Below are 57671 nucleotides of genomic sequence, written 5' to 3' on the forward strand. Positions count from 1 at the left end.
CCAACCACCACCGCACCAACGCCAACACCTCACTCGTGGTGCCGTGCACACGGCCGGCGGTCTCCGTACCGGAACCCGCCGGGCACGGAACGACCGTGACCACCGCGACATCGGGAAGAGTCGGCTCGGCGGACAGAGCTGCCAGGTCCGCGTAGCTCCGTACGTCGAGCCCGGCGGCGTCGGGCTCCGTGAGGGCCGCGGGCTGCCATGCGAGGCCGAACAGGGCGTCGTCGGCACGCCTGCCGGAGCCGCCCGCCGCGAGCAGTTGCTCACGCGACACCGGTCGCAGCGACAGCGATCCGACCGTCGCCACCAGACCACCCGAGGTGTCGGCCACGGTCAGCGACACCGCGTCGGTACCCGTGCGAGAGATCCTGACCCGCAGCGCCGTCGCCCCCACGGCACGCACACCCACTTCGGACCAGGCGAAGGGCAGCAGCGGCCCGTCCGCGACGGGGACGAGGCCGCCCGCGCCGATCGCGTGGAGCGCCGCGTCCAGCAGCGCCGGATGAACGGCGAACCCGCCCGCCTCCGTGCCCTCGGGGAGTGCGACCTCGGCGAGGACGTCGTCCCCGCTGCGCCACACCGACCCCAGGCCGCGGAAGACCGGGCCGTAGTCCAGGCCGAGTCCGTCCAGGCCCTCGTAGAAGCCGGTCAGGTCGACGGCCTCCGCACCCGCCGGCGGCCACGCGCCGAGGTCCGCGCCGTGCGGCGGCTCGGGCAGCGCGTCCGTCAGGTAGCCGACCGCATGCCGCACCCACGACGCGTCGTCCGGGGCATCCTCCCGTCGCGAGTGCACGCTCAGCGCGCGCCTGCCCGGCTCCTCCTCGGCCCCGACCCACACCTGCACGGCCACACCGCCGCGGTCCGGGACGATCAGCGGTGCTTCCAGTGTCAGGTCCTCGACCTGTGCGCAACCGGCCTCGTCGCCCGCACGCACCGCCAGCTCCACGAGCGCGGTACCCGGCAGCAGCACGCTGTCCATGACCGTGTGGTCGGCGAGCCAGGGGTGCGTCCTGAGCGAGAGCCGCCCGGTGACCAGGAACCCGCCGGCGCCGGGCAGCGCGACCGCCGCACCGGCCAACGGGTGCTCCGCCGCACCCAGCCCGAGTCCGGTGGCGGCGGCCCTGCCGGTGAACTCCTCGGGCGCTTCCAGCCAGTAGCGCTCGTACTGGAAGGCGTAGGTCGGCAGGTCGACGCGCCGGGCCCCAGGGAAGAGGGCCCGCCAGTCCGGGGATACGCCATGGGTGTGCAGTTCGGCGAGCGCGGTGACGACGGCCTGCGGCTCGGGTCGGTCGGTCCGTACGACGGGGACGGTGACGATGTCCGTGCCGTCGTCGAAGCAGCCCTGGGCGAGCGCGCTCAGCACGCCGCCCGGGCCGACCTCGACGAAGGTCGTCACGCCCAGGCCGTGCAGGGTCTGGACGCCGTCGGCGAACCGGACCGCTTCACGCACGTGCCGCACCCAGTACTCGGGAGTGTACGGCTCGGCCAGCCGGCCGGTGAGGTTCGAGACCACCGGGATCCGCGGCTCCTCGAAGGCCAGCCCGCTGACGACCTGCGCGAACTCCTCCAGCATCGGGTCCATCAGCGGCGAGTGGAACGCGTGACTGACCTTCAGACGGGACGTCTTACGACCCCGACCGGCGAAGACCTCGCCGATCACGGTGACCGTGTCCCCAGCGCCGGAGACCACAACCGACTGAGGCCCGTTGACCGCCGCTATACCAACCCCGTCGGTCAGGTACGGCAGGACCTCCTCTTCGGCGGCCTGCACCGCCACCATCGCCCCACCCACGGGCAGGGCCTGCATCAGCGCGGCACGCGCCGACACCAGCTTCGCCGCATCCCCCAGCGACAACACACCCGCCACATGCGCGGCAGCGATCTCACCCACCGAGTGACCGGCCACGTAGTCCGGCCGCACACCCCACGACTCCAGCAACCGGAACAACGCCACCTCGACCGCGAACAACGCGGGCTGGGCCGAACCCGTCTGGTGAAGCGATTCCGCGTCGACGTCGACCGGCGCGTCCAGACGCGCACACACCTCGTCGTACGCGGCAGCGAACACCGGGTACGCCTCATACAGTTCGCGGCCCATGCCGATCCGCTGCGAGCCCTGACCCGAGAAGAGGAACCCGACCTTGCCGCCGGTGCCCGGTTCGCCCAGGACGACCCGGGTGGACGGGGATCCTGCGGCCAGCGCGCGGAGTCCTTCCAGGAGTTCGTCCCGGTTCTCCCCCACCACGGCGGCCCGGTGCTCCATGGCCGAGCGTGCGGTGGCGAGCGAGAAGCCGATGTCGGCCGGGTACAGGTCCGTGTCCGCGGCCAGGGACAGCAGGCGCTCCGCCTGTGCCCGCAGCGCCGCGTCCGTCCTGCCCGACAGCACCCACGGCACGACCGCGCCGGAGTCGGGCGCGGGCGGCAAGTCCGCCGAAGCGGGCGCCTGCTCGACGATCACGTGGGCGTTGGTGCCGCTGATACCGAAGGACGACACGGCGGCTCGGCGCGGCTCGTCGCTCGCAGGCCACTCCACGGCCTCGGTCAGCAACCGGACGTCACCGGCCGACCAGTCCACGTGCGGCGTCGGCTCGTCCACATGCAACGTCCGCGGCAGCACACCGTGCCGCATCGCCATCACCATCTTGATCACACCACCGACACCCGCAGCCGCCTGCGCGTGACCGATGTTCGACTTCAGCGAACCCAGCCACAACGGCCGGCCCTCCGACCGCTCCCGGCCATACGTGGCCAGCAACGCCTGCGCCTCGATCGGGTCACCCAGCCTCGTCCCCGTACCATGCGCCTCCACCACATCGACCTGACCCGAGGACACACCGGCGTTCGCCAATGCCTGCCGGATCACCCGCTGCTGCGAAGGCCCGTTCGGAGCCGTCAGACCGTTCGACGCACCATCCTGGTTCACCGCCGTACCCCGCACCACCGCCAGCACCCGGTGCCCGAGGCGCCGCGCGTCGGACAACCGCTCCACCAGCAGCATGCCCGCACCCTCGGCCCAGCCCGTACCGTCCGCCCCGGCAGCGAACGCCTTGCACCGGCCGTCCGCCGACAGACCACGCTGACGACTGAACTCCACGAACGTCGAGGGAGTCGCCATGACGGTGACACCGCCGACCAGCGCCATCGAGCACTCGCCGCTGCGCAGCGCCTGCGTCGCCAGGTGCAGCGCCACCAGCGAGGACGAACACGCCGTGTCGACCGTGACCGCCGGACCCTCGAGCCCGAACGTGTACGAGACCCGGCCGGAGGCGATGCTGCCCGCGCTGCCGCTGCCCAGGTAGGCGTCCATGCCCTCCGGAGCCGTCGTCACGCGGCCGCCGTAGTCGTGGTACATCACACCGGCGAAGACACCGGTCCTGCTGCCCCGCACCGTCGCCGGGTCGATCCCCGCCCGCTCGAACGCCTCCCACGACGTCTCCAGCAGCAACCGCTGCTGCGGATCCATCGCCAGCGCCTCACGCGGCGAGATCCCGAAGAAGGCGGGGTCGAACTCGGCGGCCTCGTGGAGGAAACCGCCGTGGCGCACGTAGGACTTGCCGGAGCGGTCCGGATCCGGGTCGTAGAGGTTCTCCACGTCCCAGCCACGGTCCTCGGGGAAGCCCGAGATCGCGTCGCCGCCGGAGTCGACCAGGCGCCACAGGTCTTCGGGCGACCGTACGTCACCGGGGAACCGGCAGGCCATGCCCACGATCGCGATCGGCTCGTCCGTCCCGGTCACCGCGGCGACCGCGGCCTCGGACCGCTCCTGGACGCCCAGCGTCTCGGCCAGCAGGAACCGGGAGAGCGCGACGGGTGTGGGGTGGTCGAAGACCATGGTCGCGGGGAGCCGCAGCCCGGTCGTCGCGTTCAGCCGGTTACGGAGTTCCACCGAGGTGAGCGAGTCGAATCCGGCCTCCTGGAACGCGTGTTCCGGTTGGACGGCCTGGGCCGAGGCGTGGCCGAGCACGGCGGCGACCTCGGTGCGCACCAGGTCCAGCACCACCTGCTCGCGCTCGGCCTCCGGCAGCCCGGCCAGCCGCTGACCCAGCGATCCCTTGGGCGCGGTCCGCGCCGCGCGCCGCGCGGTGCCCCGTGTGGGGCCGCGCAGCCCTCGCAGGACCGGCGGCACCGTGCCCTGCAACCCTCCCAGATCCAGCCGCAGCGGGGCGACGGCGGCCAGGTCCAGGGCCAGTGCCGCGTCGAACAGCCGCAGTCCCTCGTCGGGGGCGATCGGGGCCAGGCCTGCCCGCCTGAGCCGGGTGAGGTCCGCCCGGTCGAGCCGGTCGGCCATGCCGCTGCCCTCCTCCCACAGGCCCCACGCCAGCGACGTGGCGGTGAGGCCCTGGGCGCGGCGGGCTTCCGCGAAGGCGTCGAGGAAGGTGTTCGCCGCCGCGTAGTTGCCCTGTCCCGCGCTGCCCAGGATGCCGGACACCGAGGAGAAGACGACGAACGCCGACAGGTCGCTCGTCAGCTCGTGGAGGTTGAGCACGGCGTCGACCTTCGGGCGCAGCACCTTCTCCATGCGCTCCGGGGTGAGCGAGGCGATCACGCCGTCGTCGAGGACGCCGGCCGTGTGCACCACGGCCGTCACCGGTGTGCCGGACAGCACCTCGGCGAGGGCGTCCCGGTCGGCCGCGTCGCAAGCCGCCCAGCGCACCTCCGCGCCCCGGGCGGCGAGGTCGGCCTCCAGCTCGACCGCACCGGGGGCCTCCGCGCCGCGCCGGCTGAGCAGCAGCAGGCTGCGTACGCCGTGTTCGGCGACCAGGTGCCGTGCGACAAGCCCGCCCAGCGCCCCGGAGGCACCGGTCACGAGGACGGTGCCGGTGCCGAAGTCCGGGGTGCCGGTGGCGGTCCCGGTGGCCTTCACCAGGCGCGGGACGAACACCTCCCCGTCACGGACCGCGAACTGCGACTCACCGGAAGCGAGCGCGGCGGGCAGCACACGAACCACCGCCTCCGCCTCCGTCTTCTCGGCCTCCACCAGCACCATCCGGTCCGGGTTCTCCGACTGCGCAGACCGTACGAGCCCCCACACCGCGGCATGGGCCAGATCCCCCGGACGCGTCACCAACGCCAGACGCCCCACACGCTCCTCCGCCAACCACCACCGCACCAACGCCAACACCTCACTCGTGGTGCCGTGCACACGGCCGGCGGTCTCCGTACCGGAACCCGCCGGGCACGGAACGACCACGACGTCCGGTGTCCCTTCCGACTCCCGCAGTGCGTCGAAGTCCGTGACGGTCTCGATCGTCAGCGCGTCGGTGGCGGAGGGCGGAGTGAACGGCGTCCACTCCAGCGCGAACAGCTGATCGCCACCACCGGCACCGCGCAACTGCTCCGCCGAGACGGCCCGCAACGACAGCGACTCGACCGAGGCCACCGGGTCACCGGCGCCATCGGCCACGGCCAGCGTCACCGAACCGGTGGCCGTCCGCGACAGCTTCACCCGCACCATCGCCGCACCGGCCGCCCGCGCGACGACGCCGGACCACGCGAACGGCAGGGCCGGGCCATCGGCCGGCGACACCAGCCCACCGGCGGCCAGTGCGTGCAGGGCGGCGTCCAGAAGCGCCGGGTGCAGGGCGAACGCCGCCGCCTCGGCAGCGGGCTCCTCCGGCAGCTCGACCTCGGCGAAGACGTCGTCCCCGCCGCGCCACACCGATCGCAGGCCCTGGAAGGCCGGACCGTAGTCCAGACCGGCGGCAGCCATGCCCTCGTAGAACCCGGTCAGGTCGACGGCCTCCGCACCCGCCGGTGGCCACGCGCCGAGGTCCGCAGGAGACGGTGCCTCTGCCGAGGAGAGCACACCCGTCGCGTGCCGCAGCCACGCGCCGCCGTCGACGCGCGAGTGCACGCTCAGCTGCCGCCGGCCTGACTCGTCGTCCGGGCCGACCGCCACCTGAAGGGTGACGCCACCGCGCTCGGGCACGACCAGGGGAAGCTCAAGGGTGAGGTCTTCGATCCATCCGCACCCCGTCTCGTCGCCCGCCCGGACCGCCAACTCGACGAACGCGGTGCCGGGCAGCAGAACGGTCCCGTTCACAGCGTGGTCGGCGAGCCACGGGTGGGTTTCGAGGGAGAGCAGCCCGGTGAGCAGGGCCCCGTCGCTGTCGGCGGTCGCAATCGCGGCACCGAGCAGCGGATGGTCCGCCGCCCCCAGACCGGCGGCCCGGATGTCGCCGGACGCCTGGGGAACGTCGAGCCAGTAGCGCTCGCGCTGGAAGGCGTAGGTCGGCAGGTCGACGCGCCGGGCCCCCGGGAGGAACGCCTGCCAGTCGGGCGTAACGCCGTGGGTGTGCAGCTGCCCGATCGCGGCGGTGATCGCGTACGGCTCGGGGCGGTCGGCGCGCAGGACGGGGACGGTGACGATGTCCGTGCCGTCGTCGAAGCAGCCCTGGGCGAGCGCGCTCAGCACGCCGCCCGGGCCGACCTCGACGAAGGTCGTCACGCCCAGGCCGTGCAGGGTCTGGACGCCGTCGGCGAACCGGACCGCTTCACGCACGTGCCGCACCCAGTACTCGGGGGTGTACGGCTCGGCCAGCCCGCCGGTGAGGTTCGAGACCACCGGGATCCGCGGCTCCTCGAAGGCCAGACCACTGACGACCTGCGCGAACTCCGCCAGCATCGGATCCATCAACGGCGAGTGGAACGCATGGCTGACCTTCAGACGGGACGTCTTACGACCCTGAGCAGCGAACACCTCGGCAACCGCCAGGACCGCGTCCTGAGCACCGGAAACGACCACGGACCGCGGGCCGTTGACCGCGGCGATACCAACCCCGTCGGTCAGGTGCGGCAGCACCTCGTCCTCGCTCGCCTGGACCGCCACCATCGCCCCGCCCGCAGGCAGGGCCTGCATCAGCGCGGCACGCGCCGACACCAGCTTCGCCGCATCCCCCAGCGACAACACACCCGCCACATGCGCGGCAGCGATCTCACCCACCGAATGACCCGCCACGTAATCCGGCCGCACACCCCACGACTCCAGCAACCGGAACAACGCCACCTCGACCGCGAACAACGCGGGCTGCGCCGAACCCGTCTGGTGAAGCGATTCCGCATCGACGTCGACCGGCGCGTCCAGACGCGCACACACCTCGTCGTACGCCACAGCGAACACCGGATAGGACGCGTACAGCTCACGCCCCATCCCCAGCCGCTGCGAACCCTGACCCGAGAACAAGAACCCGACCTTGCCCCCGACGGCACCGCCCACCGGAGCAGCGCCGGAGGCAAGTGCCGCCAGCCCCTGCCGCAGCTCCGCAATGTCCGCGCCCACCACCGCCGCACGGCGCTCCAGCACCGCACGCGACGTCGCCAGCGAGAACGCCACGTCCTCCGGCCGAATCACAGCACCCTCCACGCCCTCGACGCCGTCGGCGTCCAGGAAGGACAGCAGCCGGACCGCCTGCTCCCGCAGCGCCGCATCACTCTTCGCCGACACCACCCACGGCACGACCGCACCCGAGGCCGAAGCCGGGGAGCCCTCCGCCACGCCGGGCGCCTGCTCGACGATCACGTGGGCGTTGGTGCCGCTTACGCCGAAGGACGACACGGCGGCTCGGCGCGGCTCGTCGCTCGCAGGCCACTCCACGGCCTCGGTCAGCAACCGGACGTCACCGGCCGACCAGTCCACGTGCGGCGTCGGCTCGTCCACATGCAAGGTCCGCGGCAGCACACCGTGCCGCATCGCCATCACCATCTTGATCACACCACCGACACCCGCAGCCGCCTGCGCGTGACCGATGTTCGACTTCAGCGAACCCAGCCACAACGGCCGGCCCTCCGACCGCTCCCGGCCATACGTGGCCAGCAACGCCTGCGCCTCGATCGGGTCACCCAGCCTCGTCCCCGTACCATGCGCCTCCACCACATCGACCTGACCCGAGGACACACCGGCGTTCGCCAGCGCCTGCCGGATCACCCGCTGCTGCGAAGGCCCGTTCGGAGCCGTCAGACCGTTCGACGCACCATCCTGGTTCACCGCCGTACCCCGCACCACCGCCAGCACCCGGTGCCCGAGGCGCCGCGCGTCGGACAACCGCTCCACCAGCAGCATGCCCGCACCCTCGGCCCAGCCCGTACCGTCCGCCCCGGCAGCGAACGCCTTGCACCGGCCGTCCGCCGACAGACCACGCTGACGACTGAACTCCACGAACACGGACGGGCCTGCCATCACCGTGACGCCACCGACGAGGGCCATCGAGCACTCGCCGCTGCGCAGGGCCTGCGTCGCCAGGTGCAGCGCCACCAGCGAGGACGAGCACGCCGTGTCGACCGTGACCGCCGGACCCTCGAGCCCGAACGTGTACGAAACGCGCCCCGAAGCGACGCTGCCCGCGCTGCCGTTGACGAGGTAGCCCTCCAGCCCTGCCGGCGAGGTGTGCACGCGCCCGCCGTAGTCGTGGTACATCACACCGGCGAAGACACCGGTCCTGCTGCCCCGCACCGTCGCCGGGTCGATCCCCGCCCGCTCGAACGCCTCCCACGACGTCTCCAGCAGCAACCGCTGCTGCGGATCCATCGCCAGCGCCTCACGCGGCGAGATCCCGAAGAACTCGGCGTCGAAGTCCGCCGCGTCGTGGAGGAACCCGCCCTCTCGGGTGTAGCTGGTGCCCCACTGGTCGGGGTCCGGGTGGTAGAGCTTCTCCACGTCCCAGCCGCGGTCCTCGGGGAAGCCCGACACGGCGTCGCGCCCGGAGAACACCAGCTGCCACAGGTCTTCGGGCGACTGCACGCCGCCGGGGTAGCGGCAGGCCATGCCCACGATCGCGATGGGCTCGTCCGCCGTTCCGGTGGCCGTGGAGAGGGTCGCCGGCACGGCTGCCGCCGCCTCGCCGGAGCCTGCGGCCTCGGCGGTGAGGAAGCGGGCGAGGGTGAGCGGGGTCGGGTAGTCGAAGATCAGGGTGGCGGGCAGGCGCATGCCGACGGCCGAGTTGAGCCGGTTGCGCAGTTCGACGGCGGTCAGCGAGTCGAACCCGATGTCCTTGAACGAGTCGTCCGCACCGACCGACTGTGCGCCTGCGTGCCCGAGCACGGCGGCGACCTCGGTACGCACCAGGTCCAGCACCACCTGCTCGCGCTCGGCCTCCGGCAGCCCGGCCAGCCGCTGACCCAGCGATCCCTGCGGCGCGGTCCGCGCCGCGCGCCGCGCCGGCGCGACCCGCACCAGTGCGCGCAGGACCGAGGGGACGGGCTGCCCCTGTCCGTCGCGGAAGGCGGACGTGTCGAGCCGGATCGGGGTGAGTGCTGCCCGGTCGGTGGCCAGTGCCGCGTCGAACATCCGCAGGCCGTCCGCCGACGGGATCGCGGCGAGGCCCATGCGCTTGATGCGCGTGAGATCGGTGTGGTCGAGCCTGCCGGTCATGGCGCTGTCGCTGTCCTGCGCCCACAGGCCCCAGGCCAGGGACGTGGCCCGCAGGCCCGCGGCACGGCGGTGCTCGGCGAGGGCGTCGAGGAAGGTGTTCGCAGCGGCGTAGTTCCCCTGGCCCGGCGTGCCGAGGGTGCCCGCCGCCGAGGAGAAGAGCACGAACGCGGACAGGTCGCCGGACAGTTCATCCGCCAGGTCGTGCAGGTTCAGCGCCGCGTCCACCTTCGGGCGGAACACGGCGTCCAGCCGCTCGGGGGTCAGCGAGCCGATGATTCCGTCGTCCAGGACGCCGGCGGTGTGGATGATCGCGGACAGGCTCTGCCCGGGCCCGGTCAGGAGTGCGCGGACGGCGTCGCGGTCGGCCACATCGCACGCGGCCCAGGTGACGTCGGCGCCCTGCGCGGTCAGCTCGGCGGCGAGCTCGGTCGCGCCGGGTGCGTCCCCGCCGCGGCGGCTGACGAGCAGCAGGCTGCGGACGCCGTGCTCGGCGACCAGGTGCCGGGCGAACAGCCCGCCCAGCCCGCCCGACGCGCCGGTGAGCAGGACGGTTCCGGAGCCGAGGCCGGGGAGCTGCGGCTCGGCGCCGGGCGCGGCGACGCGGACCAGCCTCGGCACCCGGACCTCGCCGCCCGCGTGTACCGCGGCCTGCGGCTCACCCGATGCGATCAGGCCGGGCAGCACCTGGCCAAGACCGGCGTCGCCGTCGGCATTGGCATGGGCATCGGTGGACGTCTCGACGAGCACGATGCGGTCGGGGTTCTCGGTCTGCGCCGAGCGCACCAGTCCGCGGACCGCCGCCTGGGCGAGATCTCCGGTACGCGTCACCAGCACCAGGCGCGCCGGGCGCTCCTCGGCCAGCCACCACTGCAGCAGCTCCAGCACGGCGTGGGTGACCTCACGGACCCGGGTGGCCAGGTCCGCGCCGGCCCCGGTCGGGCAGGGGACGACCACGGCATCGGCGACGGCACTGGTATCGGCTCCGGCTTCGGCTTCGGTGCCGGCCGGCGAGTCAGCGGCCCGAAGGGCGGCGAGGTCCTCGTACGTCTCGATCCGCACGCCGGTCGGCGCCGACGGCAGGCCGACCGGCGTCCACTCCAGGCCGAAGACCGCGTCGTCGCTGCCGGAACCGGCGCGCAACTGGTCGGCGGGCACCGGGCGCAGTGTCAGCGAGTCGACCTGCGCGACCGGCTCACCGGTGCCGTCGGCCAGCACCAGCGACACCGTGGAGGTGCCGGTGCCGGCGCGCGAGACCTTCACCCGCAGGCCGGAGGCTCCGGCAGCCGCCAGGCGCACGCCGCTCCAGGCGAACGGCAGCAGTCCGTTCCCCGTCCCGGCCTCGGGCTCGACCGCGCCCAGCCAGACGGTGTGCAGGGCGGCGTCGAACAGGGCGGGGTGCAGGCCGTACGCGCCCGCGTCCGTCTTCTCCGCGCCGGGCAGCTCCACCTCGGCGAAAAAGTCGTCCCCGCTCCGCCACGCGGCGCGCAGCCCCTGGAAGACGGGGCCGTAGTCGAGCGCCATGTCGGCGAGGCGGTCGTAGAATCCGTCGACGTCGACCGGCTCCGCACCCACGGGCGGCCACACGTCGAGCGAGCCGCCCACGGAGCGTCCCGTGGCAACGGTCAGTGAGCCGGAGGCGTGCCGGACCCATGGCCGCTCGGAGTCGTCCTCGTGGGCGTACGCGTCTCCGTCGTCGTTCCGCGAGTGCACGGTCAGCGACCTGCGGCCCGAGCCGTCGTCGGCGCCGACGCGCACCTGCAGGGCGACACCGCCGCGTTCGGGCACGAGCAGCGGTGTCTCCAGCGTCAGTTCTTCCAGCAGGTCGCAGCCCACGGCGTCGGCAGCGGTGATCGCCAGCTCGACGAACGCGGTTCCCGGCAGGAGCGCGACCCCGCTGACGGCGTGGTCCACCAGCCACGGGTGCGTGTGCGTCGAGAGCCGCCCGGTGAGCAGGTGTCCGTCGCCGTCGGCCAGCGGCACGGCGGCGCCGAGGAGGGGATGACCGGCCTCGCCCTGTCCCACCGCGCGCATGTCACCGGCGGAGGCGGGGGCGTCGAGCCAGTAGCGCTCGCGCTGGAAGGCGTACGTGGGCAGGTCGACGCGCCGGGCGCCCGGGAAGAAGGCGTGCCAGTCCACTTCGGCGCCGTTGACGTGCAGTTGGGCGTACGCGGTGGTGAGCGCCTGTGGTTCGGGGCGGTCGGCTCGGAGTACGGGGACGGTGACGACGTCGTCGACACAGCCCTGTGCCATGCCGCTCAGCACACCGCCGGGGCCGATCTCCACGAACGTGGTCACACCCAGCTCGTGCAGGGTCCGCACACCGTCGGCGAACCGCACCGCTTCACGCACGTGCCGCACCCAGTACTCGGGAGTGTACGGCTCGGCCAGCCGGCCGGTGAGGTTCGAGACCACCGGGATCCGCGGCTCCTCGAAGGCCAGACCACTGACGACCTGCGCGAACTCCGCCAGCATCGGATCCATCAACGGCGAGTGGAACGCATGGCTGACCTTCAGACGGGACGTCTTACGACCCCGACCGGCGAAGACCTCACCGATCACGGTGACCGCGTCCTCAGCGCCGGAGACCACAACCGACTGAGGCCCGTTGACCGCAGCGATACCGACCCCGTCGGTCAGGTACGGCAGGACTTCCTCTTCGGCGGCCTGCACCGCCACCATCGCCCCACCCGCGGGCAGGGCCTGCATCAGCGCGGCACGCGCCGACACCAGCTTCGCCGCATCCCCCAGCGACAACACACCCGCCACATGCGCGGCAGCGATCTCACCCACCGAATGACCGGCCACGTAATCCGGCCGCACACCCCACGACTCCAGCACCCGGAACAACGCCACCTCGACCGCGAACAACGCGGGCTGCGCCGAACCCGTCTGGTGAAGCGCTTCCGCATCGACGTCGACCGGCACGTCCAGACGCGCACACACCTCGTCGTACGCCACAGCGAACACCGGATAGGACGCGTACAGCTCACGCCCCATCCCCAGCCGCTGCGAACCCTGACCCGAGAACAGGAACCCGACCTTGCCCGCCGGGTGAGCGCGCCCGGCGACGACGTTCGCCGCCGGTTCGCCTGCCGCGAGGGCCTCCAGTCCCGCCCGCAGCTCCGCCGGGTCGGTGCCGATCACCGCGGCGCGGTGCTCCAGCGCCGACCGCGTCGTGGCCGACGAGAATCCGGCGTCGACGGGCGACACGTCCTCGGTCGCGAAGGCCGCCAGACGCTCCGCCTGGGCCCGCAGCGCCACCTCACTCCTTGCCGACAGCACCCACGGCACGGGCACCGGGCGGTGTTCCGGGGCAGGCTCGGCCACGGCCGTGGCGGGCGCCTCCTCGATGATCGTGTGTGCGTTGGTCCCGCCGATGCCGAAGGACGACACCGCGGCCCGGCGGGGCCCGGCGGTCCCGGGCCATGGCACCGGCTCGGTCAGCAGCCGTACGGCGCCCGCAGACCAGTCCACGTGCGCGGTCGGCTCGTCCACATGGAGCGTCTGCGGCAGCACGCCGTGCCGCATCGCCAGCACCATCTTCATCACACCGGCCACGCCCGCCGCGGCCTGCGTGTGACCGATGTTGGACTTGACCGAGCCCAGCCACACCGGCCGGTCGTCGGAGTGTTCCTGCCCGTATGTGGCGAGGAGGGCCTGCGCCTCGATCGGGTCTCCGAGCCTGGTGCCCGTGCCGTGGGCCTCGACGGCGTCCACGTCGGCCGGCGTGAGCCCGGCGGACGCCAGCGCCTGCCGGATCACCCGCTGCTGCGAGGGGCCGTTGGGCGCGGTCAGACCGTTGGACGCGCCGTCCTGGTTCACCGCACTGCCGCGGACCACCGCCAGCACCTGGTGCCCGTTCCGACGGGCGTCGGACAGCCGTTCCACCAGCAGCAGGCCGACGCCTTCGCCCCAGCCCGTGCCGTCGGCACCGGCGGCGAACGCCTTGCACCGGCCGTCCGCCGACAGGCCGCGCTGCCGGCTGAACTCCACGAACAGGTCCGGCGTGGTCATGACCGTGACGCCCCCGACCAGGGCCATCGAGCACTCACCGCTCCGCAGTGCCTGCGCGGCGAGGTGGAGGGCCACGAGCGACGACGAGCACGCCGTGTCGACCGTGACGGCAGGGCCCTCAAGACCGAACGTGTAGGAGATGCGTCCGGAGACGACCGAGGCCGCCTTGCCGGTGAGCGCGTACCCCTCGATCTCCTCGGGCGCGTTGCGCAGCCCGTTGGCGTAGTCCTGGCCGTTGGTGCCGATGAAGACACCGGTGCGGGTGGCGCGGACGGACGCGGGGGCGATGCCGGCCCGCTCGAAGGCCTCCCACGCGGTCTCCAGCAGCAGCCGCTGCTGCGGGTCCATGGCCAGCGCCTCACGCGGCGAGATCCCGAAGAGACCGGCGTCGAAGTCCGCCGCGTCGTGGAGGAAGCCGCCCTCGCGCGCGTACGTCTTGCCGGGCCGGTCGGGGTCGGGGTCGTAGAGCGCGTCGATGTCCCAGCCGCGGTCGGTGGGGAAGCCGGACATCGCGTCCCGGCCGGAGCTGAGCAGTTCCCACAGGTCCTCCGGCGACTGGACGCCACCGGGGAAGCGGCAGCTCATGCTGACGATCGCGAGGGGCTCGTCGGCCGCGGCGGCCGTCGCCTGCGCGGCGACCGCCTCCAGGCCGTGCCGGCCGAGGAGTTCCTCGCCCAGATGACGGGCGAGGGCGCTGGGGGTCGGGTGGTCGAAGGCCAGGGTGGTGGGCAGCTTGAGGCCGGTGGCCGTGCTGAGCCGATGGCGCAGCTCGACGGCGGTGAGCGAGTCGAAGCCGGTCTCGCGGAACGTCCGGTCGGCTTCGAAGGCGCCCCTGCCCGTGTGGCCGAGCACCGTGGCGGCCTGCTCACGGACCAGGTCCAGCAGGATGCGGCCCTGCTCCGCCGGTGTGGCACCCAGGAGGCGCCGGCCCAGGGCGGACGCGGGCACTTCGGCGCTCTGCGCGGCCTGGGCACGCGCTTCGAGGGCGTTGCGGGCCTCGGGCACGCCGAGCAGCAGCGGGCAGGGGCGCGTACCGGCGAAGGCCGGGACGAAGCGGTCCCAGTCCACGTCCGCGACGGTCACGGAGGTCTCGCCGTGGGTCAGCGCGCCGTGCAGCACAAAGAGCGCGGGAAGGGCCGCGAGCGCCCGTACGCCGCGCCGCCGCAGATGGTCACCGGCCGCGCCGTCGGCCATGCCTCCGTCCGCCCAGGATCCCCACGCGACGGCCAGAGCGGGCAGGCCCTGCGCCCGGCGCTGCTCGGCGAGGGCGTCGAGGAAGGCGTTCGCGGCACCGTAGGCGCCCTGGCCGCCGTTGCCCCAGACACCGGTCATCGAGGAGAAGAGCACGAAGGCGTCGAGGTCCTGGTGGTCCCGGGTGAGCTCGTGCAGGTGGAGCGCTGCGTCCACCTTGGGGCGCAGCACGTGGTCGAGGCGCTCGGGCGTGAGTGATTCGACCAGGCCGTCGTCGAGTACGCCTGCGGTGTGCACCACGGCGTTCACGGTGTGCCGGCCGAACAACTCGGCGAGCGCGTCGCGGTCGGCCGCATCGCACGCGGCGACGGTGACCTGGGCGCCCAACTCCTCCAGTTCCGCCTTTAGTTCAGCGGCGCCCGGGGCGTCGGGGCCCCGGCGGCTGGTGAGCACCAGGTGCTCGGCACCGGCACCGGCGAGCCAGCGGGCCACGTGGCCGCCCAGCGCACCCGTACCGCCGGTCACGAGCACGGTGCCGCGCGGCGACCAGGGTGCGTCCGCCGGTGCCGCGCTCTGCGGCGCGCGCACGAGGCGGCGGCCGGACACGCCGGAGGCGCGTACGGCGAGCTGGTCCTCGTCGGCCTGGGCCAGCACACCGGCCAGGCGCTCCAGCGCGCGGGAGTCGAGCTCGGCGGGCAGGTCGACGAGCCCGCCCCAGCGCTGCGGCTGTTCCAGGGCGACGATCCTGCCCAGGCCCCAGAGCCGGGCGCAGAAGGGGTCGGTCAGCGGGTCCGCCGTGCCGGTCGACACCGCGCCGCTGGTCAGACACCACAGCGGAGCCTCGATCCCGGCGTCGCCGAGGGCCTGGACGAGCAGGACGAGCCGCTGGAGGGCGTCCGTCCCCGCTTCTTGCCGTGCTGCGGCGAACAGGATGCCGTCGGCCTGCTCGTGCCCGGCGTCGGCGAAGGCCCGGGCGAGCGCGTCGCGGTCAGTGTCCTCGCCCACGGCGAACGGTACGAGTGTGACGCCGAGTTCCGTGAGTCCGGTGCGGATCGCCTCGGTCCACGCGGTCTCCTCGGAGGCCATGTAGAGCCAGGTGCCCGACGGAGCGGCCCCGACCGTGTCACCGAGCGGCTGCCAGGTGATCCGGTAGCGCCAGCCGTCGGCGGTGGACTGCTCGCGCCGCTGTCGGCGCCAGGCGGACAGCTTGGGTGCGACCACGTCCAGTTCGGCGGCCTCCAGTCCCAGGAGCGCACCGAGAGACGTCCGGTCCCCGCTTTCGACGGAGTCCCAGAACTCGGCGTCCATCGCCCCGCCGGCAGTCGCCACCTGAGGCGCGTCGAGCCAGTAGCGCTCGCGCTGGAAGGCGTAGGTCGGCAGGTCGACACGCCGGGCGCCGGGGAACAGCGCCTGCCAGTCGGGCGCGATGCCGTGGGTGTGCAGCTGCCCGATCGCGGTGGTGATCGCGTACGGCTCGGGGCGGTCGGCGCGCAGGGCGGGAACGGTGACGATGTCCGTGCCGTCGTCGAAGCAGCCCTGGGCGAGGGCGCTCAGCACGCCGCCCGGGCCGACCTCGACGAAGGTCGTCACGCCCAGGCCGTGCAGGGTCTGGACGCCGTCGGCGAACCGCACCGCCTCACGGACGTGCCGCACCCAGTACTCGGGGGTGTACGGCTCGGCCAGCCCGCCGGTGAGGTTCGAGACCACCGGGATCCGCGGCTCCTCGAAGGCCAGACCACTGACGACCTGCGCGAACTCCGCCAGCATCGGATCCATCAACGGCGAATGGAACGCATGGCTGACCTTCAGACGGGACGTCTTACGACCCTGAGCAGCGAACACCTCGGCAACCGCCAGGACCGCGTCCTGAGCACCGGAAACGACCACGGACCGCGGGCCGTTGACCGCGGCGATACCAACCCCGTCGGTCAGGTACGGCAGCACCTCGTCCTCGCTCGCCTGGACCGCCACCATCGCCCCACCCGCGGGCAGGGCCTGCATCAGCGCGGCACGCGCCGACACCAGCTTCGCCGCATCCTCCAGCGACAACACACCCGCCACATGCGCGGCAGCGATCTCACCCACCGAATGACCCGCCACGTAATCCGGCCGCACACCCCACGACTCCAGCAACCGGAACAACGCCACCTCGACCGCGAACAACGCGGGCTGCGCCGAACCCGTCTGGTGAAGCGATTCCGCATCGACGTCGACCGGCGCGTCCAGACGCGCACACACCTCGTCGTACGCATCCGCGAACACCGGATAGGACGCGTACAGCTCACGCCCCATCCCCAGCCGCTGCGAACCCTGACCCGAGAACAAGAACCCGACCTTGCCCCCGACGGCACCGCCCACCGGAGCAGCGCCGGAGGCAAGTGCCGCCAGCCCCTGGCGGAACTCCCCGAGCTCCTCCCCCACCACCGCCGCACGGCGCTCCAGCACCGCACGCGACGTCGCCAGCGAGAACGCCACGTCCTCCGGCCGAATCACAGCACCCTCCACGCCCTCGACGCCGTCGGCGCCCTCGGCGTCCAGGAAGGACAGCAGCCGGACCGCCTGCTCCCGCAGCGCCGCATCGCTCTTCGCCGACAGCACCCACGGGACCGGTCCCGGGGCGGTCGTCCCGCGGGCGGGCTCTTCGCTCGTCGCGGCCTGCTCGACGATGACGTGCGCGTTGGTGCCGCTGATACCGAAGGAGGACACCGCTGCCCGGCGCGGCAGGTCGCCCGCGGGCCACTCCACCGCCTCGGTCAGCAGGCGTACGCCGCTTTCCGACCAGTCCACGTGCGGGGTCGGCTCGTCCACGTGCAGGGTCCGCGGCAGCACCCCGTGCCGCATCGCCATGACCATCTTGATCACCCCGGCCACGCCCGCCGCGGCCTGCGTGTGACCGATGTTCGACTTCAGCGAGCCCAGCCACAGCGGCCGGTCGTCGTCCCGTCCCCGGCCGTAGGCGGCGATGAGGGCTTCCGCCTCGATCGGGTCGCCGAGCCGCGTGCCCGTACCGTGGGCCTCCACGGCGTCGACGTCCCCGGGCGCGAGTCCGGCGGCCGCCAGGGCCTGCCGGATGACGCGCTGCTGGGAGGGGCCGTTGGGCGCCGTGAGTCCGTTCGACGCGCCGTCCTGGTTGACCGCGCTGCCCCGTACGACGGCCAGCACCTGGTGGCCGTTGCGCCGGGCGTCGCTGAGCCGCTCCACGAGGAGCATGCCGACGCCCTCGGCCCAGCCCGTGCCGTCCGCGCCGGCCGCGAACGCCTTGCACCGGCCGTCCGCCGACAGGCCGCGCTGTCGGCTGAACTCCACGAACATGCCGGGCGTGGACATCACGGTGACGCCGCCGGCCAGGGCCATCGTGCACTCGCCGCTCCGCAGTGACTGGACGGCCAGGTGCAGGGCGACCAGGGACGACGAGCAGGCCGTGTCCACCGTGACGGCGGGACCTTCGAGACCGAACGAGTAGGCCACGCGGCCCGAGGCGACGCTGGTCGTCGTGCCGGTCAGCAGGTAGCCCTCGACGCCGTCGACCGGCTCGTGCAGCCGGGGTCCGTAGTCCTGTGCCGTCGCGCCGATGAACACGCCCGCCCGGCTCCCGCGGAGCGTGGCCGGGTCGATGCCGGCCCGCTCGAACGCCTCCCACGCGGTCTCCAGGACCAGCCGCTGCTGCGGGTCGATCGCGGCGGCCTCGCGAGGGCTGATGCCGAAGAAGGCGGCGTCGAACTCGGCCGCCTCGTGCAGGAAGCCGCCGTGCCGCGTGGAGGACTTGCCGGGTGTGCCGGGCTCCGGGTCGTAGAGCGCTTCGACGTCCCAGCCGCGGTCCGTCGGGAATCCGGAGATGGCGTCGCCGCCGGAGGCGAGCAGCCGCCACAGGTCCTCGGGGGAGCTGACGCCGCCGGGCAGGCGGCAGCTCATGGCCACGATGGCGATGGGTTCGTCGGGGTCGGCCGCCGTCGCGGGCGCGGAGGCCGCCGTGTCCTCGCCGCGCAGGGACCGGGCGGCGAGGTGGCGGGCGAGCGCGGCGGGGGTCGGGTGGTCGAACAGCAGCCCGCTGGGCAGGCGCAGGCCGGTGGCTTCGCTGAGCTGGTTGCGCAGTTCCACCGAGCTGAGCGAGTCGAAGCCGAGGTCCTTGAACGTCCACTCGGTCTCGACCTGGCGGGCTTCGGCGTGGCCCAGTACGGCGGCGATGTGTGCGCGGACCAGGTCGAGTACGGCCTCGTCGCGTTCGGGCTCGGGCAGTCCGGCCAGCCTCCGGCCCAGGGCTCCGACGGGTGTGCTGTCGGTCTCGGCGACGGCGTCCGGCTGCGGGGTCTCAGGGGCCCAGCCGGTGGTGACGACGGGCGATGTGGTGTCGCCGTCCAGCCAGTACCGCTGCCGTTCGAACGCGTAGGTGGGGAGCGCGAGCTTGCGGTGTGTGCCTCGGCCGCCGCCGAACAGGGCGTTCCAGTCCGGCTCCACGCCGTGGACGTGCAGCGAGGCGACCGCCGCCAGCAGGGCCTGCGCCTCGGGACGACGGGCGCGCAGGGCGGGGACGAACAGGGACTCGCCGTCAGCGCCTGCGCGGGCCATGGAGGTGAGCACGCCGCCGGGGCCGAGCTCCAGGTACGTGCGGACGCCCTGCTCGTCGAGGCGGGCGACGCCGTCGGCGAAGCGGACCGCCTCGCGCACGTGGCGGACCCAGTACGCGGCCGTGCGCCCTTCGTACCCCGAGGGCTCCTCGGACAGCCGGCCCGTCACGTTGGACACGATCGGGATGCGCGGGGCGTGGAAGGTCAGGCCCTCGGCCACGTCGCGGAACTCCGCCAGCATGGGTTCCATCAGCGGGGAGTGGAAGGCGTGGCTGACCCGCAGTCGGCTGGTCTTGCGGCCCTGGGCGGCGAAGGCCGCGGCGATCTCGGTGGCGAGGTCCTCGTCGCCGGAGACGACGACGGAGTCCGGTCCGTTCAGCGCGGCGATGCTCACGCGGTCGCCGCGGTCGCCGATGCGGGCGCGGACCTCGTCCTCCGTGGCCTGGACGGCGATCATGGCGCCCCCGGCGGGCAGCGCCTGCATCAGGCGGCCACGCGCGGCCACGAGGGCGCAGGCGTCGGCGAGCGAGAGGACGCCGGCCACGTGCGCGGCGGCGAGTTCGCCGATGGAGTGGCCCATGAGCACGCCGGGGGTGATGCCCCAGCTCTCCAGCAGCCGGAACAGGGCGACCTCGACGGCGAACAGCGAGGTCTGCGTGTAGAGGGTCCGGTCGAGTTCAGCCGCTTCCTCGGTGCCTTCGGAAGCGAACATGACCTCGCGCAGCGGTCGCGGCAGCAAGGGGTCGAGGTGTGCGCACACCTCGTCCAGCGCGGCGGCGAACGCCGGGAAGGCCGCGGCCAGTTCGCGGCCCATGCCGGCCCGCTGGCTGCCCTGGCCCGAGAAGAGGAAGGCGAGCTCGCCGCGCGGGCCCGTGCGGCCCGTGGTCAGTGCGGCGTCGATGCCGCCGGTGGACAGTTCGCGCAGGGCACGCAGGAAGTCGTCGCGGGTCTCGCCCACGACGACGGCCCGGTGTTCGAAGGCGGTACGGCCGGTGGCCAGGGACCATCCGACGTCGGGCAGGGCGGGACCGGGGTGCGCCTCGGCGTGTGCGAGCAGGGCGGCGGCCTGGGCGCGCAGCCCGGATGCGGTCTTGGCGGACAGCGGCCACAAGGTCGGGGCCGCGTCCGCAGCCGCGCCCGTACCCGCTGCCGTATCCGCCTCCGCCGCCCGGCCCGTACCCGCTTCCGCGGCGGTGTCCGCCGTCGTCGCCCGGTGTTCCGCCAGCACGATGTGGCAGTTGGTGCCGCCCATGCCGAACGAGCTGACGCCGGCCAGCAGCGGGCGGCCGTCCTCGGCGGCCCATTCGCTGTGCTCGGTCTGCACCCGCAGGTTCAGCCGGTCAAGCGGGATCGCCGGGTTCGGCGTCTCGAAGTTGAGGCTGGCGGGCAGTTCGCGGTGGCTGAGCGACAGGGCGGCCTTCAGCAGGCCGGTGATGCCGGCGGCGCCCTCCAGGTGGCCGACGTTGGTCTTGGCCGAGCCGACCCGCACAGGGCGGCCGGGCTCGCGTGCCGTGCCGAGCACCGCGCCGAGCGCGGCTGCCTCGACGGGGTCGCCGACCTTCGTTCCGGTGCCGTGCAACTCCACGTAGCCAACGTGCGCGGGGTCGATCCCGGCCTGTTCGTAGGCGAGCCGGAGCACCTGTTCCTGCCCGGACTGCAGCGGCACGGTCAGCCCGTCGCCGCCACCGTCGTTGTTGACCGCACTGCCGCGGATCACGCAGTAGACGGGGTCGCCGTCCGCGACGGCCCGGGCGAGAGGTTTGAGGACGACGATGCCGCCGCCCTCGCCGCGGACGTAGCCGTTCGCGCGGGCGTCGAAGGTGAAGCAGCGGCCGTCGGGGGACAGTCCGCCGAACTTGGCGGCGCCCAGGGTGCTCTCGGGGACGATGTTGAGGTTCACGCCGCCCGCGAGGGCGATCGTCGATTCGCCCTTGCGGAGGCTCTCGCAGGCCAGGTGGACCGAGACCAGGGAAGAGGACTGGCCGGAGTCCACGGTCAGGCTGGGGCCGTTCAGACCGAGGAAGTACGAGACCCGGTTGGCGATGATGCTGCGGTGCAGGCCGGTGACGGTGTGCGGGGAGATGGCGGTGAGTCCGGAGCGGTGGTGCAGGGTCGCGTAGTCGTCCCAGATGGCGCCGACGAACACTCCGGTGCGGGTGGAGCGCAGCGTCTCGGCGCGCACGTGCGCGTCCTCCAGCGCTTCCCAGGCCAGCTCCAGCGCGAGCCGCTGCTGCGGGTCCATGGCGGCGGCCTCCTTGGGGGAGAGACCGAAGAACCCGGCGTCGAAGTGGCCGACGCGGTCGAGGAATCCGCCGCGGCGGATGTCGGTCCTGCCGGGTGCGGACGGGTCGGCGTCAGCCACCGCGGCCCCGTCCCACCGGTCCGGGGGGACGTCGGTGATCGCGTCCACGCCCTCGCTGAGCAGCCGCCAGAAGGCGGCCGGGTCGGCGGCCCCCGGCAGTCGGCACGCCAGGCCGATGACAGCTATGCCATCGGCCGAGTCCGCCGAAGCCGAACCGGCCCGACTCCCCGTTCCGTTGAGCTCGGACTCGACCATGTGCACTCCACCCACCCACACAGAGAATGAAAAGGCACCGCACCATGGCGGCCACGGCACAGGCGCTGGGCACGACCGGGCGGCAACACGTTGCGGTGTGACCCCAGTTTCGGTCCCAAGGCCGCCCTCCGCCGCTGCAGCGGATCAGGTCTAGGGGAATCCCCAATGGTCGGTGACTCCTCATTCGTACTGGTCAAAGCCGCGTGACCGCGGTACGCCAGCAGACGGAGTACCTTCCCGGTGTCGCACTCGCCGAAGAAGCCGGGCTCCCCCTTGAGGCACGAGAAAGGGCGCCTGACCAGGGCAAACGCCCGGCAGACGCCCTTTCCTGGCTGCCAGCTGTTCCGGGGCGGCTCGTGGGTGTCGGTGAGAGACGTGCCGGTGAGAGACGCTGTCGCCGGCAGGCTGCCGTCCACCCCGCGCGCCGCGGTCGCCGGCGCGGCGCCGGTGAGGCGCAGCCGCGATGTGGTCCAGCCTCGCTCTCCCAGGAGTTGGCGCTCTGCCGTGCCCGGCTCCCCGGCCACGAATCGGGGTGGTGCGCCAGAGCGATGTCGCCACTTCTCGGTGCCCCCGTGGTCGACGCCACTGCCGAAGGACCAGGTGCGTTCGACGGTCACGGCGCCGCCGAAGGCGCTGGCGTCCACGCCGTCTCCGGAGTGGCCGTACACTCGGAATCCTTCGATCCGGTCGCCTGCGCCGGAACCGTCCTGAGATCGGTGTCGTCGCCGTCGGGGGCGACGTAGTAGCCGCGTCCCCGAGGTCCCGGCGCCGGGCGTGTGGCGCGGCGCCGGGACCGTGTGGGCTACTTGCCGAGGACGAGGGTGTTGTCGCACCCCAGGCGTGAGCCGACGTTGGTGTTCTGCGCACCGGGTGACCCCTTGCCGTTGGGCGCGTTGCCCTCCCGGCCGTTCTCGAATCCGGACTCGCCCTGTACGTCGACGTTCTCTTCGGCCGTCGTGCATGAGGTGCTCTGGCTGATGAGGACCGTCTCGCTCTCTCGACCCTGGTCCTTGTGGCTGCTCCCGTGCCCCTTCTTGTGCCCGTGCCCCTGCCCGTGGGCGTAGGCGGTGCCGGTGCCGGTTCCGAGGAAGCCGACGGTGGCGAGGAGGAGGGCCACGACAGCGGTCTTGCGAGTCTTGCGCATGTCTTCTCCGAGCGTTGAAGCGGACGCGTGCGCGTTCCGCCACGTCATAAGGTGACGAGAGGTTAATGCGGAAATGCCCGAGATCTTCTCGTCGGCACGCCGGATCGTCCGATCAACGAGCACGGGTGTCGGCCCGGGTACCAGTCCAAGTTCCGTGTGCGGACAAGGCATCACGCGGCCGAACGCGGGCGTCGGCGCTCCGCGCAGAACCACCCGTGTGGCGGCGTCATGAACCCGAGGAGGTGTGGGCTATTCGGCGCTGAACCGGGGATACCGACGAAACTCCCGTACGGCGTCACCGAGTTCGTCTCGCGACGGCACATCTCGACGGCGCCCGCTTGGTCGGTGACCCGGGCCGATCGCCGTGACACGACTCCCCGCCCGGGCCGCGGGTCGACGATGCCGTCGGCGGCATCGGCGTCGAGAACGCTCTTTACTGCCTCGTCGAGCGCCATCAGCTTCTCCAGCATGACGTGGTGGCCCAGTTCCGTGCGTACGGGCGCGCGTTCGAGGTGCAGGCGGTGCCGCGCGCAGAGGACCTTCGCCCGGCCGGATGCGCCCGGCCGGGACGGAACCCGGGCAACCGGGCCATGGAAAAGCGTGCTTATATGCCAACGGCCAGTTCGGTCGCACGCGGACGTGGCCGTTCACCACCACAGCGGGAGGTGTGACAGCCCCCACGAGGCACGCCGACCGGCCAGGAGGCGGCGCAGCTCGCACCTGCGCGCAGCCGCGGCTTCGATGACCGCGGATTCAGGCTGGGGTTGTGCGTGCCACACCATCCAGATCGAGAACAACGTACTCCACGTCACCCTGCGCGGAGGCACGGGAACGCAACTGCCGCACCGCACACAGACCCTCGCCCCAGTCCCACACCGGCGCACCGCCCCGTTCCAGCTCGGCCCGCAACGCGGGGAAGTACCTTTCGAACACCTCGGCGCCGAGGCCTCGATCAGGGGTGGTGGTGCTGGGCATCAGGGCGCGCACGGAGTCTTCCGGGATCCCCCCGTGACTGGACCGGCCTCTCCTTCACGACCTTCCTGATCACACCCGACCCCTCGCAAGTTGTTGGAATACGACAATCTCTCGCTTGCGAATCGGTCGACACCTGCCCTGAACTCCCTTCTGAACGCTGGCATGATCCATAAAGGCCGGTCAGACACCATGTAGTACCTACACAATTCAAGGAGGCTCGTGTGACCCGTAACGGTCGTGTGCTGGTGACGGGCGTCGGTGCGATGACGCCGCTGGGAGCCGATGCGCCGTCGTCGTGGTCGGGACTGCTGGACGGCAAGTCGGGGGTACGTTTCCTGGAGGAGGAGTGGGCCGCGGACCTGCCCGTGCACGTTGCGGCCGGACTCACGGTGGACCCCGCCTCCCTGCTTCCGAGGGCCGAGGCCAGGAAGCTGGACCGCGGTGAGCAGGTCGCCCTCCTCAGTGCGCGTGAGGCTTGGCAGGACGCAGGTGCTCCGCAGGTCGAGCCGGAACGATTCGCCGTCGTGATCGGTACGGGGACCGGAGGTGTCCTCACCACACTGGGGCAGGACGACGTCTTCGAACGCGCCGGGATACGCCGGTTGTCGCCGTTCGCGGTCCCCATGCTGATGCCCAACGGGCCGGCTGCTCAGGTGAGCATGGACCTGGGCGCGAAGGGAGGTGCCAGGACTCCGGTGAGTGCCTGCGCGTCCGGGGCAGAGGCACTCGCCCTGGGGCAGGATCTGATCCGCAGTGGGCGGGCGGACGTGGTCCTGGCAGGTGGGGTGGAGGCATGCCTGCACCCCTTCACCATCGCGGCATTCGCCCAGATGAAGGCCCTGTCGACGCAGTCCGCCGACCCGGAGACCGTGTCTCGCCCGTTCGACGCCAAGCGGTCCGGGTTCGTCATGGGCGAGGGCGCCGGGATGATGGTGCTCGAACGCGCCGAGTTCGCCCGGGCCCGTGGAGCACGTGCCTACGGCGCGCTGGCCGGCAGTGCCGTGGGTTCGAGCGCGAACCACATCACGGCCTCCGACGTGGAAGGCCAGGCCTTCGCCATGGAACTGGCGCTGCGCGACGCCGGCCTGGCCCCGGCGGACATCGGGGTCGTGCACGCCCACGCCACCTCGACGGAGTCCGGTGACCTGGCGGAAGCCGAAGCGATCGGCCGGGTGATCGGCAGCCGTGCTGCCGTGACGGCGACGAAGTCGATGACCGGTCACATGATGGGCGCGTCCGGAACGGTGGGCGCTCTGGCCGCTCTGTTCGCGCTCAGGGACGGCACGGTGCCGGCCACGCGTAACCTCGACGAACTCGACCCGCGTGTGGAACTGGACGTGGTGCACGGTGAGCCGCGCACTGGTCAGTGGTCTGCCGCGCTGGCCAACTCGTTCGGGTTCGGCGGCCACAACGTCAGCCTCGTCTTCACCAGGTGACGACGAGCCCTTGACCGTCACGCCGGGCGCGCCATGGACCCCCGGGCCCGAGCGCCGCCCACTCGTCACGCCGTGTCGTTGCTCAGACCGGCCTGGCCATCAGGCCGGTCACGACATCACGAGTGCAACCTCAGTACCCGGGCCGCCGCCTCACCCGGCCCCGGTCTCAGCCTGCCGTTGGGGCAGTTCACGAGTGAAGGGGAATCGCAGAGGCGAACCACGCGTAGAACTCCTGGTCGGTGTCAAGGCGTTGGCTGAACTCCGCGTAGCCGATGTGAAGGAGGTTCACCGCCCCACGGTTGTCCTCTCGATTCCCCAAGTCCAAGAACTGGCCCCGTCACCGAATGATCTCCACCCCGGGCGAGCGCCGCGGTCTGGCGCTCCGACTCCGCGGCGAGGAGTGCCTGCCGACGGCCGGCACGTGCGCTGATGACCACGCTTACCAGAGCCACAGCCCCCGAGACCGAGGCGACCATCAACTCTGTACTCATTGCGGTGACGGTACGCGGTCTCAAGGACCCTGGGACGCGGCAGGACTAGCCCGCGTCACGTACGCCTCGCGTGCGGGCAGGCCTGGGCTGCGCGTGAGATCAGCCGGTGAAGGCCGTCCAGCCCTCGGTGTCTTCGTGGACGTCGGACTGCCACACCAGGTAGCCACCGACCAGGCCGGGCTTGTCCCGCGCGGCGAGGCCGGGGAATTCGAGTGAGTCCGCCGTTTCCTCAAGAAAGGTCTGAAGCGTGTCGAACTCGTCCGGCGGGTCTTCGCGGAACTTGCTCACGCGATACAGAAAGCCGTCCCTGGGGTCAAGACCAAGTCCCCACACCGGGTCCGTATTCCCCAGCGAGAACGCCTGGATCAGCACCGGCCGGCCGTCGGGATCGTTGCGCATCCGGACCTGCTCGAGATGCGTCAGCGACCACCCTCCGGCGAACACCGAGTCGTAGCCCGCGTCCATCGCCACACCCCCCGTCAGCTTCCACAGCGTCCGCAGCTTCTCGGGTACCGCGACTCCGATCCGCTCCGCAACGGTGTCGATCTCATCGTCCGACGCCGACGGCAACAGCATGCCGTAGGTGGCCGGTGCGTGCTCGCGCAGCCACGTCTCGATGCGGCGCCATGCGTCGGTGACCTGCCGTTCCGCTATGTCCTCAGTCATGGGCCGACGGTAGCTCTCCCAGGCCTCCATCGGCGCCACCACCGTCACCTACCTCCCTTACGGGGAAGGCTGGTTGGACGCCGCCCGTCAGCATCGGTTCGTTTCTGATTCGCGCAGGAGGCCGCGTCATCCTGCCACGGTCGTGACTTCGAGGGTTCCGTTGGTGGCATGGGCGCCGCACCGGTCGCCGTCGGGTGCCGCTCGGCTTGCCGGTGTTACAGACCGAACAGGTTCGCCGCGTTGTCATGGCACACGGCCCGCAGCCACTCCGGTCCGAGTCCCAGCCGTTCCACGGCGTGGAGCTGGTGCAGGTAGGGGTAGGGGATGTTGGGGAAGTCGGAGCCGAGCAGGATGCGGTCGTGAAGTGCGGCGAGCCGTGGCAGGGCCCGGCGGGGGAACGGCATGAGTCCTTCGGCGAAGTCGGTGAACGCCATCGTCGTGTCCAGCCGCACCTGGTCGTACCTCTCGGCGAGGTCGAGGAAGTCCTCGTACTCGGGCATGCCCATGTGCGCGACGATCAGCCGTAGTCGGGGGTGGCGTGCCAGCACTCGGGCGATGGGTTCGGGACCGGTGTGTTTGCCGGGCGCGGGTCCGGAGCCGCAGTGCATCACCACGGGAATCCCGGCATCGGCCAGCATCCCCCATGTCCGCTCGAGAAGTCCGTCGGCTGGGTCGTACGCTCCCACCTGCACATGGGCCTTGAACACGCGCGCCCCCGCTTCGACAGCCTCACGGACGTATGTCCCGACGTCCGCCTCCGGGTAGAGGGTGGCGGTGTGCAGGCAGTCGGGGGTGCGGCGGGCGAACTCGGCCGCCCATCCGTTCAGCCACCGGGCCATGCCGGGCTTGTGGGGGTAGAGCATCGCGGTGAAGGCCCGGACCCCGAACTCCCGCAGCAGAGCGGTCCGCTCCGCCTCCTGCTTCCGGTAGGTGATCGGCCACTTCAACCCACCGATCAGCGGCCCGTTGGCGTCGAAGTAGCCCCAGACCTTGTGCAGGACACGCTCCGGCATGAAGTGGGTGTGGACGTCGATCAGCCCGGGGAGACCGAGCCCGCCCCAGAAACGGCGGACCTCACCGGCTTCCTCAGCCGAAGCGATGCGGGTGGAACTCAACTGGTACCGCCTTTCCGGGACGACCTGCGGCTGTCACAAGGCCCGTGGGGGCCGGACGAGTTCATCGTGCCTCGTACCGGAGCGCGCGAAGGGGGCGTTCGGACAACAGAGCGAAGTCGACGAGCGCCACCGCGGCTCCCGCGACCGTCGTCGTCGCCCTGGCCGCACGCCCTGTGAGCTGCCTCACCCCGCGGTGCCCGCCCGGCGCGCGAACTGCCTTGCCAGCGCCCTTGCGGCCCGTCCGACGCCACTTGGTGGCCGGATACGTCAGTAATCTGTCATTGCAGCCAGTGCGACATCCGATACAGGCTGTGACCGTGTTGGAGCGACGTGTTGTTGTGGTGGTGTACGCGGGTGCGATGGCCCTGGACATCACCGGACCGATTGAAGTATTCGATACCGCGAACCGGCTCCTGGGCCCTTCGGGCACCCCCTACCGGACCGACTTCGTCTCCGCCGACGCACCCTTGGTGCGCATGAGTTCGGGGGTGGTGGTGGAGGCCTCGCCGCTGGAGGCGGGACAGGGCCAGATCGACACGCTCCTCGTGCCGGGCGGATGGAGTCTGCACAACGCGCTGCGGGACCGGTCACTCGTGTCCTGGATCGGCCGGGCAGCGGCCCGCTCGCGCAGAGTCGCCTCCGTGTGCGGCGGATCCTTCCTGCTGGCCGAGGCCGGTCTCCTCGACGGCAGACGGGCCACCACGCACTGGGCGTACAGCGAGGCGATGGCGGGCCGCTATCCCGATGTGACGGTGGACGCCGAGCCGATCTTCGTCTGGGACGGCCCCTTCGTGACCTCTGCGGGCGTGTCGACGGGCATCGACATGGCGCTGGCTCTGGTGGAGGCCGACCACGGATCCGCGCTCGCGCTGGAGACGGCGCGGTTCCTGGTGCTGTTCCTCAAGCGGCACGGAGGACAGTCCCAGTACAGCGCCGTCCTCGACGCCCAGTTGGCCGACCATCCGCCGATCCGGGCGGCACAGGAGTGGATTCTGAAGAACCTCGACAACCCGCTGCCCGTGGCGGAGATCGCGCGGCAGGCCAACATGAGTCACCGCAACTTCGCCCGGGTCTTCCGGCGTGAGGTGGGCGTGACCCCCGGTCAGTACGTCGAGCGGGCGCGTATCGCCCGGGCACGAGAACTGCTGGAGACCACCGACCTGACGATCGGCCAGATAGCCGGCCGCTGCGGTTTCACCGCCACCGAGACGTTCTTCCGCTCCTTCGGACGAACGCTGGGACTCACTCCCAAGGAATACCGGCACCGCTTCCAGGTCGTCTCGCCGTCCGGCCTCATCGACCGGCACCACGAGAGGGAGGGGAGCCCCGTATGACCACCACGGCCTCGGAACCGCACGCGGTGGAAACCGTACGCCTGGCCGACTATCTGGCCGGGGAACTCGCCAGGGCCGGCGTCACGCACATGTTCGGCGTCGGCGGCGCGAACATCGAGGACCTGTATGACGCGGTGCACCGCGGCGGCGCCGTCCGCGGCGTCGTCGCCAAGCACGAGTTCTCCGCCGTCACCATGGCCGACGGTTACGCACGCACCACCAGGCGCCTCGGCGTCGTCGCCGCCACCTCGGGCGGCGGGGCGATGAACCTCGTACCGGGTCTGGCCGAGGCGTACGCCTCCCGGGTGCCCGTGCTGGCCCTGGTGGGCCAGCCGCCGACCGGCCAGGAAGGGCACGGGGCGTTCCAGGACTCCAGCGGCAGGGCGGGCTCCTTCGACGCACGGGAGGTCTTCGCACCGGTGTCCCGGTTCTGCGCCCGGGTCGATGACGCCGACTCGCTCACGGAGTTGCTGCCCCTGGCCCTCGCGGCGGCACAGTCCGATCCACGGGGGCCTGCCGTGCTGTTGCTGCCCAAGGACGTGCAGCAGGCGCGGATCCGGATGCCCGCCCGTGACGCGGCCCCGAAGGGCGGCCCCGCGACGGCATCCGCGGCGCCGCTCGAACCGGTTGCCGTCAGCGCCGTGTGCGACGCCCTGCGCGGGGCCGGTCGCGTCCTCGTCATCGCCGGTGAGGATGTCGCCGCCGCCGGCGCGCGGGGGGAGCTGGCCGAACTGGCCCGGCGCCTCGGGGCGTGGGTGGCGGTCACCCCGGACGCCAAGGACGTCTTCGACAACCGTGATCCCCGGTTCGCAGGCGTGGCCGGGGTGATGGGCCACGCCAACGTCGAGGACTGTCTGCGGCGGGCCGACCTGTGCCTGCTGGTCGGTACCCGACTGCCGCTCCTGGCACGCGGCGGCCTCGACCGGGCCCTGGCCGCCACCGATGTCGTCTGTGTCGGCCCGGAAGCACCGTTCGTGGCGGGCACCGTACTGGGTGGGAACCTGCGGGACGCGCTGCGCGCGGTGACCGGCCGGCTGCCGTCGCACCCACGTCCCTGCCCGCCACACGCCGGCCCCCTCCCCACACCCGTGCCGGGTCCGCCCCCGCGGTCCGGAGGACGAACCGTTCCCCATGCCCAGGCGGTCGCCGCGGTGGAGGCGGCACTCCCCCAGGACGCACACGTCTTCGTGGACGCCGGCAACACGGGGGCCAGCGCGGTCCATCTCCTCCCGGCACCGCGCCACGGCCGCTTCGTGGTGGCGGTCGGTATGGGCGGCATGGGCTACACCTTCGGGGCCGGCATCGGCGCCGCGCTCGCCACCGGGCGGCGCACCTACGTCCTCGCCGGCGACGGGGCCTTCTTCATGCACGGGATGGAAGTGCACACCGCCGTGGAGTACGACGCACCCGTGACGTTCGTGATCTTCAACAACAACGCCCACGCCATGTGCGCGCTGCGGGAGGAACTCCTGCAGGGCGGCGTCCGCAGCGACGATCTGTTCGCCCCGACCGACCTCGCCGCCGGAGTGGCCGCCGCCTTCCCGTCCCTGCAGGCCACGGGAGCCACCGACGCGGCGCACCTGCGCACGGCACTGCTGCGCGGCAACGCGGGCGGCGGCCCGGCGTTCGTCTCGGTGGACTGCGACCCGCGGGAGATCCCGCCGTTCCTTCCCTTCCAGACCTTCACCGAACACACCGAGAACACCAACCGCACTGAGAACAAGGAGAGTTCAGATGAGCGAGGAGTCGTCCACGTTGGCTGACATCCCCGGTCTGGTCCGGATCGAGAACGCCGGCAAGGAGGAACTGACCGCCCACTGCATGGAGCTCACCCACGCGGTCTACCCCCACCATCAGGTCTACGGGCAGTACTGCACCATCCACGAGTACGTCGACTGTCCCCCGGAACAGGCCTACGACTACCTGCGCCGGGGGCACCATCTGGAGGAGTGGACCTGCAGCCTGCGGGACTTCGCGCCCACCAGCACACCCGGGCTGTGGGTCGGTCACGACCGGCTGGAGGACGACACCAGGATCTACTGCAAGGTGCTCGCGAACCCCGAGGCCATGACCGTGGACTACCACTGCTCCTGGGACCAGGGCGACAAGCTGTGGATGATCTACCTGATGCGTGTCGTCCCGGCCCGGCTGGTGCTCGACAAGCCGGGTTCGGTGATCACCTGGACCAACTGCCGGCACCCGTACTACGACGACAATCCGCACCCGGAAACGGCTCCCCGCCCGGACCGGCCCTGGGTGGGCGACTACTGGGACCTCTTCTACGCGGGGCACACCGTGGAGATGCGCAACCTCAAGGCCATCCTGGAACACCGCCACCGGGGCGGCCTGCCGATCGGTTCGGCTCCGGCGAGGGCGGTGGCACGGTGACCACGGTCAGCCTCACCGACGTCGCGAGCTACCTGCCCGGCGAGCCGGTTCCGGCGGAGTTCTACACTGACTTCCCCGGAGCCGAGGACAAGCTCCGCAACCACCCGATGTTCAAGGTCCCGCGGTTACGGCACCACGTCGCCAGGGACGAGACCAACGCGGACATGGTCGAGCGCGCCGTACAGCCGCTGATCGAACGGCACGGCGCGGCGGAGATCCGGGGAGTCGACGTGCTGTTGGTGCACAGCCAGTTGCCGGACCTGCCGTTCGTGGGCGCCGGCACCGAGGTGGCGCGTCGGCTGGGCCTGAACCCGGAGTGGCTCGTCGACGTGGCCAACGCGGGCTGCGCGTCGTTCGTGTACATGATGAAGCTGGCCCGGCAGATCCTCACGTCCACCGACGCGAAGACCGCGCTGATATGCAACGCGCAGAGCGCCGCGGGGCAATGGTTCACCCAGTCCGAGGTGCGCAAACTCGCCCAGGCGGCGATCCCGGGCGACGGGTGTGGGGTGGGGTACGTGACGACGTCGGCACGGTCGCCGGTCCTCGACGTGGAGACCCGGCACGTCGGCGCGTACGCCGGCGACATGACCGTGGCGGTCGACGACGGTCGCAAGTACTGGGAGCCGGGCGAGTCCCAGCTGCGGATCGGGTTCACCGACGCCAGTGTCGCCAAGGTCCTGGCACGCGGGAACCGCCTCGTCCCCGAGGTGGTCACGGACCTGTGCCGACGGCTCGGCGTGGCGAGCGCCGACATCGACGTCCTCGTCACCAACCAGCCCAACCGCACCTTCCTGCGGAACTGGCGAGAGGCGCTGCAACTGCCGGCCGAGCGGCACCTGAACACCTTCGACGACTACGGGAACCTGTTCGGAGCGGCGATCCCGGTCACCCTGGACCGCGCGATCAGCTCCCGGCAGGTCAAGGACGGCGATCTGGTGGTGCTCGGGGGGTTCGCGCACGCGGGTGACTTCGCCGGTGCCGTCGCCGTTCGCTGGCACGGCGGACGGGACTGAGCCATGGACATCCCCGTGCTGCACCGGCTCGCCCTGAACGAGAGCCCGTATCCCCCGCTGCCCTCGGTGCGCGAGGCGATGCACCGGGCCGTCGCGGAGGCGCACCGCTACCCGCGGTTCCACCCCGACGACCTGACCGAGCGGATCGCCGCATGGTGCCAGGTGCCGTCCGACGGCGTCGTGGTCGGCAGCGGATCGGTCGGCGTGGCCCTGCAGTCGCTCCAGGCCGTGGTCCGGCCCGGCGACACAGTGGTCCACGCCTGGCGCACGTTCGACGCCTACCCCCTCCTGGCCGCCATGGTCGGTGCTCAACCGGTCCCCGTACCCCTGTCGCCGGACGGACACCAGGATCTGGGTGCCCTGCTCGCGGCGCTCGACCAGCGCAGCCGTGTCGTGGTGCTGTGCAATCCGCACAACCCCACCGGAACCCTCGTCACGGCCGGCGCGCTGTCGGCGTTCCTGCGGCAGGTCCCCCGACACGTCACCGTGCTCCTCGACGAGGCGTACGTGGAGTTCGCCCGCGACCCCGACCTGCCCGACACACCCGCGCTCCTGGACGCGCACCCCAACCTGCTGGTCCTGCGCACCTTCTCCAAGGCCTACGGCCTCGCCGCCCTGCGAGTCGGCTACGGACTCGGCGCTCCCGACCTGGTGGAGCGGATCCGTCGGCAACAGCTGCCCTTCGGGATCAACGCGGTGGCGACAGCGGCGGTGAAGGCTTCACTGCGCGCCGAAAGCGAGCTGCGCCTCCGCGTGGACACCGTCGTCGCCGAACGCGAACGCCTCCGGCGTGAACTCGTGTCCCTCGGCTGGCACGTACGTCCCGGCCACGCCAATTCCGTCTGGCTCGCCGCGCCCGATCCGATCGATGAGGGCGCCGCGGCACTGACCGACGCCGGTGTCCAGGCGCGTCACCACCCCGGCGAGGGACTCCGGATCACCGTCGGCGACCGGGCGGCGAACGACACTGTGCTGGTCGCTCTGGCGGGAGTGGGGCCGCGCCCGCCGCTCCCCCACTCCTGCGTCTCGGCCTCATCTCCCGGCGTCATGCGCCGGGCGGCGTCCCACCCAGCTCGGCGTCGCGGACGCTGACGCTGCGGGCCGTACGGCCCGCAGCCGCGGTCGTACCGCTCGCCGACCACGGAGGCCCAGTGCTAGAAAAGGGACATGAGCGGACGTTTCCGCAGGCCATGGGCCAGGGCGGCGCCGCCACCCGGCCCACGGTGGTCACGGGGTCCCTTCCGTCGGCCAGGGCCCGGTCCGTCCGGCAGGCGCCGCATGTCGTCCTCCATGAGCGTCCGCACCCTTGCGGCGCAGGTCTTTCTGCTCCAGGCCCTGGTCGTGCTCGTACTGGTCGTGGTGGCGGCCGCGGCCCTGGTCGTGCAGGGCCGGTACGACGGCGAGCGCAGCGCGAAGGACCGGTCTCTGGCCGCGGCGGAAGCCTTCGCGCACGCCCCGGGCACGGCGTACGCGCTCATGTCGCCGGATCCCACGGCACGGCTTCAGACGGCGGCGGAGCAGGCGAGAAAGGGGTCCGGCGTCGACTTCGTCACCGTCCTGGACAAGAGGGGGATCCGGGTCACCGACCCGAACCCCGCTCTGATCGGTACGAAGGCACAGGGCGTCGGCCGGGCCGCCGCGGGAGAGACGTTCACGGAGACGTTCCACGGCCGGCCGGCCGACGCCGTGCGCGCGGTCGTACCCGTGATGGATCCGAGCAGGCGTGTGGTGGGGATGGTCAGCGCCGGTATCGAGTACGCCACGCTGGGCCACGTGCTGAACCAGCAGCTGCCCATGCTGCTCGGTGCGGCGGCGGCGGCACTCGCACTGGCGACCGTCGGCACGGCACTGGTCAGCCGCCGCCTGCGCAGACAGACCCGCGGGCTCGGTCCGGCCGAGATGACCCGAATGTACGAGCACCACGACGCCGTGTTGCACGCGGTGCGCGAGGGAGTCCTGATCGTCGGCGGCGACGGGCGCCTGCTGCTCTCCAACGACGAGGCACGACGGCTGCTGGGCCTCCCCGAGGACGTCGAACAGCGGCCGGTGACGGACCTCTCCCTGGGGCCCGCCCTGACGCGGTTGCTGGCGTCGGGGGAGCCCGCCTCCGATGAGGTGATCCCGGCGGGTGACCGGCTGCTGGCCGTGAACATCCGGCTCACCGCACCGTTCGGCGAGGTGCCCGGTCTGGTCGCCACCTTCCGCGACACCACGGAGCTGACAGCCCTTTCCGGCCAGGCCGAGATCGCCCGTGGACGCCTTGCCTTCCTGTATGAGGCGGGTATGCGGATCGGCACCACACTCGATGTACGCCGTACGGCGGAGGAGCTCTCCGAGGTGGCGGTCCCCCGCTTGGCCGACTTCGTCACCGTGGAACTCCTCGAATCCGTCCTTCGCGGCGACGAGCCCACCGGAGCCGTGCACCGGATGCGCCGCACCGCGCTGAGCGAAGCGCGGACCGGACATCCCCTGCAGCCGGTGGGGGACGTGATCCGGTTCGTCATGGCCGACACCCCGATGGTGGCGGCGCTGAATCGCGGCAAGGCCGTGCTGGTGCGGGACCTGCGCACCGCTGAGGACTGGCGGGCCCAGGACCCGCGGGGCGCTCTGAAGGCGCTGGACTACGGCATCCACTCCCTGATCACCGTGCCGCTACGAGCACGCGGGGTGGTCCTCGGCATGGCCAACTTCTGGCGGGCCACGAACACACCCCGGTTCGAGGAGGAGGACGTCGCCGTGGCCGAGGAACTCGTGGCCCGTGCCGCCGTCGCCATCGACAACGCGCGTCGGTACGGCCGCGAGCACGCGATGGCCGTGACGCTGCAAAGCAGCCTGCTGCCCCTGGGCCTCCCCGAACAGGACGCGCTGGAGATCGCCTCGCGCTATCTGCCGGCGGAGTCCGGTGTCGGCGGCGACTGGTTCGACGTCATTCCCCTGCCCGGCTTCCGCGTCGCCCTGGTCGTCGGTGACATCGTCGGACACGGACTGCAGGCCGCGGCGACCATGGGACGGCTGCGGACCGCCGTACTGAACTTCTCCTCACTGGACCTGGCCCCGGACGAGTTGCTGGGACATCTCGACGAGATGGTGACCCGGCTGGACGCGCAGACCGCGCACGCCGACGACGACCGTGCTCCGCTCACCGGCGCCACCTGTCTCTACGCGGTCTACGACCCCGTCGGGGGGCGTTGCACCTTCGCCCGCGCCGGGCACGTCGCGCCCGCGGTGGTGTCGCCTGAGGGTGGGGTGACCTTTCCCGACCTGCCGCTGTCTCCGCCCCTGGGAGTGGGCGGGCATCCCTTCGAGGCCGGCGAACTGGACCTCGCCGAGGGCAGCCGTCTCGTGCTGTTCACCGACGGCCTGATCGAGAACCGTGGCCGGGACATCGACGAGGGCATGGAGATGCTCCGCTCGACCATCGCCCACGCCGGTGAGGCACCGGAGGAGATCTGCGGCGCCCTCGTGGAGACCATGTTGCCCGAGCACCCCAGCGACGACGTGGCGCTGCTGGTGGCCGGGACCCGGCTGCTCGCCCCGTCCTGCGTCGCGACGTGGGACGTCCCGTTCGACGTGACGGCCGTGTCCCCGGTACGCGGCGAGGTGGGCCGACGACTCGCCGACTGGGGGCTGGAGGACCAGGCGTTCGCCACGGAGCTGATCGTCAGCGAGCTCCTCACCAACGCGGTCCGCTACGGCGCCCCGCCCGTGCGCGTCAGAATGCTGCTGGGCCGCACCCTCGTTTGCGAGGTGTCGGACGGCAGCAACACGTCGCCTCGGATCCGGCGAGCGGCCACCACCGACGAAGGAGGGCGGGGCCTGTTCCTCGTCTCCCAGTTCGCGGACGGCTGGGGTACGCGCTACGCCGCGCAGGGAAAGGTGATCTGGGCCGAACAGAAACTGGGCCGTGCCCCGGCACCGGACATGTCCGCGCTGTTCGACGACATGGCGTCCTGAGGCTGCTCGGCGCTCCGGAGCGCGCGGCCGGGACGGAAACCCGGCACGGTCGTCCGACAGCGACGTCCGCCGTCACTGAACATGACCGGCCGGTGGCCGGGCCCGCGCGGCCCGGCCACCGGTGATGCGTACGGCGCGGCTACGGGGCCATCTCGTACGCGCCGGACAGTGCCTCGACCCGCTGCCAGACCCGCTCGGTGCGTGCCTCGTCGACGACCGGCCGCCGGACCGAACCCAGCGCCCAGTCCTGCTGCTGTTCGGTCGCCGAGTCCTTGCCGTGCAGTTCGACGGCGTGCGCGGAGAAGTCCCGCACGAGGACGGCGAAGAGTTCGTCGAGCACGTCCTCGTCGAGCCCGGTCAGCGCGACCTGCTCCAGGACGAGCTGCGCGTGCACGACGAGGGCGAAGAGCTGACCGACCGCGAGGACCAGGTCGAGGTCACGGCTCTGCTCCGCGTCGGGGGCGGCCGTGGCGACGAACGCGCAGAGTGCGTCGGCCTGTTCGCGGAAGCGGGTCACGTTGGGCAGGTGCGCGTACGCGTCGAAGGCGGGCCGCCAGTCGTGGAAGCGCACCGCGCCGAGGCCGCGGGCCGGCCCCTGCCGGAACAGGAAGTCGTCGTCGGCCGCGTCGAGGCGGGTCGGTACAGCGGGGTACTCGACCGGTTCGAGGAGATGGCTGCGCATGAACTTCAGGATCAGCGCCAGGTTGACGTGGACCGTACCCTCCAGCTTCGGCAGGCCGCGGATCTCCACGGCCGCCTGGCCGAAGTAGTTGTCCTTCTCGAAGCCCTTGGCCGCGATGACGTCCCACATCAGGTCGATGACCTTCTCGCCCTCCGTGGTCACCTTCATCTTCGTCATCGGGTTGAAGAGCAGGTATCGGCGGTCGTCCGGGCCGGCGGAGCGGAAGTAGTCGACAGCGCGGTCGCTGAACAACTTCATGCCGACGAGCCTGACGTACGCGTCGGTCAGCTCGCGCCGCACGTGCGGGAAGCTGGTGACGGGACGGCCGTAGAGGATGCGGTTGTGGGCGTGGGTGACGGCCTCGTACATCGCGTGCTCACAGATGCCGATCGAGGCGGTGCACAGGTTGAACTTGCCGACGTTGACGGTGTTGAGGGCGGCGTCGAAGGCGGCGCGGCCGGTGTGCAGGACGTCCTCGGCCGCTACGGGATAGTCCTCCAGGCGGAACTCACTGACGAACTTCGAGGAGTCGACGACGTTCTTGACCAGGTGATAGGCCGGGTGACGGCTGTCGGCGGCGAAGAACACATAGCCGTCGGGGCCCTCGACGTCGCTGCGGCGGCCGAAGACGGAGACGAGTCCGGCGGCGTTGCCGTTGCCGATGTAGTACTTGGAACCGGTCGCGCGGAAGCCGCCGTTGCCGTCGGGCTCGAGCAGCATGTCGGTGGAGTAGATGTCGGCGCCGTGGGTCTTCTCGGACAGGCCGAAGGCGAACACCTCTCCCTGGGTGAGGAGTTCAGCGGCGCGGGCGCGGGCGGTGGCGTTGTCGCTCTGCCACACCGGGCCGAGGCCGAGGATCGTGACCTGCCAGGCGTACCAGTAGTCGAGGCCGTAGAAGCCAAGGATCTCGTTGAGCGCGGCGATCCGGGCGGTGTCCCACCGCTTGTCCGAGTCCCCCTCCCCCGCGGCGGACGACGGCGTCAGGAAGGTGGCGAACAGGTTCTCCTTCGCGGCGAAGGCGAGGAAGTCGCCGAGCCACGCGCGGGTCCGGTAGTCCTCGATCAGCCGCCCCTTCCCTCGCTCCTCGAACCAGTCGACGGTGGCACGCAGCAAGCGGCGCGTCTCGGGGTCGAAGTGCGCGGGGTCGTAGGTGCGCGGGTTGAACAGCAGCTGGTCAGCCATGGGGATGACGCCTTTCGGCTGGTGGACGGGTGTGAAACGGTGAGGTCCGACGGCGGGACGGCCCGGATCGGGAGGTTCGGCGACGGCTGCGGCGGTCAGCGGCCCGGGCCGAAGCGGGCCAGCGTGGCGAGCACGTCGTCCAGCCAGTCGATCATCATCCGCTCGTACGCGATGCCGCCGCGCAGTACGACGTGCTGCAGCTCTCGCTCTGCGTCGAGCGGCGCGTCGGAACCGGCGGCGCGGGCCTCGGGCGCAGTGAAGTCCCGCACCTCTCCCGCGAGATAGTGCGCCAGCCGGTCCCGGTGTACCTGCCGGTGCCGCTCCACCTCGCGGATCAGGGCGGCCGGGTCGTCGAAGGCCGCACCCCGGATCTTCACGGCCAGGTCGTGGCGGACGCTCTCCGGCTCGATCGGGTCGTGCAACCAGGAGGACAGCGCGGCCCGGCCGAGGTCGGCAACGGAGTACTCCTTCTTGTCCGGGCGGCCCTGCTGCGGGACGTCCCGGACGTCGACCCAGCCGTCGTTCTCCATGCGCTTGAGCACGCGATAGATCTGTTGGTGGGTCGCGGTCCAGAAGTAGCCGATGGACCGCTCGAAGCGCCGGGCCAGCTCGTAGCCGGACCCCGGCTTCTCCAAGAGCGACACGAGGATCGCGTGTTCGAGCGCCATGCCGCAGATCCTTCTATGCAACTCGTTGCATAGCAACCTCGCGCCCTCAGATGCGACGCGGCTCACCCCGCGGCGGCTCTCAAGGACAGACGTAGGTGAAGCTCGCCTTCGCCTCCGTCGGGGCCGGCTGGTGCACGATCCTCAGGCGGGCGGTCCCCCGGAAGCGGCCGGCGCCGCGGACCGTCCAGCGCAGGTGCACCCTGACCCGGCGCTCACCGCGGTGGGCGGTGCGGACCAGCTCGCCCGAGTCCTGGCCGTCCGCGCGCAGCCACCGGTAGGTGACGGGGCCGCCGTCCCCGTCGGTGGTGACGACACCGACCAGGTCGGCCGTCTGACCGCAGTGCAACGGCCCCGCGGGGGCCTGGACCCGCACGGCGACCACCGCGGGAGCGGGGGCCGGGCGCAACAGCAGCCAGAGCAGGACGGCGGCGATCGCGACGACGGCGGTGGTGGCGATCCAGCCCCGGCGTCCGCGGCGCGAGCGTGAGGGGGCGGGCACCGCTGCCTCGGTCCGCCATCGGGCACGCAGGACGTCCTGCTCCGCCAGGGGAACCCCGGGTCCGAACCGGAGCAGGATCTCGCCGGAGTCCTCCCCTGCCGCCGCCGGAGGCAGGGTGACACGGTTGCGCTTGCCGAGGACGGTCGCCCGGGTGTCCGGGGCGGTGGCCCGGTGAGCGCGGCCGACCGTGGTGACCTGGTCGGCGACGGCTGGTGGGTGAGGTCCGGGAGCCGGGAGTGGGGCGCGCGGGTGCGGGCCTGCGGCGCTGTGGGCGTGGGCCGCCGTGGTGAGGTGGGCGGCGGTGCCGGACGGTTGGGACGAGTGGCCGGGTGCGGGAGCAGGGTTTTCGGGGGCGGTGGGGAGGGGGGCGGGGTGGGCTGTGGGCGCCGCCGGGTGACGGTCCGTCGGTGGAGTCGGGTGATCGGGGGCCACCGCAACGGGCGGTACGGGTGCCTCGGGCGGCGCGAACCGCGGGGTCGAGGCGGCGGTCGCCGCGCGGAGCGCCGTGCGGCGCAGGAAGTCCGCCGGGAGCGCCGCGCGCCCGGCCACCAGGGCGGCCCGGGCCGCCGCCAGCCCCTCCGACTCGGCGGTGGCGCCGCAGCGGGCGAACAGGTCCGCCGCGGGGGTTCCGGGCTGCGTCCAGGCGGCGGCGAGGGTGCGGGCCAGGGCGGCCCAGGCAGCGGTGCCGACCGCCTGGCGGTCGGCGTGCGGCGTGGCGCCCGGCACCGGTTCGGCGGCCATGTCCCCCAGCGCCGTGCCCAGCTCCGCCTCGGCCAGCAGGGCGACCCCGTCCGGGGCGATCACCACGGTGCCGGGGCCGAGTGAGCCGTGGGTCATGCCTGCCGTGTGCAGGGCGAGGAGGGTCTGGGCGGTCTCGTTGAGAATGCTGGCCGCGCTGCCCGCGTCCTGGCGAGGGCCATGGGCCGACGACAGGACGTCGGCCAGGGTGGGGGCCGGTGGGCGGGCCGTGAGGAGCCACACCTCGTCGGCCTCGGCGACGAGGTCGACCGTGCCGAGCAGGCCGGGCAGCCTGAGCTTCGCCGTGGCGAGCACCGCGGCCGCCAGGCGCTCGCGCGTGCCCTCGGGTGCCAGCAGGGAACGGTCGATGCGCAGCGCGCCGAGGGTGCGCTCGCCGGACCCGGCGGGGAGCAGGGCGTGCCAAGTGCCGTAGCGGGCGCGCCGTGACCAGCCGGACAGGGGGCGGCCGGCCACTGCGGTGGCTGTCGTCATGTCGATCCGTTCTCGTCGCGGCAGGGGGTGGCTCTCGGGTCCCTCGGGAGCGTGGTCAGCACGGCGGTGCGTCCAGGGAGGCCGTCTGGGGACCGTTCGCCGCCGCCGGATCGCTGCTGAGCGTGACGTCCCAGGTGCCCCGGCACGGGTGGTTGGAGAAGTCGGCCTCGAAGGTCAGGTCGTAGCGCGTACTCCCGGACAAGGGCTGGGACTGGGAGCCGTACGGGTCGGCGGGTGTGTCGACGTAGTAGTTCGCGGTGACGGTCAGCGGACCGGTGCCCGTCGTCTCGACCGACACCGCCGCGATGAGGGTGCCCGGCTTCTGTCCCCGCTGCCAGGAGCCGATGGTGAGGGTGACCGTGCCGGGGGCGGCCGTGCTCGGCGGCGCCGTGGCCGGCGGATCCGCCGGTGCGGTCGTCTCCGTGGACGGGGCCGGCGAGGACGGGGGCGGCGAGGACGACGGGCTGTCCGAGGGAGTGATGGAGGGCGGCGCGTCGGCCGTGGGCGACGGGACGACGGTCGGCGAAGTGGATCCGGAAGGTGAAGTTACCGGAGTCGTAAGCGAGTTGACCGGCGATGGGGTTGAACTCGCCACCGTCGTCGATGTCTCGTGCGGGCGGCCCGTCGCGTACGTCGCTCCGCCCGTGACGACCACCAGCGCGGCCACCCCACCGGTCACCGTCTTCCATCCTCCGTGTTTCAGTCGGCCCAGCAGGGTCAGCGCACTGGCCGAGCCGTCGAGCGCGGCGGTCGTGGTGAACGGGAACAACAGGGCGAGCAGCGCGGCGAGTTCGGCCAGTCTGCGACGGCCGCGCTCCTCCCAGCCGGCGCCGTAGCCTTCGGTGGCGGACCGTTCCAGGTCGGCGAGGAAGGTCTCGACGTCGGGCCGGTCCGCCGGGTCCTTGGCCAGGCCCGCGCGCAGGAGCACACGCACCGGCGCGGGTACGTCGTCCAGCGGGGCCGGTGCGCGCAGGTGCTGCAGGCGCAGTGCGGTCACGTCGTCGCCGGGGAACGGCCGCCGGCCCATCAGGCACTCGAAGAACACCACGGACGCCGCGTAGACGTCGGCCGCCGGACCGACGGGCTCGCCGTTCCACTGCTCCGGCGCCATATAGGCGGGCGTGCCCGCGGCCTCGGTCTCCCGGCCGCTGCGCACCGCTATGCCGAAGTCAACGAGGGCGCTGGTGCCATCGGCGCGGACCAGGACGTTCTCCGGCTTGTAGTCGCGGTGCACCACCCCGGCCGTGTGGGCCGCGGCCAGCCCGAGCAGGGAGCCCTTGAGCAGGACGAGCGCGGCCTCGGCGCCGGTCGCCCCGTGCCGGCGCAGCAGCTGGCGCAGGCTGACGCCGTCCACCGCCTCCATCACGATCGCGGCACCGGCGCGTGCCTCGACGTACTCGTACAGCCGCACCACGCACGGGTGCCGCAGCTCGCCGAGCAGCCGAGCCTCGGCGCGGAAGCGGGCCAGGAACTCCCGGTCCGCCCGTAGGCGTTCACTCAGGTACTTGATCGCGACGGGCACGCCGGTCGCGGTGTGCCGGGCGAGGAGGACCCGGCCGCCGGCTCCCTCGCCGAGCGTCCGGACGGCCGCGTAGCCGGGGACGGCCCAGGCGGTGTCGGTGGGCGTGTCCTGCGTCATGCCGCTCCCTCCACGGGTGCGGCGATCCCGGTGACCGGTGGTACGTCCTTCGCGTCGGCCCGGCGCCGTACCCGGCGCAGCAGCCAGCGCACGGGCGCGGACCACACCGGGAAGGCGACCAGGGCGACCACGGCCGCCTCGATCACGGTGGTCCACGGCTCGGGCAGCCGGCCCTTGAGCAGGTCGCCGATCCGGGAGCGCCAGGCCAGCAGGGCGAGGCCGAGGAAGCCGTAGGTGCCCACGACGACCGCGAGGCCGTAGGCGGCCAGGCCGGCCTGACGCGGGCCGGGCCGGTTGCCCGCGCGCAGGTCGCGCCACAGGCCCGTGCGGAAGTAGGCGCTCGCCTCCTCGCGCAGCCGGGGCACGCGCAGGGCGTCGGTCAGCGCCTGGTAGCCGTCCAGCGGCATCAGCGGGTTGAAGTTGTAGAGGGTGTTCAGGTAGAGGCCGAAGGCCAGGTGGTAGAGGATGGCCGAGACGGGTCCCGCGGGCAGCAGTGCCGCGCCCGTGGCGCACCAGCCGGCCAGCGTCGCCGTGGACAGCGGTCCGGACAGGGCCACCACGACCCGTGACCAGCGGGTGCCGAACCACATGTCGCTGGTGTCCACGAACGCGAACGGCATGCCCATCATCAGCAGGAACCCGCCGCGCCTGACCCTGCGGCCGTACGACTTCACGGCCAGCGCGTGTGTGAGCTCGTGGACGATCAGCGCGGTCACGTATCCGGCGGCCAGCAGGACCGGCCCCCACACGCCCGCCCCGGCGAAGTCCAGCAGGTGGTGGCCGTCCTGTGCGGCGAAGAACGCGACGAGGCCGCCGGCCACCGACAGCCAGGCGATCAGTACCCCGGTCCGGGTGAACAGCCGCCAGCCGAAGGCCTGGTAGAGCCGGGTCACCAGCCGGTCGAGGCCGGGGACGGACACCTCCAGCTTCAGCAGCGCCCGGTACACGGCACTCGCCGCGCGCCGCCAGCCCTTCGGCCGCTCCTCCTCCGGCCGGCCGGGCAGGCCGCGCAGCAGCCCTGCGTCGGCGAATCCGGCCAACGCCGACTCGATGCGGGGCAGGGCGAGTTCGCCGTAGCGGTCGGCGTAGGCGAACAGCAGGTCCCGTACGGTGTTCTCACCGTCGACGGCGTGCCACAGGAAGACCTGGCGCTCGTCCAGTTCCAGATAGCGGCCGGTCCGGGTGCTGCTGAGCACCCAGCGGGGAGCGCCGCGTTCGGTGGGCACCTGCTTGAGGGCCCAGCCGGAACGCCGTCGGGGACGCGCCGTGAGCGGGCCGTTCGCCTCCGGGGCCGCCTCCTGTCCGGCGGTGGGCAGATGGGTCAGCTGGGTGCCGACGACCATCGTGCGGGAGCCGATCCGGGTGTCGCGGGGCTGCTCGAACACCAGGCGTACGTCACCGACGGACAGCTCGGTGCCGTCGGCGAGGCCGGCCGTGCCACCGTGCAGGTCGACTCCGCCGACGGCGATGCCGTTGAAGGAATCCAGGTCCTCGATCCGGAAACCGTCGGCGGTGCGGACGATGCGGGCGTGCCGGCGCGAGACGCTGCCGTCGGACAGAACGACGTCGTTGTCCTCGCCCCGGCCCAGCGTGGTGACAGGCCCGGTCAGCGCGACGAGCAGCGTGGGGTCGTCGAGGCCGCGCAGCTGGGGCGCGGCGTACGACGTCGGTGCGGCACCCCGGCGCGGGGTGCCGCAGTGCAGGCAGTACGGGAAGTCGCGGCGCACGTGGACGCGGCAGACATGGCAGAGCATGCGGTGGCTCAGCCGGCGCCGGAACCGCTGGCGAACGTTCCTCCGTCGAAGCCTGCGTCGGCTTCCGCGGCGGGGCCGGAGCCCGGGAGGTGCGTGGCGGCGTTTCCGAGGCCGGACGCGGGCAGGCCGCCCTGGACGATGATGTGGTCACCGCTGCCACCCTCGTCCGAGGCGGGGAGGCCGCCCTGGACGATGATGCGGTTGCCACCGCCGGGCTCACCGATACCGCCGGGACGCCGACCGATGTTCTCCTGGCTGCCTCCGCCGTTTCCGTCGCCCCCGCTGTCACCGCCGCCATGGCCACCACCGCCGCTGGGACGGTTGGTGTTCTCCGGGTCACCACCACCCTCACCACCGCCACCACCGCCGTCACCACCACCATGGCCACCACCCCCACTGGGACGGTTGGTGTTCTCCGGGTCACCACCACCCTCACCACCGCCACCACCGCCGTCACCACCACCATGGCCACCACCCCCACTGGGACGGTTGGTGTTCTCCGGGTCACCACCACCCTCACCACCGCCACCACCGCCGTCACCGCCGCCGTCGCCGCCGTCGCGGTCGTAGATGCCTCCGTGACCGAAGTGACCGGCGTCCCCACCACCGTCCCCGCCTACGCCGCCGAAGCCGCCGTGACCGCCTGCACCGCCGAAGCCGCCGTGCCCTCCGAGGTCGCCGAACCCACCCGCACCGAGACCGCCCTCACCGAAACCGCCAGTGCCCGGACCGCCGTCGCCGAAGCCACCGTCGGCGCCACCGAACCCGCCGTCGGCACCTCCGTCGAACCCGCCGCCGAAGTCACCGAAGCCCCCCTCGGCACCCCCGCCGAGCCCGCCGAGATCCGCGCCCGAGCCCTCGTTGCCGTACTCGCCGAATCCGCCGAGGTCACCAAACCCACCGAACTCACCGAACCCACCCGGTCCCCCTCCCGCCGCTTCGGCCGGAGACCGGTCCGGCAGCGGGCCGCCGAGCAGGCTGTGGGAACCGGTCGAGGGCGTGTCGAGGCCGCCGACACCCTCCTGGCCCTCGGCGGGAGCGGACAGGTCGGCCGGGTGGACCGGGGAGGCCGGGCCCCCGGCGTCGTGGTCGCCGGAGACCTGGTCCGCCGGGACGGTGTGGGTCGCGGCAACGTCGTGTGACGTGGAGACGTCGTGCGCCGTCGCGGAGACGTCGTGCGTGGGAACGGTGCCGCCGGTCGTGACGTCATGATGCGCCAGCGCATGCGCCGCGCTTCCGAAGAACAGGGACGACTTGGACAGTCGTGGGTCGAGAGCGGCTGGTCCCCCGTCGGTGCCGGACTCGACGCGGAGGGAGCGCAGTGCGGCGACCTGAGCGGGTGACAGGCCGAGTCTTCGCGCCACCTCTCCGGTGTCGCCGTCGAGTTCGGCACGGAAGGCCGGGTCGACGGCCAGGCGCGTCAGGGCAGCACGATATGCGTCGTCGGTCATTGGTCCGGTCTCCGTCGGTCGTCGGGCACTGATGCCGATCGCGGCGGAGCCGAGGATCCCCCCTGGTCGGCGGCAACTGCCCTTTCCGGCCATCCCCGCCGATACCTGCTGGAGACGTTATAGAGCCTGGGCATGGGCGGCGCAAGAGCAGCGAGCAGGGCAGTTGAGGGGTGTCGGGCACCCAGCCGCACCGCGTACGCACCGATCAGATATGGCCACCGCCCACCGGCATGTCGACAAAACATCGAAAAGCCGGAGCCGGCCGCATCCCGCCGAGCGACGCGATCCGTGACTGGCTCGAAGGTATCTCCGGCGCCTGCCGCCGAGCCACTGGCCTCGATCGGAGGGGCTGGCCCGGATCGTGGTCAGGGGTTTTCGAACCGGCCGCGGCGAGCGTGTCGACGAGCCGGGGGGCGTCCGGGCCCAGAACGACCGGACCGAACACGGCCGGCTCGCCCGTGGCCTCCCGGCATCTACCACGCAGTCACCACCCGGACACCACCCCGGGTCCGCTCTTCGGTGCCCAGGAGCTGCGCGATCAGACGGAGGTTCCTCCGCGGGAGATCCGGTACAGCACACACGGGCGAAGCGGCCCCTCGGGCACGCTCGGGTCCTCGAAGTCGTCGGCCGGGTCCCGGGTCATACCGATCCGGCGCATCACTGCCTGGGAGCGAAGGTTGTCGACTGTCGTCGTCGCGACCACTTCCGGCAGCCCGAGGGCCTCGAAGCCGAAGGCCAGGCAGGTCAGGGCGGCCTCGGTGGCGTAACCGTGCCCCCATGCCGAGCGCTTCAACCGCCAACCGATGTCGACCCCCGCGAACGGCATGTCCTCGCCCACCTCGTCCAAGCCGGCACGGCCGATGAACTCTCCGGTCTCCCGAACCTCGAGTGCCCACCAGCCAAAGCCTCGCTCGTCGAACTCGGCCCGCATGAGGGCCGCCGCGGCATCGCTCTGCTCTCGTGTGAGCAGTTCCCCTAGGTGTTCTCGGACCTCGGGATCGGCGTTCATCGCCGCCCACGGTTCGAGGTCGGACTCCCGCCAGCGGCGGAGCAGCAGACGGTCGGTTCGCAGCTCCGGCATGCCGCCCAGCCAACCCGAACCGGATCGGGGTGTCGACCGGTTATGTCGAGCCCTGCGGTGCTCGCCGCGCGGATCCTCACGTCCCACACCACCCGACGGGACGGCATCGCGTCCGCTGCCGGCCGGTCAGCTGCCCGCCGTGACAGACAGTTGTGGATCTTGGTGCAGCTCAGGCCACGGCCCGCCGCAGCGCATCCGGGCATGGAGGCGCAGACGAGCTGTAACCGTCTGCCGTACGACCGACGGGAGCTCCTCGCGATCGGCGAGGGCGCGGAACCACGGTGGAGGGGTCGTCAGGGAGATTTCGTGCAGCTGCGCGAAGACCTCCACGGTCTTTCGCGCCAAGGCCGGCTCGCCAGAGGTGAGGGTCACGACGAGCCGTTTGCGACCGGTGGTGCCGAGCTTGTCCATGAGAGTGACCAGAAGTGCCCTCAGGCGGGCGGCCAGATCGTTGGTGAGGCTGGTCGGATGCGGCGTGTACGTCCGTAGTCGAGAGGACAACTCCCCAAGGCCGCTGGCTGCTTCCGCGGGGGCGACCGCCGCGATGCGCTTGAGAAGCCAGCCCAGCTCGCGCACGTTGACGCTGATGTATGTGTCCATGGAGCCGTCTTCCGGCAGGACCAGCTCGAACAGGGTGCGGAACGCCAGGTCCCGCTCCTCCTTCTTGTCGACGGGGGCGAGCCGGCCCCACATCACTGCCACGACGTGGCGGACAAGATGCTGTTCCTCGGATCCGGGGTCGCCCGGGCCGGAGTCCGGCATGAGCGCTGTCAGGTGATCCAGCAGGGGGATCGCGTCCGCGTACGTCCAGGCATCGGCTTGTGCGGCGGACTCGGCCATGTGCAGGACAGCCGTATGCAGGGGTTGGCCGGGCATGGTCTGCTCCAGGATGCCCACAAGGTCCGCCGGCGCCGGCGGCAGCCATCCGGCGTGGTCGGTCAGTGCCCGCCACAGCCGGTACCCCTCCCGCTTGCTGCCCTTGTCGTCCGTCGAGCACAATCCGTGGATCAGCTCGCGGAGCCGCCGCTGGTCGACGGGTGACGGTGGGTTGCCGTGTTGTCCAGCGGTGTCGACGGCCGTGGTGAGGAACGAGGTCCGCTTCGTGAGCGCGGCTTCCGTGATCAGGTAGCCCAGCATCTCCGGGTGATCGCCGACCACGTCCGTGAACGCCGTCCTGATGGCGCCCTGTGCGGCTGCGGTGGCCGGCATGGACCGGACCTCGCTGTTGCCCGCCCACTGCTCAAGAGCATGCAGCGCACCAGAGTGCCCGGCGACCGCGGCAGGCACCAGAAGCGCGGCAAGGCCTTCGGCATTCAGCCACAACTCCATCGGAACACCGGCCGGCAGAAGCTCCAGGAGAACAGCCGGGGCGGGAGACGCCTGTGCGACCGCATCCGCGAACCAAGCGGGCACAGCACGGCGTCGGCCCTCATGGGCGGGGGAGGGCAGCAGCCCCAGTGCATCGCGGCAGACCCTGCGCAGATGGCGGTCAAACGCACTCGTGGCACCGCCGCGGCGCAAGGCGGGAACCAGCACATGGTCCGAGGCCGCAGTCTGCGCTGCCGGGCTGGGCAGGTCGACCAGCAGACCGACCACCTCCTGGGCCGCGGGCTCCTCGAGCCGTCTGGCCACGAGACCTGCCCCGTGCAGGTGAGCACGCTCCAATGCCTGGTTCAGCGGAGCGGACAGGACGAGCCGGATCACTTCCAGGAGCTCCTCCTGCGGCAACGAGGCCTGGCATGCGGCCCACAGCGCACCCACGGCCTGTTCCACCGGCTCCAGATACAGGCTCTTCTTGCTCCCCGGCGCCCGGTCCTCGAGCAGCCCCTCAAAACATTCCAGAGCCGCACGCTGCGCCTTCGCGCGGTCGCGGGGATCTTGGACGCGCCGGGCCTCCTCAGCGGCAGCCCGTACGACGTCCGCGGCGACGTCGTACTTGCGAGCGGCGACCATCCGCCGGCAGACGGCGCCCATCCATGCCAGCGACTGGTCGGTGTCGTACGGGAAGGCGGCGCGCAGGAGGCCCAGGAAGCGTTCCTTGTGGGTGCTCAGCTCCTGCGCCGGCATACCGATCAGCCAGCCGAGCCGGTCCTCTTCGTCCAGGAACTCGATCGCGGAAGGCGGGTGCTGGTGAAGCAGGCGACGTACCGCCTCCAGCAGTTGCAGGCGCACGGTCCTGCTGCCTCGGTAGCCTGCTTCACCCGTGATTTCCCAGACCGCTTCCAGGTCGCTGACCCACCGGTCGGCCGCGTGGTGCCGATGGCCGGGCAGCACCTTCAGGAAGCGTTTGACGGCTTCCGGGGGTAGTGTGCGCAGTTCCTCTCGGGCGGTCCCGGTCACCTTGCCCGGTGAGCGCAGCTGGGCGTAGAACTCGATACCGACCGGCGCCAGGCGCTTGTCCCGCAGGAGCAGCTCAAGCAGTTCGTCGGACGTCCCCGGGGATTCGCGGGGCACCAGCTGGCCTGCCACGGCTGCCAGGACCAGGTCGTCCGGGTGCTTCAGCATCCGCTCGATCAGCTCACGGCCGCGCTGTGCGGTCCGCAGATAGTCGGCGACCATGTACTCGAAGAACGTCTGGTGGAAGAAGCGGACCGAGGACGTCTCGGGGATGGCCGCGACCAAGCCACGACGCCGGAGCTCGTCCAGGTCGATGGTGATGTCGTCCCATGACTTGTCCGGAAGCAGTTCCTCCAAGTGGTGCCCGTCCCTGCGGACATCCACTTCCAGGGTGTTGGCGGCGAGCATGTACCGGGCCAGCGCTCTGGCCGTGTCCAGCACGCTCCGGTCCGCGTACCGGCCTGCGGAGTGGTCCCCTTCCCCGGCTCGTGTGTCGTGGTGCACGCGCCGCCGTCGAAGCTCGTCGAAGAGGGAAGCGACGTCGATATCCTTGATGGGCGGGTCAGGTGCGTAGATGTCGAACAGCAGCCGCAGGTACAGCGGGTTGTCGCACACTTCCCGCAGCGGGAGGTCCCGGTAGACGGCGTCCGTGATGTCCTCTTCCAGACGCTCGGCGGCGCCCGCCCCGTACAGACGGTCCGGGCAGAACACCCGGCTGTGCCGTGCGATGGCGTCGCTGCGCTCACTGGGGCTGTACCAGCCCAGCATCAGCTGGGGCCGCAGGTAGGCATCCCTGCGCTGGGGTGGTGTCGCGCTCGGCTCCGGCGTGGACGCCTCCGCTGCCTCGGCCGCGGTCTCGTCGCCTTCGAGCGTCTCGAACGGCAACTGCATGGCCTCACCCGGCCGGCAGGAGACCACCACCGAGATCCCGGCCCGCCTCGTTGCCTCCAGCAGCTTCACCACGAGCTCTTGTCCTTCGCCGCTGTGCATCAGCAGGTCGAGCGTGTCCACGAGCAGGACAGGCGTCACACGTGTCGCTTCGCAGAACCGGACCGCGTCGATGATCTCGTCGACGGTCAGCGCCGTGGGCACGTCGGCCGCATCCGTGCGCAGACCGTCGAGAAGATGCGTCGCCTTGATGAACAGCGCTTCCGTGCCGGGCCGTTGGGACAAGGTGCGCTGCAGGCTCCACAGCACGGTGGTCTTGCCGGAACCGGGCTCGCCGGCGACAAGCTGCGCACAGCGCTCTGGAACGGCGGCGAGAACGATGTCTTCCACGCCTCTGACCACGTGGAGCTCCTCAAGCCGGATCCCCTGCCGGAACCTGGCTCCGGGCTCCATCACGACCGCCAGGTCACGCATCGCCTGCGCGGTCAGTCGGCGAAGCCGGCTGAGGGAACCTTCTCCAGGAGCGTGCGCCGCCTTGCGCAGGCCGTCCAGGTACTGCGGCGTCAGCCGGCGGAACACGGCCGTCTTCTCTGGCGGCCAGTCCTTGTCCAGGCCTTTGTCCACGATTCTGCGCCGCAGGGCGACGACGACGTTCGACAGCGACTCGGCGCTCATCGGGACGCTCTTGCCCTGGAACCAGTCACCGAGGGTGGAGTGTCCAACGCCCGACTCCCGGCTGATCACCTGGTACGTAGGCCGGTTCGCCAGCTCACGCAGGGACGTCAGCGCGGTGACGAAGTCTTCCTGCACGGTACGGAAACCCCCCTTGTCTCTTGCCCACTTCTTCCTACCGCACCGCGGCACCGGTCCGCCCCGGATCCGGCCGGAAAAATCCGGGCACTGCTGTGACCTGCGGATTCGGCCCCTGATACGGGAACGTCCGACGCCGGACGCCTCCGGAGACGGCCGGATGGGTGTCAGACGCCGCCCGGCGTCCGACACCCGTCATGGAAGGAGCGGTACCGTGCTCGACTCCGTCATCGCCGCCGCACCCTCGGCCACCTGCCACGCGTCACAGCCCATGGATCGGCTTCTGGCCGTGATGCCGTGGATCGCGATCGTGATCCTGATCAGCCTCGTCACCGGCCTGGCCGTTACCTGGATCAGCCTCAAGGCCGACGACAACCGATGGGAGGCGACGCGGCACGGGCTCACAGCCGCCATCACGTCCTTCGGACCCCTGCTGGCCGTAGTCACACTGGTGAGCACCTTGCTGACGACGTGCCACTGACCGCGGTCGATCCCCATACCAGGAGGTCCGTCGCCCCCGGGTCGGTCATCGCGTGCGGATGGATGAGCCCGCCGCAGCGCGTTCCTGAAGCGGGCGGGTGCCGCCCCGGTCTCTGAAGCCGGTTGTACAGGGTCCGCGTCCCTGGTCCGGGCCGACGCGCCTGCCAGGCGGTCCGTGCCGGCGCCACCGTCAGCACACGGACCGCCAGCCCCGGAGGACCGCCCGCCCCGAACGCCAGCGGTGCCGGCAGGCACATCGCCGTGAGCGCACGCACCGACACCTGGCGCGGCCTCGTGGCCGACAGCACGCACCACGCGACCCGCGCCGCGAACAGCACACCTGCCGAGGTCGCCGCGGGCAGCAGCGCTCGCGGCCGATACGGCGACGGGGCGCGCGCCTGTCACCTCAGGGCACCGGCCTGCGCGAGGGCCAGGGCCGCGGACGCAGAAACAACTGGCCGGGAATCTCCACACACTCGCGCACACGACCAGCGTCCGGCTTCTCGCACTCACGGCCGCGATACCCACTCCCGGACCCGGGTAGCGTCGGTGCCCATGGACGTGGAACTGATAGACGGAGAGCCCGAGTTCGGCCGACTGATCGCCGAGGTCGAGGAGACCGGCGAGCGCGTCCGGCTCACCGCGGACGGCGAGCCGGTGCAAGTCCTGCTGCCGGCAGCCGAGCTGGCGGCACTGGAACACTGGGCCGCACGTCACAACAAGGGCGAGCGGCCGGAGGACGAGCCGGCACACGAGTACCCGCCGGGGCCGACGGCGTACGGCCCCTATATCGGCTACGGCCATCCGCACGGCGGGATGACGCTCACCCGGGGCCACATCGTCGTGGCCGAGTTGCGCGACGTGGAAACGGTGGCGTGGCTGGAGGAACAAGCGATGTACGGGCGTCAGGGGTACATGGGACCGAAGCAGTCGGCGGCGTTCGCCGAGTTCCTCGCCCGTCAGCCACCAGGCGGCGACGAGCACTGAACGGCGAACCGATCAGGCGGCACTCGCCGACGAGCGGTAACGCGCGAGGTACGGCCGGATGCGCGATCGGAGCCGCCACTCACACCCTGCGCCGGTCGGGAGGGCTGATCCAACGCCCCCGCCGGCCCGCACCCGCACGGGCCGCAGGAGGCCATGCGAAACGCTCACTGACCCGACAGGGTGACTTTGCGTCAGTTCGCGGAGGCGTTGCCGCAGGTCAGAGACCCTTGCAGAGGATGTTGCGGGTACTTTTTCCACCAGCCGTGTTTTTAGTCATAGCTAAAGGTGGCATCCTCATGGGGTGGCAACAAGCGTTGCCTCTCCTTGAGTTGGGGGTGCTGCACCATGGGCATTTTCGCCCGTGACGAGAGCCGGACGAACTTAGCGGCTGCCCGGATAGCGAGGGACGCCACGGCCTCCCTGGCCGGCCTGCTGACGGGTCTGGGCAAGACCCGCTCCGATCTGGCGGCAGCGATGGGCGTCAGTCCGGGCCGCGTCAGCCAGATCATGTCCGGTGACGCGAACCTGACGGTCCGGACACTGGCCGCCGTAGCGGAGGCACTGGATGCCGACGTGCAGATCACCTTCCGTGCCCGACCTCAGTCAGCGGACGCGAGTGCCCGCGACAGCACCGACGCACAGCCCTACAGGAGCAGCGGGCTGCCCGCCCACCGCTGAGCGTGAGAGTCGGCGCGTGGGTCCCAAAGCCATCCCTCGGCAACGGACCACTGTGCCGTTTTCCTTCAGCGGGTCAGCCAGCGGTCGAACCAGCGGCGCTGCGGTGGCAGCGCCGGATGGTGGAAGGCGTCGTTGGACGTCGCCTTCGCCCGCAGGGCCCGGAGCTCTTCGTCCTCGCTCCGGCGGCCGTGAACGTACGCGAAGCGCAGCAGGTGTCCGCACTGTGCGAGGGCCGTGCCGAACGCCTGCCGCCGTGCGATGAGTTCATCATCCGTCGGCTCACGCCCAACCTGACGGCATGCCTCGTCGAGACGGGTCTGCACGTCCAGCGCCGCGTCGAGCGCCTTCTCGACATCCGCGTAGATGGCGTTGACCGTCTTGGTCTCGGCGGCGAGCGGATGCCGTTCCAGCAGGTACAGCTTGAGGTCGTGGACGAACACCCGGAGCTGGGCCGAGGTTTCCACGCCGTGAAGGAAGCGGTCCGACCAGGTACAGGCGTCGAGGTGCACACGCTGCACCAGCCGCTCCCTGGCCAAAGCGATACCCAGCGTCATGAACTTGACGTACGGCTGAGCGGTCTCGTCCTGTCTGCGTCGGGGTAGCGCGGTGGCTCCCGTAGCGGCACCCGCGATCACCGGAGGAATCGACGCCGCGTGCGGCAGCAGCGCCACCGCGCCGGCCGCCACCACACCCATCAGCGCCAGCACGAGCAGCATCAGACCGGACGACGCCCAACTGCCCAGCAGCCGTCCCTTGCCCGAGAACTCCCGTGCCAGCCCGACCCACGCGATGACCGCGCTCACAGCGGCCGGTAACGCGTAATCAGCCAGCCAGGCATGATGCCAACTCATCGACGGCGCCCCCAGGACATCGCACGAACAGGCCGGACCGACATCAGCGTGCGGCAAGCCAAGCAGAGCTCCTTCCCGGCACGTCACACCAGCGCACAGTCCTCTCGCCGCACACCAGACGTCGAGAGCTGCCGCGAGTAGAGCTGATGATGTCAGTCGGCACGAGACCACGCCGTTACTTTGAGCAACAATCGGCCAGCGTGTCCGGACCCCGGCGGTACGACAGGCGGCGTGCCGAGGGTCTGGCCGCGTTGATCCGAGGTGCCTTTCCGAGGGTTTGGGCGCAGCGACGCGAGGGACGCGCCAGGACGTCAGTTCGTTGCCGCTGAGTCGGGAACTGTCATCGGGGGCTGAGCGTCTGACATGTCGTAGTGGGGACATTGTGCTGTCACAGCCAGTGATTGGTGCCCCTCCCGCCGACCCCGGGCGGTGGCGCTCTGCCATGAGCGCCAACTTGTTCTCTCCCAGAGATGGGAGGGGCCAAGTGAGCGGATGAATAGATGATCAACGATGTTTGTCACGTCCTGCAGTCGGTCCCATGGGACTCACTGACTCCGGTAATGGCTCCGATTCTCACGGCATGGCTGCAACGCAGGAATCACTCTGGCGTTCAGATCGTTGAGGTCAGGTGCTCCTCAAAGGACGAGGAGGGTGAGGGCCGATGCCCTCACTGCCGTCGGCACCGATGACGAGGTGGGTCTCGGATGAGATCCGCCTCCTGCCCGGCTCACTAGGGCGTTGAGCCGTGCACAGAGTCCCGGGGTTGCCCGGGACTCTCTCTTTGTCACCGCCGCCGGTATGCAGCGACGGACGCGGCGACGGCGTGGCCGCCATGAGGAGCGACGGCACCGGCTCCGGGATCAGGACGCGGGAGGTCGCCGAAGACCCCCGAGGAGGAGAGCGATCAGGCGCCGGGGGTCGTAGCGGGGGTCGTTGTCGCGTCCGATACAGAGGTTGCCGATGCCGCGCATCAGCTCGTACGGCTGCGTGCCGGGTCTGATGTCGCCGGCCTCGACCGCGGCGTCGAGCAGTTGGGCACAGACGGGCAGCAGGCGGTCGAGGAAGTAGTCGTGCAGCGCGGCGAAGCGGTCACTGTCGGACTGCAGGGCGTCGGCGAGTCCGTGCTTGGTGACCAGGAAGTCGACGAAGAGGTCGATCCACTGGCGCAGCGCGTCGAACGGGGAGGCGGCACTGGCCAGCAGGCTCGGGCCGGCCTCGGCGCATTCCTCGATCTGGTGGCGGTAGACGGCGGTGACGAGATCCGCCCGGGTCGGGAAGTGACGGTAGATCGTGGCCATCCCGACACCCGCCCGGGCCGCGATCTGGCGGATCGGCGCGTCGACGCCGGAGGTGACGAACACCTCGGCGGCGGCAGCGAGCACCGTCTGCCGGTTGCGCTGCGCGTCGGCCCTCTTGCCTCGCGACGGCGAATCCCCTGCAGGGCTCTCGGTGACCATCACGCAGTCCTTCTCCATTGATTGACAAAACGGAGCATCGCTCCGGATACTAAATGGAGCGGCGCTCCGCTTCAGGTTACCCGAGCGGGCCGCTCCCGACCGCCCTGTCCGTCGCCGGTCGCAGGAGACCAGCGGACGGCAGGTGCCACCGAAAGGGAATCCACATCGTGAGCACATCCGCTTCCACCAGCGCCGACGCCTTGGGCACGCCCGTCCCGGTGCTGTCCTTCAGCCCCGTGGTCCTGTCCGTACCCGGACGCCCCGTGGACCTCCAGGTACGGGTCTCCGCACCCGCGATCGGCACCGGCCTCCCCGTCATCCTCCTCTCCCACGGTCACGGCCCCTCCAACAACCTCTCCTCACTCAACGGCTACGCGCCACTCGCCAACTTCTGGGCCGCCCACGGATTCACCGTCGTCCAGCCCACCCACCTCACCTCCCGGACACTGAGCCACCTGGTCGCCGACGCACCCGGCGCACCCGACTTCTGGCGCTCGCGCGCCGAGGACATGACCCACATCCTCGACCGGCTCGACGTGATCGAGCGCACCGTGCCGCAACTCGCGGGACGGATCGACCCGACCAAGATCGCCCTCGTCGGACACTCGCTCGGCGGCTTCACCGCCTCGCTCCTGCTGGGCGCCGGGCTCAACGACCCCGACACCGGGAACGTGGTACACCTCGCCGAGCCCCGGATCAAGGCGGGCGTACTGCTCGCCGCACCCGGCAGAGGTGGCGAAGTCCTCAACGGGCCCATGGCGGAGCAGTGGCCGGTCATCGGGGCCGTCGACTTCTCCACCATGACCGCACCCGCGCTGGTCGTCGTCGGCGACAAGGACGACTCCAGGCACTTCACAGACATGGGGCCGGACTGGCACGCCGACCCCTACACCCTCGCCCCCGGCCCCAAGGCCCTGCTCACCCTGTTCGACGCGGAGCACGGGCTCGGCGGGATCGCCGGATACGACGCCGCCGAGACCACGGACGAGAACCCCGGGCGAGTCGCCGCCCTCGCCCGGCTCACCGCGGCCTACCTCCGCACCCGGTTCGACCCCGGCGCCCCCGCGTGGCAGACCGTGTGCGAGGAACTGACGAACGGACCCGACGCGGTGGGACGGGTCGAATCCAAGTAGGCCCTGCGCCCCCACAGGCGCCGTGCCGGGCGAGGCGGACGGGGCGCACGGGGACGGTCAGCGGGCTCGTACTCGGCGACGGCGTCCGGCCGGTCGGCCGCCACGGTGTGACGCGCCTCGGCACACAAGGCCCTCAGCCGTGATCGGCTGCCTCCGCACCCTGCTGCTCGTTGAAGATGATCTCTTATGGGCTGCAGGCAGGACCACGGTGTGGCCGTTGTCGGCCTCGATCACGGGCTGTACAGCCATACGCCCCTCGCCGGACTCGGCCACCTGCGCGCCTATGGCCCTCTGCACACGAAAAGGTGGGCACCCGGACGGGGGCCCACCTTCGCGGCGCCGGTGTCATGGGCCGACGTCACCTGTCCACTGGCGCGCAGGCGCGCTCAGAGAACGACGACGGTCGACTCGCGGGCGTAGCTGAACCCGTCGTTGTCGAAATAGAAGACGGTGACCTTGACCTTGTCTCCCTTGACGAAGTACGAACCCTGGGCCGTGCGCATGGTCACCTGGGCGATGTGGTTGTCGGCGTCACAGACCAGCTTGTCCTTCTTGATCGTGCCGGCGGCGTTGCCCTCGCGATGGCTGCCCGTGGCGAGCGTCCTGGCATTGGCCACGAGCTCGTGGTCCATGCCCGGGTCACAGGAGTAGGTGACCTTCACCTGGACGTTCGGCTTGTGGAACGCCACATTGTCGATGGTCAGCACGTTGGCCTTCGCCGCTGCCATGGGGGCAGCCGCGAGGACACCCGCACCGACCATCAGGGCAGTGGCCGCGGTCCCGGCAAGGCGTCGCCGGATACTGGTCGACTTCATCGATTCTCTTCCTTCCCCCTGCACGGTCACCCTTGGTCTGAAGCGTGGAGAAATCTCCAACTTGGCGGGTGACTGCAACAGTTGATCGATTCTGGACCCGAATCCTACGTGATCTTCCGTGCGAGTGGCGGGTGATGGCCTGCCCGCCGGCGCCGCACTGCCGCGCAGGAGGGCGCGTCCCCACACAGACACGACAGGGCCCCGCCGAAGCGGAGCCCTGCGGAGTGTGGTTGAGCGGACGCCTGCTGCCGACTACCAGGTGGTGGGCAGGTAGTTGTAGCAGTAGGCGGACCTGGTGCCCTGGTGCGAGGCGTCGTTGGGCATGTTGGAGCCGGTGTAGTACGGGTCACCGTGCGACATGATCGCGTTGCCGGTCTGCCGACCGACGACGCCGTCCTGCGTCAGCCCCATCTCGCCCTGGAACTCCTTGATGGCCGCCCGGGTGGCGGGCCCGAAGGCGGAGTCCTCGGCGATCTGCGGCGCGTCGGAGCCGGACGTGTGGAGCCAGTAGTTGATGTTGTGCTGGACACACCACACCGCAGCGCCGCTGTTCGGGTAACCGGAGCCGATGTCGGAGGCACCCGTGCTGGCGCTGGCCGAGGTGGCGACGCCGATCAGCGCGGCGCCGGTCATGGCGGCGACCATACCACCCTTGACGATCTTGGACTTGAGGCTCATGAGACTTCCCCCGTCTGCGAGTTGTGATGCCCGAATCCCTCGGACTGTCACGAGGCTCGCACAAAATGATCATGAACTCAACACGCATAGATGCAGCGGCAGGGGGCGGCAACCAGAGCGAAGGGCCGAGTAGTTGCGGGCGCGGAGCCTCG

The 57671-nt window shown here is 71.5% G+C and carries 29 protein-coding genes; 12 read left to right on the top strand and 17 right to left on the bottom strand.

What is annotated here, in order from left to right:
- The 4 genes from ACWC94_RS17710 to ACWC94_RS17725 all read right to left on the bottom strand — a co-directional run.
- A partial coding sequence (locus ACWC94_RS17710; protein ID WP_450797482.1) for a type I polyketide synthase occupies nt 1–21700 on the bottom strand: 21700 nt, incomplete at its 3' end.
- 802 nt (nt 21701–22502) lie between these two features.
- On the bottom strand, nt 22503–22844 hold the full coding sequence (locus tag ACWC94_RS17715; protein ID WP_450797484.1) for a hypothetical protein: 342 nt from the start codon (nt 22842–22844) through the stop codon (nt 22503–22505).
- 170 nt (nt 22845–23014) lie between these two features.
- A complete protein-coding gene (locus ACWC94_RS17720) occupies nt 23015–23314 on the bottom strand; it encodes a hypothetical protein (protein ID WP_450797485.1) in 300 nt (99 codons plus the stop codon).
- Between the two features lie 283 nt (nt 23315–23597).
- Entirely contained in the window at nt 23598–23819 is a 222-nt protein-coding gene (locus ACWC94_RS17725) for a hypothetical protein (protein ID WP_450797486.1), read from the bottom strand.
- 221 nt (nt 23820–24040) lie between these two features.
- On the opposite strand from ACWC94_RS17725, the gene ACWC94_RS17730 reads away from it, so the two are divergent.
- Nucleotides 24041–25255, top strand: a complete 1215-nt coding sequence (locus ACWC94_RS17730) for a beta-ketoacyl-[acyl-carrier-protein] synthase family protein (protein ID WP_450797488.1) — start codon at nt 24041–24043, stop codon at nt 25253–25255.
- 590 nt (nt 25256–25845) lie between these two features.
- On the opposite strand, the gene ACWC94_RS17735 is transcribed toward ACWC94_RS17730, so the two are convergent.
- Complete coding sequence (locus ACWC94_RS17735; protein ID WP_450797489.1) at nt 25846–26460, bottom strand: SMI1/KNR4 family protein; 615 nt, start codon at nt 26458–26460, stop codon at nt 25846–25848.
- Nucleotides 26461–26627: 167 nt separating this feature from the next.
- Nucleotides 26628–27527, bottom strand: a complete 900-nt coding sequence (locus ACWC94_RS17740; RefSeq protein WP_450797491.1) for an amidohydrolase family protein — start codon at nt 27525–27527, stop codon at nt 26628–26630.
- Nucleotides 27528–27844: 317 nt separating this feature from the next.
- Between ACWC94_RS17740 and ACWC94_RS17745 the strand changes: the two genes are divergently transcribed.
- The 6 genes from ACWC94_RS17745 to ACWC94_RS17770 all read left to right on the top strand — a co-directional run bounded on the left by ACWC94_RS17745 (nt 27845) and on the right by ACWC94_RS17770 (nt 36219).
- Entirely contained in the window at nt 27845–28861 is a 1017-nt protein-coding gene (locus ACWC94_RS17745) for a GlxA family transcriptional regulator (protein WP_450797493.1), read from the top strand.
- On the top strand, nt 28858–30624 hold the full coding sequence (locus tag ACWC94_RS17750; protein ID WP_450797495.1) for a thiamine pyrophosphate-binding protein: 1767 nt from the start codon (nt 28858–28860) through the stop codon (nt 30622–30624). Before ACWC94_RS17745 ends, ACWC94_RS17750 begins: the two co-directional genes overlap by 4 nt.
- On the top strand, nt 30596–31249 hold the full coding sequence (locus ACWC94_RS17755; protein WP_450797497.1) for an SRPBCC family protein: 654 nt from the start codon (nt 30596–30598) through the stop codon (nt 31247–31249). The genes ACWC94_RS17750 and ACWC94_RS17755 overlap by 29 nt, the downstream gene beginning before the upstream one ends.
- Nucleotides 31246–32265, top strand: coding sequence for a 3-oxoacyl-ACP synthase III family protein (locus tag ACWC94_RS17760; RefSeq protein WP_450797498.1), 1020 nt, complete (start codon nt 31246–31248; stop codon nt 32263–32265). The genes ACWC94_RS17755 and ACWC94_RS17760 overlap by 4 nt, the downstream gene beginning before the upstream one ends.
- A 3-nt stretch (nt 32266–32268) precedes the next feature.
- Complete coding sequence (locus tag ACWC94_RS17765; protein ID WP_450797500.1) at nt 32269–33357, top strand: histidinol-phosphate transaminase; 1089 nt, start codon at nt 32269–32271, stop codon at nt 33355–33357.
- A gap of 198 nt (nt 33358–33555) precedes the next feature.
- A complete protein-coding gene (locus tag ACWC94_RS17770) occupies nt 33556–36219 on the top strand; it encodes a SpoIIE family protein phosphatase (protein ID WP_450797501.1) in 2664 nt (887 codons plus the stop codon).
- 139 nt (nt 36220–36358) lie between these two features.
- On the opposite strand, the gene ACWC94_RS17775 is transcribed toward ACWC94_RS17770, so the two are convergent.
- The 5 genes from ACWC94_RS17775 to ACWC94_RS17795 form a co-directional block, all read right to left on the bottom strand.
- A complete protein-coding gene (locus ACWC94_RS17775) occupies nt 36359–38083 on the bottom strand; it encodes an acyl-CoA dehydrogenase family protein (RefSeq protein WP_450797502.1) in 1725 nt (574 codons plus the stop codon).
- Between the two features lie 95 nt (nt 38084–38178).
- Nucleotides 38179–38751, bottom strand: coding sequence for a PadR family transcriptional regulator (locus ACWC94_RS17780; protein WP_450797504.1), 573 nt, complete (start codon nt 38749–38751; stop codon nt 38179–38181).
- Between the two features lie 79 nt (nt 38752–38830).
- Nucleotides 38831–40480, bottom strand: a complete 1650-nt coding sequence (locus tag ACWC94_RS17785; protein WP_450797505.1) for a hypothetical protein — start codon at nt 40478–40480, stop codon at nt 38831–38833.
- A 55-nt stretch (nt 40481–40535) separates the two neighbouring features.
- Complete coding sequence (locus ACWC94_RS17790) at nt 40536–42119, bottom strand: serine/threonine-protein kinase (protein ID WP_450797506.1); 1584 nt, start codon at nt 42117–42119, stop codon at nt 40536–40538.
- The gene (locus tag ACWC94_RS17795) at nt 42116–43873 is read right to left on the bottom strand and encodes an FHA domain-containing protein (RefSeq protein WP_450797507.1); all 1758 of its coding nucleotides are present in this window, start codon (nt 43871–43873) and stop codon (nt 42116–42118) included. The genes ACWC94_RS17790 and ACWC94_RS17795 overlap by 4 nt, the downstream gene beginning before the upstream one ends.
- A gap of 89 nt (nt 43874–43962) precedes the next feature.
- Between ACWC94_RS17795 and ACWC94_RS17800 the strand changes: the two genes are divergently transcribed.
- Nucleotides 43963–45015, top strand: a complete 1053-nt coding sequence (locus tag ACWC94_RS17800) for a hypothetical protein (RefSeq protein WP_450797508.1) — start codon at nt 43963–43965, stop codon at nt 45013–45015.
- Between the two features lie 847 nt (nt 45016–45862).
- Here the strand turns inward: ACWC94_RS17800 and ACWC94_RS17805 are convergent.
- Together ACWC94_RS17805 and ACWC94_RS17810 are read right to left on the bottom strand one after the other, a co-directional pair.
- Nucleotides 45863–46405 (bottom strand): GNAT family N-acetyltransferase, encoded by a 543-nt coding sequence (locus tag ACWC94_RS17805; protein WP_450797510.1) that lies wholly within the window; start codon nt 46403–46405, stop codon nt 45863–45865.
- Between the two features lie 126 nt (nt 46406–46531).
- Entirely contained in the window at nt 46532–50440 is a 3909-nt protein-coding gene (locus tag ACWC94_RS17810; protein ID WP_450797511.1) for a hypothetical protein, read from the bottom strand.
- 214 nt (nt 50441–50654) lie between these two features.
- Between ACWC94_RS17810 and ACWC94_RS17815 the strand changes: the two genes are divergently transcribed.
- From ACWC94_RS17815 to ACWC94_RS17825, 3 genes are all read left to right on the top strand, one after another.
- Nucleotides 50655–50921, top strand: a complete 267-nt coding sequence (locus ACWC94_RS17815) for a hypothetical protein (protein ID WP_450797512.1) — start codon at nt 50655–50657, stop codon at nt 50919–50921.
- A 554-nt stretch (nt 50922–51475) separates the two neighbouring features.
- Nucleotides 51476–51907 (top strand): type II toxin-antitoxin system prevent-host-death family antitoxin, encoded by a 432-nt coding sequence (locus ACWC94_RS17820; RefSeq protein WP_450797513.1) that lies wholly within the window; start codon nt 51476–51478, stop codon nt 51905–51907.
- Between the two features lie 345 nt (nt 51908–52252).
- Nucleotides 52253–52585, top strand: a complete 333-nt coding sequence (locus ACWC94_RS17825; RefSeq protein WP_450797514.1) for a helix-turn-helix domain-containing protein — start codon at nt 52253–52255, stop codon at nt 52583–52585.
- Between the two features lie 65 nt (nt 52586–52650).
- Here the strand turns inward: ACWC94_RS17825 and ACWC94_RS17830 are convergent, their stop codons facing one another.
- Both ACWC94_RS17830 and ACWC94_RS17835 read right to left on the bottom strand, forming a co-directional pair.
- A complete protein-coding gene (locus tag ACWC94_RS17830; RefSeq protein WP_450797515.1) occupies nt 52651–53493 on the bottom strand; it encodes a hypothetical protein in 843 nt (280 codons plus the stop codon).
- Between the two features lie 803 nt (nt 53494–54296).
- Entirely contained in the window at nt 54297–54893 is a 597-nt protein-coding gene (locus tag ACWC94_RS17835) for a TetR/AcrR family transcriptional regulator (RefSeq protein WP_450797516.1), read from the bottom strand.
- A gap of 167 nt (nt 54894–55060) precedes the next feature.
- Between ACWC94_RS17835 and ACWC94_RS17840 the strand changes: the two genes are divergently transcribed.
- On the top strand, nt 55061–56026 hold the full coding sequence (locus ACWC94_RS17840) for an alpha/beta hydrolase family protein (protein WP_450797517.1): 966 nt from the start codon (nt 55061–55063) through the stop codon (nt 56024–56026).
- Between the two features lie 386 nt (nt 56027–56412).
- Here the strand turns inward: ACWC94_RS17840 and ACWC94_RS17845 are convergent, their stop codons facing one another.
- Nucleotides 56413–56841, bottom strand: a complete 429-nt coding sequence (locus ACWC94_RS17845) for a hypothetical protein (protein ID WP_450797519.1) — start codon at nt 56839–56841, stop codon at nt 56413–56415.
- A gap of 252 nt (nt 56842–57093) precedes the next feature.
- Entirely contained in the window at nt 57094–57519 is a 426-nt protein-coding gene (locus ACWC94_RS17850) for a peptidoglycan-binding domain-containing protein (RefSeq protein ID WP_450797520.1), read from the bottom strand.
- Between the last annotated feature and the right edge of the window lie 152 nt (nt 57520–57671).

This window comes from Streptomyces sp. NPDC001135 (genome assembly GCF_053598395.1).

Coding starts and splice junctions, on each gene's coding strand:
- ACWC94_RS17750 (WP_450797495.1), top strand. CDS start 28,858: ATGACCACCACGGCCTCGGAACCGCACGCGGTGGAAACCGTACGCCTG.
- ACWC94_RS17835 (WP_450797516.1), bottom strand. CDS start 54,893: ATGGTCACCGAGAGCCCTGCAGGGGATTCGCCGTCGCGAGGCAAGAGG.
- ACWC94_RS17820 (WP_450797513.1), top strand. CDS start 51,476: ATGGACGTGGAACTGATAGACGGAGAGCCCGAGTTCGGCCGACTGATC.
- ACWC94_RS17790 (WP_450797506.1), bottom strand. CDS start 42,119: ATGACGCAGGACACGCCCACCGACACCGCCTGGGCCGTCCCCGGCTAC.
- ACWC94_RS17765 (WP_450797500.1), top strand. CDS start 32,269: ATGGACATCCCCGTGCTGCACCGGCTCGCCCTGAACGAGAGCCCGTAT.
- ACWC94_RS17725 (WP_450797486.1), bottom strand. CDS start 23,819: ATGCCCAGCACCACCACCCCTGATCGAGGCCTCGGCGCCGAGGTGTTC.
- ACWC94_RS17825 (WP_450797514.1), top strand. CDS start 52,253: ATGGGCATTTTCGCCCGTGACGAGAGCCGGACGAACTTAGCGGCTGCC.
- ACWC94_RS17805 (WP_450797510.1), bottom strand. CDS start 46,405: ATGCCGGAGCTGCGAACCGACCGTCTGCTGCTCCGCCGCTGGCGGGAG.
- ACWC94_RS17785 (WP_450797505.1), bottom strand. CDS start 40,480: ATGACGACAGCCACCGCAGTGGCCGGCCGCCCCCTGTCCGGCTGGTCA.
- ACWC94_RS17845 (WP_450797519.1), bottom strand. CDS start 56,841: ATGAAGTCGACCAGTATCCGGCGACGCCTTGCCGGGACCGCGGCCACT.
- ACWC94_RS17770 (WP_450797501.1), top strand. CDS start 33,556: ATGAGCGTCCGCACCCTTGCGGCGCAGGTCTTTCTGCTCCAGGCCCTG.
- ACWC94_RS17755 (WP_450797497.1), top strand. CDS start 30,596: ATGAGCGAGGAGTCGTCCACGTTGGCTGACATCCCCGGTCTGGTCCGG.
- ACWC94_RS17780 (WP_450797504.1), bottom strand. CDS start 38,751: ATGGCGCTCGAACACGCGATCCTCGTGTCGCTCTTGGAGAAGCCGGGG.
- ACWC94_RS17775 (WP_450797502.1), bottom strand. CDS start 38,083: ATGGCTGACCAGCTGCTGTTCAACCCGCGCACCTACGACCCCGCGCAC.
- ACWC94_RS17850 (WP_450797520.1), bottom strand. CDS start 57,519: ATGAGCCTCAAGTCCAAGATCGTCAAGGGTGGTATGGTCGCCGCCATG.
- ACWC94_RS17795 (WP_450797507.1), bottom strand. CDS start 43,873: ATGCTCTGCCATGTCTGCCGCGTCCACGTGCGCCGCGACTTCCCGTAC.
- ACWC94_RS17720 (WP_450797485.1), bottom strand. CDS start 23,314: ATGCTGGAGAAGCTGATGGCGCTCGACGAGGCAGTAAAGAGCGTTCTC.
- ACWC94_RS17715 (WP_450797484.1), bottom strand. CDS start 22,844: ATGCGCAAGACTCGCAAGACCGCTGTCGTGGCCCTCCTCCTCGCCACC.